The sequence below is a fragment of the Sphaerisporangium melleum genome, assembly GCF_014646695.1.
In the GTDB taxonomy this organism is placed as follows: Bacteria; Actinomycetota; Actinomycetes; order Streptosporangiales; family Streptosporangiaceae; genus Sphaerisporangium; species Sphaerisporangium melleum.
In genome coordinates, this window is record NZ_BMNT01000050.1 from 1 (window position 1) to 55,785 (window position 55,785).

Sequence of the window (55,785 nt, forward strand, 5' to 3'; positions counted from 1 at the left end):
CGCCGAGGTCGAACGCTGGATCGACGACCACCTCCCCGACCTCCGCCGCCGCCTCCAGATCGCCCGGAACACCGCAACCCTCCCCAACTGGTCCCCTGCCGGGGCAGCCGCCCTGGTGCCGTACCAGGAGAAGACGGTGCTGCCGGCCGCGGAGGCGCAGCGCCTGGGCAGGCAACTCGCAGAGCAGTACACAAAGATCGACGGTGGCATTCTCAACCTGGACCGGCAGCAGCAGTACCAGCAGGTTCTCGACACCCTCGCCGAGCACGTGCACGACCCCGCCTACACCGCCGCGTTCTTCACCGCCCTAGGCACGGATGAGGCTCTGCAACTCCCCATCGTGCTGCGCGAGCAACTCGGCCGCCCCGAGGAGGCGACGCTCGCGCCACCGCGCCCCGACGACGAGATCATCCGCACGGTGAGCCAGGCCTTCGCCACCGCCCTGTCGGCCGCAACCCACTCGCCCGGCATGACACAGATCAGCGACGCGCTGCGCCGCCCGGAACTGGGGGCCAGAGAGGCGTTCGGCGGCAGCCTGCTGCTGAGCGCCGGCGCGTTCCCGGCGCAGTGGCTGGCCCAGGTGCTGGCCGCCCGAGGACTGGCAACCCCCCGGACCGTGGAGGCGGGCTATCTCTACGCCCTGGGCAACAACCCCTCCGCCGCCCGCCTGGCCATCAACGCGGCCGTCGGCCACCCCGCCGACCAGGCCAAGCTGAAGAAGTGGCTCACCGAGTTCACCAACCACACCAGCGGCCCCTACGCCACCGACGGCGAAGCCGACGCCTTCGGACGCATGCTCGCCGCCGCCTCCGGCGCCTACGACGAAACAGACGGCAACCACACCAAAGACGCCGCCCACTACGCCTACACCATCATGACCACCATCGACGACCTCAAAATCGGCGATGCCACCCGCGTACACCTCGCAGAGATCGCCGGCTCCTACGCCACAGAGATCACCGAGGGCGCCAATCTCGGCGACGCCAACCAATTGCTCCCCAGCGCTTTCGGCAGCATTAAGTCTCAGCTTCCTGGACTAGCACCCAAATTCCGACTCAGCCCTGAGGACACCTACAAGTTCATCAAAACTTTCACCGACAAGCTCGATCATCAAGCCCCATTTCAGGTGGGGATGGACTTCCTAACCGCCCGGGTGACCCAGAAAGCGGTATCCGAAGTTTCGCAGCGCCAACCAGCTCTTCAACTAGAGGAGACCTTCGCGGCACTCGGCAATGTGCGGGGACTTCAATTAGCAGCCCGCAAGACCTATGCCCGCACCATAGATGACGCAGCAGAAGAGTTCGATAAGGTAAGAAGCTTTGCTATCGGTACCGGAATGGGAGTAGCCGGCCTGGTCCCACCCTTCGAGTCCATACCGGTAACATGGACAGCCCTTAGCACCGCATGGTCGGCCATTGATACGTTCAAGTCGGACGAGGTCAAGGAGATCGAGAAGATCGAAACGACCGAAAAACAAGTGACCCTAGTTCAGCGGCATGCGGTAGCACAGTCTCTCATGGATGCAGGAGTTAGGGCTCAGGTTTCACCACGCGACTACCATGGGGCAGACTCATCGAACGTGGCCCTCGCCGACGAACGCGGCCACTTGCGTCCATTCACCGAGATTCTCAAGTCGGGAAGGAATGGAATCGTAGCCCTTGACGGCTGGTTCATAGACAACGGACTAGGAAGCGAGCACCCCTCATTGGCCAATTCGGCAAAGAAGCTTGCGGATCTGTTCAATGGAGGTAAGACGAGCGCCGAGGCGCAAGCAGAGTACTTCAACTGATCAGGCGGCGCGAAGACACTCCGTCTCACCCGAAATGGAATAGACACCATTTTCGGGAGAATCTATAGTAAGAATAGTTTTACTAGACGCATCAGCAACACGCACCGCTTCAGTCGTTCGAGGCTGCCCTACGATCTTGTAGTGACCTACACGTTCCAAAGCTCCGAGCATCGCAGTCCGGAGAACATATTGACTGCTCCCCTTGGACACATCCATTCCAGTAGCCGAGAATGTTCGTCTCGCTTTCCCATCTCCACACGGCAGGTCTCTGCCACCGGGATCGATTACCCTCACATTTGACGCATCACGTTCTGCAAGCAACTGAAGGACGTGATTTTTTAGAGTTTGCCCAGCTTGGGTGGCTGTGGGCCCGTTGTCAGTCGTGCAGGCGGTGAGCGCAAGAAGCGTGAGGAGGGCGGCGACGGCGAGCTTGCGGCGAGGGTCCGGGTAACGGGATTGCTGCGCCATCTTCGCCTCCACGTCTGGCCGGAACAGGTTGCGCCCCCACATAATCTCAGTGAGTGCCGCTGCGCCACCTAGTATCCACATGATCACGGAGACTTCCATCGCAGAAGCCGTAGGGTGTTGCCCACTGACGACGATTTGAGCCAAGTCCCCCTCCCGGAGAGGGCTAGCCGGAGTGCAGCGCACGTGCAGGGACGGCGAGCGCACATGGAGACGGCTGTGCATCGTGTCCTCGCCGAGGTTGCGGAAGCGCCGCGTGCAACATGCAGCAAGGTGTCCCGCGCAGTGGCCGGCAATCAGCGACTGAGCCGGCGACGGCACCGCCGCTCGCCTGGTTCTCGGCTGGACGCGCCCGTCTCTAGGCTCTGCCGCGTCCCAGATCGGTAAGGGTGGAAGGGTCGGGAGGACGGATGTCGGCCAGGGCTTCACGCCAGTCGGCGGTCGTGGAGCCGAGGTCACCCAGCAACGCGTCGAACTCGTAAGCGCGCACCACGACGCTGGTGATCGGCAGCGTATTCGGATCCCGTAGCGCGAACGTCGCAAGGCGGCAGGCTTCCTCGACTTCACCGGCCTTGGCGAGCGCGGTCGCGTGGGCGAAGCGCACCAGCGCCGGATCGCTGGAGATCGTTGGATCGTAGACAGCGAGCGCCCGAACAGTCGCGCTCGCGGCGCCATCCGCATTGCCCAGATCGGCCCACCCGCGCGCTTCATAGAACGCCTGCCTCTCGGGCTGGAACGAGAGGATTCCCGGTTGGACCATCTCGGATGAGCACCGGTCCAGCGTGTTCCGGCTCCGGTTGATCGCCCGCTCGAATGCGGTGCGATCTCCGAGGGATGCGTGGGCGAGAGCCGCGAAACCCCACATCCAGGCGAGAGCGGGGGTCGCTCCTGTGGCCTGTTCAAGGCGCGGGGTGACGAGGGCCAGCGCGCCTCTGGGCTCACCGGAGTAGATCGGGATCAACGTGGTGCTGGCCAACGCGAGATCAGACAGATACCTGTCGCCCGCCTCGTCAGCGGCCCGGCCGGCCGTTGCGTACCAACGGCGAGCCAGCGGGAAGTGGTAGAGGTTGAAGAGGATCTCTCCAACGACGAGGGAGAGCCGTGCGGCCACTCGTGCCAGGCGTCGTTGCGCTTCGATCGGCTGTCGCCGTCCCAGCAACTCGCGGATGCTGGTGAGGTGCAGCAAGGTCTCGGGCAGCAGGGTGACGGGCATGACCTTCTCGATGCGCTGCCCCAGCCGGTCCGCCTCGGCCTCGAGGAACACGATGCGCTCCTCGCCTGCGGAGGTGGCATCGATGGCCTGTTCGAGCAGGTCGGGGCCGCGCCAGAGGGAGTCGGTGAGGCCGAGGGCCATGGTGGTGGCGCCGAGGTGGAAGACTTCTCGCCGGTTCGTGGCCGCCTCCCGGGGAGTGGAGGGCGTCGGTGCGACGCCGGAGCCGTTACCCCCAGGGTCGTACGGCGCGAGCAGTTCCGCAACGGTGTGCCCGGGGAACATCCGCTCCAGCACCCGGCAGTGATCGGCCTGTGGCTTGGTCTTCAGGTGGCCCTTCATCCACCGGCCGAACGCCTCACGGCTCGGCGACGACCCGATCAACCGCCGGTCGATGCTCCGCGCCACCTTGTCGTACTCCAGGCAGAACGCCCGATGCGTCTCCTGATGACGCTTGGTCAGCAACACCTTCAACAACGTCTGCCGCTGGGGCATGAGAGACACCGCCTCAAGAATCAGGTCTTACACGATGAGTAACTCCTCTGCCACGCTAGGTCATCGGCCGGGCTCTGGTCCGCCGTTCCCGCGAGCTGTGGATATCAGGACACGGAGGTGACGCATAAGGGATGGCGCCGCGCCTCGCCGCGACGCGGTCACGACGCCGTCGCCAAGGAGGCCCGCCTGAGCGGGCACGGGAGAAGCGGTGCTGAACTGGCGGGCACGGGAGAAGCGCGTGGTCCGGCGCTGCCCGCGCTGCGGGGAACAGTGAATCAGTAGCCGCGGTAGCCGGTGCCGTTCTTCGTGCCGACGACACCGGGGACGTTGGAGACCGACCCGTAGCGCTCGATGGCGTACCGCACGCCTGCGATGATGTTGTCCACCGGGTCGTAGATGTCGCGGTGCCCGGGCAGCGACCACCTGTCGAAGGTGGGGTCGATGGTCTGCATCAGGCCCTTGGACGGATGTCCGGCCGCGGCGTTGGAGTCCCAGTTGTTGATCGCGTGCGGGTTCCCACCCGACTCGTGCCGGATGATCAGCCAGATGTCGTTCGGGTTCATCTTCTCCACGGGATAGCCCTGCGCCTTGAGGATCTCGATCGCCTGCTGGATCCAGTCGGCCACCTGGCCCTGCGGCGCGGGGCCGCCGCCCGGAGGCGGCGGGCCGCTCGGCCCGTACCCGCCGAAGCCTCCCCCGCCGTCTCCGCCGGACTGGGCATAGGTGCCGCGGCCGAAGTACCCGTCGTACTCACGCTTGGGCACCGGAACCCATCCGGTGGCGCGGCCGTCGCGGGGGACGAACTCCTGGTCAGCGGCCGGCGGGATGTCGGCGAACGTGGGCGTCGCCTCCTTGAGCCATCGGGCGATGTCGGTGCGCGCGGTGGTCAGCGCGGTCTCGGCGGTGCCGGCGTATCCGCGGGCCAGTGTCGTGTACGCGCCGGCCTGCTGGGAGATGCCGGGCTCCAGGTCCTTCTCCGGGACGCCGTGGTTGCGCCGGCGGTACTCGGCCACCCACGCGAGCAGGTCGTCGCACGCCCCGTGGACGTTGCGCCGCGCCGTCTCCACGGCCTGCGCCGCCGCGTCCAGGCTGTCGGCGCACGAGGCGAGCGCGCCGCTCAACGCGTCGCCGGCCCGCCCGTACCGGCGCATGTACCCGACGAAGGCGTCGGCCGAATCGCCCTTCCACGCGGCGTCCACCCGGGACAGGGCGGTGCCGAGCGCGTTGAGCCGTTCCACGGTGTGGCCGCCGGCCGTGCGCCAGCGGCGGGCGATCTCGCGGATCGCGGCCGGGTCGCCCTGCACCTCGCGGGCCAGCCCGGCCAGTTCCGCACCCCCGGGCAGCGCCGCCACGGCGTCGATGTCGGTCATGCGTCGCCGGGTGGGGAGGGTGGGTGGGAGGTCAGGTGAACCTCCGGAAGGTGATCGGTTCCTTGCCGGCGACGTTCTGGACCCGGACGACCTCTCCGGCGTGCGGGGCGGCGATCATCTTGCCGTCGCCGATGTAGATGCCGCAGTGGTCGGGCGGGTCACCGAAGAACACGATGTCGCCGGGCTGCGGCGGGCCGGAGATCGGTCTGCCGCTGGCCTGGTACCCGGCCGCGGTGTTGTCGCCGATCTTGATACCGGCCTCGTTGAGGGACACGTGGACCAGGCCGCTGCAGTCGAAGGCGTCCGGCCCGTCGGCGCCCCACACGTACGGCCGGCCCAGGTGGCTGCGGGCGGCGGCGACGATGTCGGCGCCGGTGCCGTTCCCGACGACCTCGAACGGGATGGCGCGGCCGGCGGCCCCGCCTCCGGAACCCCCGGAGCCACCGCCACCGGAGCCACCGGACCCGCTGGACCCGTTGGAGGAGCCGTCCGAGGTCCCTGCCAGGGTGGTGGTGCGCTGCTCGTGCGGCGGCGTCGGCCGCCATCCGGTGGCCCGGCCGTCGGTGGGGACGAATGTCTGGCGGTCGGCGGCGGGGATGCTCGCGAAGGTCGGCACCGCCTGCTTCAGGTGCCCGCCGATGGCGGTGCGCGCGGTCGACAGCGCCGATTCGGCCGTCTCGACCTGTTCCCTGGCCCGGTGGACGGCCAGCCCCACCTGCTCGCGGATGCCGGGCGCGAGCTGCTCGTCGGTGGCCTCGGGGTTGCGGCGGCGGTAGTCGGCCACCCAGGTCAGCAGGTCGTCGCACAGCCGGCCGACGTTCGTCCTGGCCGTCCGCACCGCGCCCGCGGCCGTGTCCAGGCTGCCCGTGCAGCCGGTGAGCGCGTCGTGCAACGCCTCGCCTGCGCGGCCGTACCGTCGCATGTAGAGGACGAAGGCGTCGGCGGAGGCGCCCTCCCAGGCGGCGTCCATCCGGGTCAGCGCCCTGCCCAGGGTCTCGAGGTGGCCGGCCGATCCGGTGGCGGCGGCCCGCCAGCGCCGGGCGATCGCCTCCACCGCGCCCGGGTCGCCGTCGGTCCTGCGCAACAGCCCGGCCAGTTCGTCGCCGCCGGGGAGCGCGGCCACCGCGTCGAGGTCGGTCACACCTGCGCCACCTTGGGCAGGCCGCCCTCGGTGCCGTGCTCGGCGTTCCTGACGTTGGTCTCGACGGTGTCCAGGGCGCGCTCGACGCCGTCCAGGCGGGTCTTGACCACGCCCAGCTCCTCGTCCACGTGGCGTTCGACCGAGCCGATCGCGGCGGCCAGCTCGGCCGCGCCCGTGAGGGTGCCGAACAGCGAGGAGGACGCCGCCTGCCTGGCGGGGAAGTCGTCTCCGATCCCCGCGAGCCGCCCTGCCTGCGTGTTGACCGCCACGCGGAGCTTCGCCAGCGCGTCGTAGTTCACATCGAGACTCACCGGGGCCGGCTCCCTCCGCCGTCGGCCAGGACGATCCGCTCGGCTCGGTCCCCGGCGGGCGTCCCACCCGGAACCGCCAACCCGTGATCATATCCAGCACACGCGTACACGAGTGGAGATCTCACTCGAATTCCGCACGAAACCGAACCGATCAGTCCAAGGCTGGACGTACGACGCACCGTCCGGCCCCCTGCCGACCCGCCGAGGACGCCGGACGCTCCCCAGCGGAAGCCGGACCGCTCCCGTATCGAAGCCGGGGCGGCCTCAGGTAGAAGCCGGCGGTGCCACGTGGAAGCCGAGCCGCTCCCTGTGGTGGCCGGACCGGATTCCGGTGGCAGGCTCGATCGTGGCCTCGCGTGCCTCGGGAACGACGGCCACCGCAGCGCCGCCCGACTTCTCCGCCCGCGGCCGCAGTACGGCTCCCGCCGCCGAGCCAGGAGGCAGCGCTCACGCACCGCCGGACGGAGCCTCGCCGCCCGTTCCCGCCGTATTCCGCAGCCCGGCCGTCCGGGGGCCGGGGCCGGGCTCACTTCGAGGGCTGCGGCGGTGACGGCGGGAGGAAGGCGGTCTGGATCAGCCGGGAGCCGGATCTGCGGTCCACGTAGTAGGCCCGGCCCGGCGGCAACGGGTGCGGGCGCACGCCGAACAGCACGCCCTCGTCCCGGTCGCCGGACAGTACAACGGCGGGGCTGGCCATGTCCTTCAGCCGCTGCATGACCGGGTCGAACATCGCGCGCCCGGCGCCGCCCATCGCTCTGGACAGCACCAGGTGCAGGCCGATGTCGCGGGCCTGCGGCAGCAGGTCCAGCAGCGGGGCGAGCGGGTTGGTCCCGGTGGCCACCAGGTCGTAGTCGTCGACCACGAAGTACAGGTCGGCGCCCTGCCACCAGTTGCGGGCGCGGAGCTGGTCGGGGGTGAGGTCGGCCGGCGGGAGCCGCTTGACCAGCGCTTCACGCGCCTCGGCGACCATCTCGGCGGCCGTGGTGCTGGAGGCGGCGTACCCGATGCGGTGCTCGGTGTAGGCGGCGTCCAGCAGCGAGCGGCGGTAGTCGATGACGATGAGCCGCGCCTCGGCGGGGGCGTGCCGGGCGACCACGCCCTCGGCGACCAGCCGCAGCAGGTTGGACTTGCCGCTCTCGGTGTCGCCGAGGACGGTCAGGTGCGGGTCCACGTCGAACTCGGCCATGACCGGCGACAGGGTGGCCTCGTCGATGCCGATGGGGATGCGCCTGCCGGTCTGCTCCACACCGGGCAGCGCGGCCACCGGCAGCATGGACGGCAGCAGCCGCACGCGCGGGGCCGGCTCGGCGTGCCACGCCTCGCGGACGCCGTCCACCAGGGCGCGGACGCCCACCGCGAGGTCGTCGGCCGTGCGTACGCCGTCGATGCGCGGCAGCGCGCCGAGGAAGTGCAGCCCGTCGCGGGTGAGGCCGCGGCCGGGGACGCCCTCCGGCACCGCCATGGCGGTCTTGCGGTTGACCTCTGACTCGTAGGCGTCGCCGAGCTTCAGCTCCAGCCGTGAGCCGAACAGGTCGCGGATGCCGGGCCGGAACTCCGACCACTTGTTGGTGGCGGCGACCACGTGGATGCCGTAGCCGAGGCCGCGGGCGGCCAGGTCGGTGATGGTCGGCTCCAGCGAGTCGAACTCCTGGCGCACGGTGAGCCAGCCGTCGACGACCAGGAACACGTCTCCGAACCGGTTGCCGGTGATCCGCCCCTCGGCGACCTCGCGGCGGTAGGTGGCCATGGAGTCGATGCCGCGCTCGGCGAACTCGCGCTCGCGCTCCTGCAGCAGGACGGTCACCTCGGCGACGGTGCGGCGTACGCGGTCGCCGTCCATGCGGTTGGCGACGCCGCCGACGTGCGGGAGGCCCTCCAGCGAGCCGAGGGTGCCGCCGCCGAAGTCCAGGCAGTAGAACTGCACTTCGCGCGGGGTGTGGGTGAGGGCGAGGCAGGTGATCAGCGCGCGCAGCAGCGTGCTCTTGCCGCTCTGCGGCGACCCCACGACGGCCAGGTGGCCGGCCGCGCCGGACAGGTCGACGGCGAGCGGGTCGCGGCGCTGCTCGAACGGCTTGTCCACGATGCCGAGCACGGCGCGCAGCCTGCCCCGCCCGGCCCATCCTGCGGTGGTCAGGCCGTACTCGGGGGTGATGCTCAGCGGCGGGAGCAGGTGGCTGAGGGTCAGCGGGTCGGCCAGCGGCGGCAGCCAGATGCGGTGCGCGGGCGGGCCGTACCCCTCGAACTGGCGGACCATGATGTCCAGCAGGCTGTCGCGCGCGGCCACGGCGGCCTCCGGCTCGGGCTCCGGTGGCGCCGGGGCGACCGGCGGGGGGACGTAGGCCGGGCCGTACAGGACGACCTGCCGCTGCTCGGCGCCGGCGCGCCGTTCCTGGCGGCTCTCCTCAGTGTGCGGCCCGGACACGTAGGCCGCCTTGAACCTCGTCATGCCGCTGGTGTCGAACTTCAGGTAGCCGTTGCCGGGGGCGGAGGGCAGTTCGTAGGCGTCGGCGACGCCGAGCACGACCCGGCTCTCCATGGCGGAGAACGTGCGCAGGCCGATGCGGTACGACAGGTGGGTGTCCAGGCCGCGCAGGCGGCCCTCCTCCAGCCGCTGCGAGGCGAGCAGCAGGTGGACGCCGAGCGACCGGCCGAGCCGGCCGATCATGACGAACAGGTCGATGAAGTCGGGTTTGGCCGACAACAGCTCGCTGAACTCGTCCAGTACGACGAACAGCGTCGGCAGCGGGCGCAGGTCGGCGCCCTGTTCCCTGGCCCGTTCGTAGTCGCGCAGCGATGCGTAGTTGCCCGCCGCGCGCAGCAACTCCTGGCGGCGCACCATCTCGCCGTGCAGCGCGTCGTACATGCGGTCCACCAGCGGGAGCTCGTCCTCCAGGTTGGTGATGACCGCCGAGACGTGCGGCAGCGACTCCATGCCGAGGAACGTCGCGCCGCCCTTGAAGTCGACCAGGACGAAGTTGAGGATCTCCGAGGAGTGGGTGGTGGCCAGCCCGAGCACCAGGGTGCGCACCAGCTCGCTCTTGCCCGATCCGGTCGCGCCGATGACCAGGCCGTGCGGGCCCATGCCGCCCTGCGCGGACTCCTTGATGTCCAGCTCCACCATGCGCCCGTCGGCGCCGAGCCCGATCGGCACCCGCAGCCGGTTGCGCGCGGCGCGGGGACGCCACAGCGCCGCGATGTCCAGGCGGCGCGGGTCGGCGATGCCGAGCAGGTCAGAGAGGGTCATGTTGGAGGACAGCACGTCCTGGCCCTCGCCGCTCTTGGCGGTGGAGACGCGCAGCGGCGCGAGCTGGCGGGCCAGCCCGTCGGCCTGCAGGAACGACAGCCGGTCGGGGCGGCCGAGCCCGGTGATCACCTCCTTGCCGGCGTGGTCGAGCTGGACGCGGTTGAACCGGTCGGGCAGCACCTCCAGCCGTAGCGTGACGCCTTCCTCGACCAGCGAGGTGGAGCCGCTGAGGTCGATGACGGTGACGCCCTGGATGGCGTCCGCGCCGAGCGGGGAGTCCTGCGGGACGTGCCCGCCGTCCACGATGACCACGTGGTAGGGCAGCGACTCAGGCGAGACGCCCTGCCGGAAGCGGCCGCGGTCCTTCAGCTCGCCGCCGAGCAGCCGGTCGAGGTCCCGCAGGTCGCCGGCCATCAGCCGTACCGGGCCCGCGGCGTCCGACTCCTCCGGGTGCAGGGCGTGCGGCAGCCACTTGACCCACTCCCACTGCGCCATCCACTCCTTGCTCGCGCAGACGGCCACCCGCATGTCGTCCGGGGAGTGGAAGACCACGAGCTGGGCGATCAGCGCCCGCACCAGGTCGCGGACGGTGGCCGGGTCGCCGGCGGGCAGGATGCGGGCGAAGGAGTGCAGGGCCATGGCGATCGGCAGGTCGTCCACGGTGGAGTGCGCACGGATGAAGCGGCGCAGCGCCCCTGCCGACATGGCGTCGAGGTCCTCCACCGGCTTGGCGTCCGGCGGGATGAGCTGGACGGCCAGCCGCTGGGTGCCGGTGCCGACGCGCACGGCCGCGAAGTCGCCGTCGCGGGGCCTGCGCTCCCACAGCCGTGGTCCCATGGCCACCGACCACAGCGAGCCGGGGTCGGGGCCGTTCCAGTCGAGCGCCTCGCGCTGGCGGCGCACGGCCTTGCGGACCTTGGCCCTGGTCTGGGACAGGTAGCGGAAGTAGTCGCGCCGCAGGCCGTTCAGCCGCATCTTGCGCTCGCCGGAGGCCCGGCCGAGCTGGCTCATGCTCATGCCGACCATGGACAGGGCGAACATGCCGCTGGCCACGTACATGATCGGGCTGCCGCCGCCGCCCCCGGTGAACATCAGGGCCATCGCGGCGCCGCCCGCCGCCATCGGCAGGAAGGTGAGGATCTGCATGAAGCCCCCGGACATCGTCTCGGGGATCTCCGGCGGCGACTCCAGCAGGATCTCGCCCCGCGGCGGTGCCGGAGGCGGCCGGCGCTCGGGTCGCCGGATGACGACTATGCCCACGTCGCTCCATGGTCACGAGGTGCATGACGAACCAGCCCACCGTAGCGAACGTGGATCATTCGGGCGCCCCGGAACCACAAAACCTTCGCTATCCACCCGAGATCCCCACAAGGTACTCATCCCTCCCTCGCGTCGCGGACGAGCCCGATACGGTAAGCCTTGTGATCGCAGTGACGCCTCCGCTCCGCCAAGGAAGCGGCTTCCTCATGGAGACGGTGTGACGCTCAACCCCGTGTCCGGCCCGCCGGGCGGGGCGGGAGGCGCCGGAGGCGCGCTGGACGTCATGAACGGCCGGCCCAAGCCCGCGGTCCTGCGTGCCCCGGGGACGGCCGTCGCGATGACCCGGGTCACCATCGTGACCCCGCGCAAGCGCATCGACCTGGCCGTCCCCTCCGACCTGCCCCTCGCGCACGTGCTGCCGGGCGTGCTGGCCGCCGCCGGGGAGGGCGGTGACGAGAGCGTGCTGTCCACCACCGGCTGGGTGCTCCAGCGGGTCGGCGGCCGGGCGCTGCAGCTGGACGCCAGCATGAACGCCCTCGGCGTGCTGGACGGCGAGGTCCTCTACCTGCTCCCCCGCACCTCCGAGCTGCCCGAGGCCGTCTTCGACGACGTGGCCGACACCATCGCCACCGGCATCAAGGAGCGGTCGGGCCGCTGGCAGCCGCGGCACACCCGCGCTACCGGACTCGCCGTCGGCGCGGCGTCCCTGGTCTCCGGCGCCCTCGCGCTCAGCGTCTCCGGGCCGCCCTGGACCATCACGCTGATCCTGGCGGCCACGCTGACCGTCCTGCTCATCGGCGCCGGCGCCGCGCTGTCGCGGGCCCTCGGGGACGCCGGGGCCGGCGCGGTCGCCGGCTACACCGCCCTGCCGTACGCGTTCCTCGCCGGGCTGCTCGCCCCCGCGCGCGACGTCGGCATGCCGCTGTTCGGCGCGCCCAACCTGCTGGCGGCCTTCGCCATGACCGCGCTCGCCGCCACCGTCGCGGGCTGGGCCGTCGCCGAAGGGCTGCCGAACTTCTTCGGGATCATGACGGCCGCGATGGCCGGAGCCGTCGGCGCGGCGATCGTGATGGTCTGGGGCCCGCCCGCGCCGGGCGTGGCCGCACTCGTGGTCGCGGTCGTGCTCGCCTGCACGCCGCTGATCCCCACCCTCTCCTTCCGGCTGGCCCGGCTGCCACTGCCGTCCGCGCCGCGCAACGCCGAGGAACTCCGCGCCGACGACCAGGAGCTGGACGGGCCGGACGTGAAGCGGCGCGCCGTCGAGGCCGAGCGGTTCGCCACCGGCCTGGCCGCGGGCGTCTCCCTGGTGGCGCTGACCGCCGAGCTGATGCTGCTCGGCGGGGGCGGCTGGACGGCGCGGGCCATGCTCGTGGTGCTGGCCCTCGCGCTGCTGCTGCGGGGCCGGGTCTTCCAGGGTGTCGGGCAGCGCGCGTGGCTGTTCGGCGCCGGCGCCGCCGGGCTGATCGTCCTGCTCTTGGCGCTGGGCCTCACCGGTACGCCCGCCGCCCTGCTCACCGTCCCCGGTCTGGTCGTCATCGCGGCCCTCGCCGTGGGCATGGGCATGTTCCTGCCGCAGCGCCGCCCCACCCCGTTCTGGGGCAGGGCCGGGGACGTCGTGGAGTTCGCCCTGATCGTCGCCCTGTTCCCGCTGGCCCTGGGCGTCCTCGACGTCTACACCTGGATCCGCGGCCTCTCCGGCTGACCGCGTGCGTCCGGGCCGTATGCAGCAGCCGGTCCCGCGTGGATGTCAGGGACGGTCGGGGGGCAGGGGGGCGCCCATGGCTTCGGCGACGTCCTTCATCCAGGCCCCGACGTCCGCCGGATCCAGCGAGGGCGGCTCGTCGCCGGTGGCCTCGCGCAGGAGCTCCGCGCTCTTGGCCTGGGCGTCCTGCTGGGCGGCGCGCACCGCTTCGGTGACGGCCGCGGCGATGGCGGCGCTGTCCATCCGCATCGCCCGGGGGTCGATGGCGACCTCCTCGATCATGCCGCCGCCGTCCACCGCCGCGCTGACCAGCCCGCCGGCCGCCTCGCCTTCGCCGCGTACGGCGGCGAGCCCGTCGAACACGCCGGTGAGGCGCCGCACGGCCTGCTCGCTCTCCTGGACGACCCGATCGAGGTCCGCCAGCCGGAAGTCGTCCGGTCGGAACACGTGCACCGCTCCTTCTCCGCTCATGGCACCGGGCACATCAGGGGTGATATGGCTCCGGACGGTCCTTCTTGGGTTCGCGCCACTCGAAGCCCGCCGAGGGCGGCAGCGACGGCGGCTGCCCGGGCCGGGTGGGCGGCGGCTCCTGGAACGAGGGGAGGCCGGTGGTGTCGATCACCGCCTGCCGGAAGTCGATCTTCGCCTCGCCCGTGGGCTCCAGGTTGAACATCTGCGCGAGCCCCTTGCCGGCGAAGTACACCGACATGCCGCCCGCGACCGAGGACACCACCTTGGCCAGCAGGCCCGTCGCCAGCGCGATCGTCCGGGTGGCGAGCGCGCCGAGCGCCTCGAGCCGCGCGTACCCGGCGGGGGCGTACGGGGTGGCGAGCATCGCGGCGGCGATCGGCAGGACCGCGGCCAGCACCGCCGCGACCCGCGCCAGCGAGACCCAGTACGCGCGGTAGGCGTCGCCCAGCTCGTCGACGATGCCGGCGATGTTCTTCACGTACCCGCGCAGGCTCTCCATGGCCTCCTGATAGCGCTCGACGGCGTCGGCGTAGGCGTCGTGGTCCACGGCGATCCAGCCGTCCTTGCCCTTGTCGCCGAGGTTGCGAATGTAGCTCTTGATCGCGGTGTCCAGGCGGGAGTGGATCGACTCCCAGTTGTTGTAGGCGTCCGCCATGCCGGGCACGTTCGCGACGGCGGTGCCCGCGATGGCGCAGCCCAGCAGCAGCGACCGGGACATCAGCGCGGCCTTGCGCAGGTCGTTCAGGACGGCGACCGCGCTGCCGCCCGCGGTGCGCAGGGACGGCGCGTAGGTCACCAGGGGCGCTTGCGTCATGGCGCGCGGTTCCTCTCCGTGGCTCGTGCCGCCCGGTCAGACGTAGACGGCGGTGGAGCGGTCCTCGGCCGTACGCCAGTTGCGCCGCGCCGTTTCGAGCTGGTGGGTCCAGGTCTCCAGCACCGCGATGGCCTCGGTGAGCTTCTCCCGCACGTCGTCCTGGATCTGGGTGTACCGCAGCCCGACGACCACCTCGCCCAGCGCTCCCCACCCCGGGAAGCCCACGTCGGTGCTGTCGATCATGGAACGCCACTCCTTGATCGCCGGGAGGACGTCCTCGTTGATCTCGTGGATGATGCTCCCGATCGCCTCCGAGGTGACGTACCGCTCCTGCGTCATGCCGCCTCCAAGATCCGATGCCGCGAGTGATGTCTATCAGCAATGTGGATCTTTCGACCGGTCCGCCGCATCTGTTCACCAAGTCCTGGAGGAGCGGCAAGATCGGCGACGGCCGGCGTTCACGTGATCGCGGGCGCGGGCGGCGGTTGTAGGGTTCCTGGCGTCGGCAGTGCCGGTACCGGCGACGGAGGATGACGTTAGCGTGACCGACTTCGGCGACTTCGCGGGGCTCGACATCGACGCGCTACTGAACGGCGCGCAGGGGCAGCTCGCCAAGGTGGAGGAGCTCCAGCGCCGCGTGGCCGAGCTGGTCGGGCTGGCCACGGACAAGGACGGCCTGGTGACCGTCGAGTACACCACCGAAGGGCTGCGCGAGCTGGAACTGAACCCCCGCGCCATGCGCCTGCCCTCGGCCGACCTCGCGGCGCTGATCAAGACGGTGATCCACGAGGCCGGGCGCGACCTGGAGCGCCGGACCAACGAGCTCACCGAGGAGATGTTCGGCGCCGAGAACGACCCCCTGAACGTGCTGCGCGACCCCGAGGCCGCGCTCGCGCAGATCAAGCAGGCCGAAGCCGTCTACAACCGCACGTTCGAGGAGGTCATGTCCGACCTCGACGCCATCCGCCGCCGCCTGGAGCCCTGACCGCCGGCCGGCGTCAGGAAGGCGCGAAAGCCGGACGGGGACGCTGAGGAACTCTCCTCCGCAGATGGTCTCCCCACCGGATCCCGGTACCGATGGCAGGCCGGACACGTGCGCGGGCCGGAGGCGGGCGGCGAGCGGGCTGCGGATCAGATGGTCGCGCCAGGGTGGCCGCTGGTCCCCGGATACCCGTTCGTTCCGATCTGCCCGGACGTTCCGCTCTGACCAGTCGTCCCGGTCTGGCCGTACGTTCCATTCTGGCCGGTCGTTCCGGTGGGATCGTTCGTCGCGGGCAGGCCGCTCGCGGGGGAATTGTGCAGGTTGGTCAGCGGCAGGTTCACCTGCTCGGCCGCCTTGCCCTGCCCGGTCATCGCGGCGATCTGGCTCTCCAGCTCGCCCTGCTTACCCTGCACGGCGGTGTACGCCAGGGTCGCCGCGCCCGCGGCGAGACCGAACTTCGTGACGATGGCGCGGATCGACATCTGGGTGCCGGTCGCGGTCGCCTCCGCCACGCCCTGCGCCGCGAGATTCGCGCCCGGAATGCCCTTGGCGATGGTCGCCGAGATCGCCAGGCCGATGAGCACCGTCCCGGCGAGCGCGGAGGTCACGCCGCCGAGGTAGGAGAGCTTGCCGAGGTTCTCCATGATGGCGGCCGCGTCCAGGTGCACGGCTCCGCCCTCGTTGAGGTTCCTGAGCACGGTGCGCGATGCCCCGTCCAGCGCCGTCCGGTCCTCGGCGGTCCAGTCCTCCTCGGGGGCGCCGTCGACCTGCTTCTTGAGGTCGGCGGCGATCTGCTCGATGCCCCCGGCGATCTCGCGCCACTTCTCACCCGCGCCGGCCAGGCTGCTCGGCTTGGAGGCCACGCTCGTGATGGCCGCGGCGATCAGCAGCGCCCGGGCCGGGTTCACGACGGCGTAGGCGGTCGCCCCGGCGACCCCGAAGACGTACCCGTACTCCCAGCCCTCGTAGCTCATCGTCCCGTCCTCTTCTTCAGCGCCTCGGCCTTCGCGGCCATCTCCTCCTCCTCGGACTTCCACAGCCGGGCGGACAGGTACAGGTCGTCCCGCCAGGTCTCCATCTGCCTGCGCACCGCCTCGATGTAGCCGGCCGAGGCCGCCGCCATCTCACCGTGCTTGCCGGAGATGCCCAGGCCGACGACCCCGCAGTCGAGGGCACCGATGTGGTTGTTCTCGGGCTGCTTGCGCACCGACTCCGCCTTGGCTCCCGCGCCGTTGTAGATCCTCGTGCCGAGGTCGTGCACGGCCTGGTGCCGCACCTTGCGGGTCGTCCCCGGGTTCGCGGGGCCGGCGCCGTACCCGCCGGGATACGGAGATGTGCCCGCACCGCTGCCGGTGCCCGGGACGCCGGAGAAGCCGGATCCGCCGCCGGGCAGGCCGGGAAACCCGGACGAGCCGGAACCTGGCAGGTCGGGGAACGCGGGAGAGCCCGCGCCGTTCGATCCCGCGCCTCCTGCGCCGGAGCCGCTCGGGCCGGGTACCCCGGGAAGGTTCGGGTCGGACACCACCGGGTCCGGCACCACCGGGTCACCCGGCACGGTGCTCACCGGGTCCACCGGCACGTAGGGTCCCGAGCCGTTCGGATCACCAGGCACGTACGGGCCGGAGCCGTTGGGATCACCAGGCACGTACGGACCGGAGCCGTTGGGGTCACCAGGCACGAAGGGGCCGGAGACGTTCGGATCACCGGTGTTCACCGGGTCGCCCACCGGGTCCACCGGCACGTAGGGTCCCGAGCCGTTCGGGTCGCCGGGCTGGATGACGACCGGGTCGGTGGTCGGCCCCGGATCGCCCGGCACCGAGGTGACGGGGTCGAACGGCCCTGCCCCCACCGGGCCGGGCGCGACGGGATCGGCCGGGTCCGCGGGCCCGGAGACCTGCGGGCCGATGACGTACGGGCCGCCGAGCGGATCGCCGCTCACGGGAGCGCCGCCCACCGGCGCGCCCAGCACGTCGAGCGGGTGCGGGCCGGTCAGCACGACCGAGGGATCCGCACTCGACGGGTCGCCGGGCGAGAAGGCATGCCCTCCGCCCGGATCGCCCTGATCGCCCGGCGAGAACGCGTGCCCCCCGCCCCCTGGCACGAACGAGTGCCCCGGATCGCCCGGCGAGAAAGGATGCCCCGGATCGCCGGCGGCCGGAGGGCCCGCACTGATCGGGTCGCCGGACTGCTGCGCCGGTCCGCCGGTGGACACGGCGTACGGCCCTCCGGCGACCGAGCCGGCCGCCCCCGCGCTCTCCGGAGCCGGGCCCCCTGAGGCCGGACCTCCGGACGCCGGGCCGCTCGCGTTCAGCAGGGCGTCGAATCCACGGAGCTCGCTCACCTTACGTCCCCCCGTCTCGGGCCGCAGGAATGGTGATCGCCTGTGCGACGGCAGACTAGCCCAGCGCTCGCCCGGCCGTACAGAAACCGGTCAAGTCTCCCCTTACGCCCGCAACCCGCCCCCAAGGGCCCGAGCAGCGCCGAAAATGGAGGCGCGATGGCGCTTCTATGCTGTCCGCGACGATCCGCCAGGCAAGGCTTGAGGTGGCATGCAGACCCGTCGTGATCTCTACCAGGCGCACCGCCTGATGATGCAGCGCCTGGGCATGGCCCTGCTGCAGGGAGAGCCGGACGTCCCGGAGTCGCCCATGCGCAGGCACAACGTCGCCATGTTCTGCGGGGTGCTGGTGGCGATCCTCGTCGCCGCGTGCTTCGGCATCTACGGCCTGCTCCGTCCGGGCGGCGCGACGGCGCTGACCGAGCCCGGCACGCTGATCGTCGAGGAGGAGACCGGCGCGACGTTCGTCTACAGCCGGCAGGAGGCGCGGCTCATCCCGGTGGCCAACTACACCTCCGCGCGCCTGCTGCTGGACACTCCCGCGGTGACGGTCCGCACCGTGTCCTCCGCGTCGCTGGCGGGCTTCTCCCGCGGCACGCTGGTCGGCATCCCGGGTGCGCCCGAGTCGCTGCCGGCGCCGGAGAAGCTGGTGCGCGGCCCGTGGTCGGCGTGCGTGGCCGAGACGACGGACCCGAGCGGGGCGCGCAAGCCGTACGTCTCGCTGGTGGGCGGCATGGACGTCGGAGGGCGGCCGTTCGGCGCCGAGGCGATGCTCGCCGACGACGGGCAGCAGTCGTGGGTCATCCTGGCCGACCGCCGCATGCGGGTCTCCGACGCGGGGGCGCGGGCACTGTCGCCGACGCCGCCACGCCAGATCCCGGCGACCTGGCTGAACGCGCTGCCCATCGGCCCTGATTTCCGCGGCCCGCGCATCCCGGGCCTCGGGACGCGGCTGCGCGGCCCGGACGGGCGCGCCTCGGCGGCCGGCCGGGTGTACACCGTGCCGGCCATGGCCGGGAGTGAAGTGCGCTGGTACGTCCTGCTACGCGACGGGCTCGCGGTGATCTCCCAGACCCAGGCCACGCTGCTGCTGGAGGACCCGGCGAGCAAGGCCGCCTACGGGCGCCACCCGGTGCGGCCGATCGAGGTCGACGCGGCCAGGGCCAACGCGTTCCCGCAGTCCAGGAGCTCGCTCGCCGTACCCGGCCTGCCGGCGACGATGCCCAAGATCTCCTCCCCGGATCCGGCGACGCCGCTGTGCACCGTCTACTCCGACACCGCCAAGGGCTCGACCAGGGCGCGGCTGACGATCGGCGGACGCATGCGCCTGCCGGTGCCGCCGAACGCCGGCGCCGACCAGGAGCACTTCGACCAGGTGCTGCTGCCGCCGGGCGGCGCCGTGCTCGCCGGCCTGCTGCCGGGCGAGGGGCAGCTCGGCGCGGTGCAGAACTTCGCGCTGGTCACCGACCAGGGGCGCAAGTTCCCGCTGTCCTCCGGCGATCTGCTGCCCAAGCTCGGGTACGACCCGGCCGAGGTGGCGCCGCTGCCCGCGGGCATCTGGCACCTGGTCGCGGACGGTCCCACGCTGGACCCGGCCGCCGCGCTGACACCGGTGCCCATTACGCAGCCGGAGACCCTGAAACCCTGAAGTCAGCCGTCACCCGTGTTACGAAAAAACGTTACTGACTCGAAATGTGACGCAAGACCATGATGTGGTGATTGCTCCTAGTGTGTGCAGTGATCAGCATCGCGGGGGCACACGATGCTTACGGCAGTGTGGGCCATCACGCGTGTCACGGCCAGGCCACACTCTTTGGAGGTACCCGTGAGCCAGGAGCAGACGTCCGCCCAGCTTCCCCAGATCGTCGAATCCGCCAAGAAGACCGAAGCGGCTCACACGCTGATCGGCAGCATCCACACCCAGCTCCACGGTCACGTCGCCGAGCTGCGCGCGGGGTGGGGCGGTCAGTCCGGCATGGCCTTCGAGGCCGTCTACAACGAGTGGAGCCGGGAGCTGAGCAACGTGCTGGGCGAGCTCCAGGGCCTCGCGCAGAAGCTCCACCAGGTCGAGGCGCGCTACCGCAACACCGAGGCCGACCAGGAGGCCGTGGTCAAGCGCGTCGGCGGCGGCCTGCTCACCGGCAACATCAACGCCTGACCCGGCCCGGAGGAACGGAGATCATCATGGCCGCCAACAACGACATCGACCGTACTCTGGTCAACTTCGGGTCCATGACCACGGGCGCCCAGGACTTCGCCCGGCAGTGGCAGGCGATGGAGGGCACCCTCCAGGAGCTCGAGCGCAACCTCGACCGCCTGCTCGGCGAGTGGGAGGGCGACGCGCGCACCGCGTACTGGACCGCCCGCGCCAAGTGGGACGCCTCCTCGGGCCGCATGGCCGCCCTGCTGCAGCAGCTCGGCGCCGTCATCGAGCTGGGCCACGAGAACTTCAAGCTCACCGAGCGGGCCAACGTCTCGATGTTCGACGGCCACTGAGGCCGCCGCCGGACCAGACCGTCTCCTGCCGCTCCACGCGGCTGCCCACATCTGCGAGGACGACGATGAGTGGCGAGAACGAAGGGCGGCTCCTGAAGCTGTCCCACCAGGAGGTCGAGCAGATCGCGAAGGCCCTGCAGACGCACGCCGACGCGATGGGACAGAACGGCCGGACCGGCGCCGACGGCAAGCAGTCCGGCTCGCTGTACTCCTTCCAGTACAACGCCCAGCTCACGCCGGACGAGCTGGGCAAGTGGCCCGCGGCCCAGACCTTCGCGCAGACGGTGGGCACGATGGGCGCCGGCACCGGCGTCAACTCGCTGCAGGAGCTGTACGCGAGCTACATCCAGCAGTACAACGCCCTGATCGCCGTCATCCGGGCGGGGCGCATCAACATCGCCACGGCGGAGGACGCCAGCAGCGTCCCCAAGCCGCCGGGCGCCGTCTGAGAGAGGCGGCAGGGAGCTTTCGTGGCCATCGACTACAGGAACATCCGGGGATCCCGGCCGGAGACCGGCGTCCAGGACGGCGACGTCGGCAGCGTCCGGAACCTGCTCAACGCCACCAATCCCGGCGCGGTGCACGGCGCGGGCGCCGTCCACCTCACCGTGGCCGAGACGATCGCGAGCAGCGTCGAAGCGCTGCACAAGCAGCTCGCCGGCATCGAGGACAAGTGGGAGGGCGACTCCGGGGCCGAGTTCAAGAAGGCCGTGGAGAAGCTCAAGGCGACCGGCGGCGAGCTTTCGGCCAAGATGCAGATCATGGGCGGCAAGCTGCAGACCTACAGCGAACGGCTGACCTGGTACCGCGAGAACGCCATCGAGGACAGCTGGATGGGGTCGTGGGAGAACGGCATCGACATCGTCCCCGGCGACTGGGGTGAGGATGACCCGAACTCCAACTCGTCGTACTTCACCGACTCGCGCAACAGCCGCGCCCGCCACCACCTGGAGAACCTCAACAAGGAGATCGCCGGCCTGTACGACGAGATCCCCGCGCGCATCGAGTACGACCTGCCGCAGATGAGCCCGGTCGCGGCGCCGGGGATGCCGAAGGTGCCGGACGACTTCACGATGCCCGGCTCGGACGGAGGCGGGTACGGCGGCGGGGGGCCGTACGGCTCGGGGAGGTTCGGCGGGCCGGGCTTCAGCAGGCTCGCCACGGGCGACCCCGACCTCGGCTCCGGGACCGGCGACGGCACGACCCTGCCCGGGGTGACCGGCCCCGGCGCGGGCACCGGCGGCCCCGGGGGGACGGGCCCGGGAACGGGCACCGGTCCGGGGAACGGCACCGGGACGGGCCCCGGCGGCACCGTACCGCCCCCAGGCACCGGCACCGGTAATGGCACTGGCACCGGACTCAACCCGAACGATCCCAGGACAACCGATCTGGCCGGGTTCGACCCGAAGACGGGATTGAACAACCCGGCGCTGAACGTCCCGAACCCGAACCCGACCGGCCTGCCGACGCCCACGACGAGCCTGGGCAACCCGAACGGGGTGGGCACGGTCCCGATCGGGACGGGCGTCGGCGCACCGGGCGGCACCGGCACGGGCCTGGGCACGTCCTACGGCGCCGGCTCGCTGCTGGGCGGCCCGAACGGCCAGAACCTCACCAGGGGCATCGGCGCGAACGCCGCCGGGATGGGCGGCATGCCGTTCATGCCGATGAGCGGCGCGGGCGGCGGAGAGAACCAGGAGCGCGAGCGCAGCACCTGGCTCACCGGCGACGAGGACGACTGGGGCACCGACCGGCAGGTCGCTCCCGGCATCATCTGCTGACCCGGCCCTCGCCGCCGGCCCGCACGACGCACGAAAGGCCGTCCACCGAGCTTCGGTGGACGGCCTGCTCGCTTTCGTGGACAGCCCTTCGGGAACCCTGCAAGCCGCTCACCAGGAAGGCGTGGTCATACGTGCCCGGATCGATGTCCGCGTTCGAGCCGTACCGACCACTTCGTCATGCGGTACGGCTCTCGCTTCGCGTCAGTCGGTGCCGGACTCCAGCGCGGCGTGGTCGAGCAGCGCGTCGTCGCCGTCGACCTCGCCGCGGGAGGCGATCGCCTCGGCCCCGCCCTCGGGCATGGCGCCGATCAGCCTGCTCGCGGCGGCCTGCGCGGCGCCGATCATCGGGTGCCCGCTGCCGACCATGCCGAGCCGCGCGTACTGCTCGAGCTTGGCGCGCGAGTCGGCGATGTCCAGGTTGCGCATGGTGAGCTGGCCGATGCGGTCGACCGGCCCGAAGGCCGAGTCCTCGGTGCGCTCCATGGAGAGCTTGTCGGGGTGGTAGCTGAACGCCGGGCCGGAGGTGTCCAGGATGGAGTAGTCCTCGCCGCGGCGCAGCCGCAGGGTCACCTCACCGGTGACGGCCATCCCGACCCAGCGCTGCAGCGACTCGCGCAGCATCAGCGCCTGCGGGTCCAGCCAGCGGCCCTCGTACAGCAGCCTGCCCAGCCGGCGGCCCTCGATGTGGTAGCTGGCGAGGGTGTCCTCGTTGTGGATCGCGTTGACCAGCCGCTCGTACGCCGCGTGCAGCAACGCCAGGCCCGGCGCCTCGTAGATACCCCGGCTCTTCGCCTCGATCACGCGGTTCTCGATCTGGTCGGACATGCCCAGGCCATGCCGGCCGCCGATGGCGTTGGCCTCCAGCACCAGGTCGACGGCGGAGGCGAACTCCTTGCCGTTGATGGTGACCGGCCGGCCCTGCTCGAACCCGATGGTGACGTCCTCGGGGGCGATCTCGACGGCCGGGTCCCAGAAGCGCACACCCATGATGGGCTCGACGATCTCGATGCCCGTGTCGAGGTGCTCCAGCGACTTGGCCTCGTGCGTCGCGCCCAGGATGTTGGCGTCGGTGGAGTAGGCCTTCTCGGTGCTGTCGCGGTAGGGCAGGTCGTGGGCGAGCAGCCACTCGGACATCTCACGCCGGCCGCCGAGCTCGTGGACGAAGTCGGCGTCCAGCCACGGCTTGTAGATGCGCAGCGAGGGGTTGGCGAGCAGGCCGTACCGGTAGAACCGCTCGATGTCGTTGCCCTTGAAGGTGGAGCCGTCCCCCCAGATCTGCACGTCGTCCTCGAGCATCGCGCGCACCAGCAGAGTGCCGGTGACGGCCCGCCCGAGCGGGGTGGTGTTGAAGTACGCGCGCCCGCCGGACCGGATGTGGAACGCCCCGCAGGACAGGGCCGCGAGCCCCTCCTCGACCAGGGCCGCGCGGCAGTCGACGAGCCGGGCGAGCTCCGCGCCGTACGCCAGGGCACGCCCTGGCACCGAGCCGATGTCGGGCTCGTCGTACTGCCCGATGTCAGCGGTGTAGGTGCACGGCACTGCACCCTTCTCGCGCATCCACGCGACCGCTACCGAAGTGTCGAGACCGCCGGAGAAAGCGATGCCGACACGTTCACCGACTGGAAGAGAGGTGAGCACCTTGGACACGAGTAGAAGTATATACACACCGATGCATGACCATGCAAAGCATTCGCGAGATCACCCAGCAGGTCTGCTGAGACGGGGCGCCATACGGCCGAGGTCGGGCCCGGCCGCCGAGGGACGCCGGGAAGAGCCGGAACTTCGCGAAGCCGCGTCGATCAGCTCACAGAGCGCCGCGCGGTTGCGCTCCCGCCAACCCCGGTGCACCGGTACGAGCCTCCGCGGCCACGTCGGGAACGGCAAGGCACAGGTGGGGAAGGGTGGACGTCCGCGGCTCAGCCGGCCTTCCGGGACACTGGGGGGGTGTGCCGGCGGGCCGGGTCGGTGAGGGCGTGAAACGCCTGAAAGGGTGCCCCCGCCCGCCCAGCGAGGGCGGGGGCACCCTTTCAGGCGGTGCCGTGCCCCGGCCGGTCACCCGGCCAGGGCCGCCACGCGTCCCCCCGGCTCTACCGGTGTCCCGCGAACCCCTCCCCGGTCCACCGGCCCTCCCCTTACCGGCGCCCCGAGCCGTTGAGCGCCTGGCAGCAAACTTCCACATTCCACTTGCAACTCACTTAAAGCCCACTTGACGAAAAGGGTCGCCACCCCCACGACCTGCACGATCACCGACTGGATGAATCCGTTGATCGGGCGGGGGACGTGCGCCGCCCTGGCGGAGAGCCCGACGAGGCCGCGAGAGCACAGAGGAACGAAGGCCGGGATGCCGGTGATCCCGGCCATGACGACGGCACGCCCAGCGCCCGCCACGCCTCGGGCGAGGGATCAGGGCCCGCGGTGCCCGGCGACGCGAGCGGCCGGGCTAGGACTCGTGGTGCTCGGCGGAGGCCGGGACGGGGAGGTCCTGGACGGGAACGCTCTTGCGCACGACGACCGTGCTGATGCGGTTGCGGCGCCCGGCCGTGCTCTCGGCGGTCAGGCTCAGCCCGTCCACCGTGGCGGACGAACCCGCGATCGGCACCCGGCCGAGAGCGTGCGCCAGCAGCCCGCCGACGGTGTCGACGTCGTCGACCTCCAGCTCGGTGTCGAACAGCTCGGCCAGCTCGTCCACCGACAGCCGCGCCGTCACCCGGGCCGCGCCGTCCTCCAGCCACTCGACGCGCGGCGCCTCCTGGTCGTACTCGTCGGTGATCTCCCCGACGATCTCCTCCAGCACGTCCTCGATGGTGACCAGGCCCGCCGTGCCGCCGTACTCATCGATCACGATGGCCAGGTGGATCTGACGCGCCTGCATCTCGCGCATCAGCTCGTCGATCGGCTTGCTCTCGGGCACGTACGTCGCCGGCCGCATCAGCGAGCCGACCTTCTCCTGCTCGGCGGTGTCCCCCGCCGCCTCGTGCAGCCGGCGCACGATGTCCTTCAGGTAGGCGATGCCGACGACGTCGTCCTCGTTCTCGCCGACCACCGGGATGCGGGAGAAGCCGCTGCGCAGCGCGAGCGACAGCGCCTGACCCACGGTCTTGCCGCGCTCGATGAACACCATGTCGGTGCGCGGCACCATCACCTCGCGCACCAGGGTGTCACCGAGCTCGAACACCGAGTGGATCATCTGCCGCTCGTCGGGCTCGATCACCCGGCGCTCCTCGGCCAGGTCGACCAGATCGCGCAGCTCGGCCTCGGAGGTGAACGGCCCGTCGCGGAACCCCTTGCCGGGGGTGAGCGCGTTGCCGAGCAGGATGAGCAGCTTGGGCAGCGGGCCGAAGATGCGGGTCAGCCCGTAGACGACCGGTGCGCTCGCCAGCGCGATCGGCTCGGCGTGCTGCCGGCCGAGGGTGCGCGGCGAGACGCCGACGATGACGTAGCTGATCAGGATCATCACGCCGGCCGCCACGGCGTACGCCTGGCCCTTGTCGCCGAGCCAGTCGATGAACAACAGCGTCGCGATCACCGTGGCGATCAGCTCGCAGCTCAGCCGCAGGAGCAGCAGCAGGTTGAGGTAGCGCGGCGGGTCGGCCACGATGGCCTGCAGGCGCTGCGCGCCCCGCCGCCCCTTGCGCACGAACTCCTCGGCGCGCACCCGGGAGATGCGCGCCAGGGCCGTCTCCGCACTGGCCAGCAGGCCACCGGTGAAGATCAGAAGGATGGCCGACACCAGCCACCCACTGGGGAAACTCACGGCTTTCGCCGCACCTCCCGCCACGCGTCCAGCAACTCACCCTGCAGGCCGAACATCTCGGCGTGCTCCTCCGGCTCGGCGTGGTCGTACCCGAGGAGGTGCAGGATGCCGTGCGTGCACAGCAGCTCGAGCTCCTCGCGGGTGCTGTGACCGGCGTCGGCGGCCTGCTTGGCCGCGACCTGCGGGCACAGCACCACGTCGCCGAGCAGCGCCGGGTCGAGCGGGACGTCGGTGTCCTGCCGCGATCCCCCGGCGCCGGGCCGGAGCTCGTCCATCGGGAAGGCCAGCACGTCCGTCGGGCCGGGCTCGCCCATCCACTGCTCGTGAAGCTGCGCCATCGCCGCCTCGTCCACGATCAGGATGGACAGCTCGGCCAGCGGATGGACGCCCATGCGGCCGAGCACATGACCGGCCAGCTCGACCAGCGCGGACTCGTCGACCTCGACGCCCGACTCGTTGGCCACCTCAACGCTCATGGTGTTTCTTATCTCCCCCGCGGGCCCTTGCCGCCCTTGATGGCCTGCGGCTGGTCGGCGGTCGCGAGGTCGTAGCGGCTGTAGGCGTCGATGATGTCGCTCACCAGCTTGTGCCGCACGACGTCCGCGCTCGTCAGCCTGCAGAAATGGATGTCCGGAATCCCGTCAAGGATATCCTGGACGACCTTCAGGCCGCTCTGCTGGCCACCGGGGAGGTCGATCTGCGTGACGTCACCGGTCACGACGATCTTCGCGCCGAAGCCCAGACGGGTGAGGAACATCTTCATCTGCTCGGGCGAGGTGTTCTGCGCCTCGTCCAGGATGATGAAGGCGTCGTTGAGCGTACGACCGCGCATGTAGGCCAGCGGGGCCACCTCGATCGTGCCCGCCGCCATCAGCCGCGGGATCGAGTCGGGGTCGAGCATGTCGTGCAGCGCGTCGTACAGCGGGCGCAGATAGGGGTCGATCTTCTCGTAGAGGGTGCCCGGCAGGAAGCCCAGCCGCTCCCCCGCCTCGACCGCGGGCCGGGTGAGGATGATGCGGTTGACCTCCTTGTTCTGCAGGGCCTTCACGGCCTTGGCCATGGCCAGGTAGGTCTTGCCGGTGCCCGCGGGACCGATGCCGAAGACGACGGTGTGCTTGTCGATGGCGTCGACGTAGCGCTTCTGGTTGACGGTCTTCGGGCGGATCGTGCGCCCGCGCGAGGACAGGATGTCCAGCGACAGGACGTCAGCGGGCCGGCCCGAGCTCATGCGCAGCATGGCGACGCTGCGCTCCACGGCGTCGGTGGTGAGCTGGGCGCCGGAGCGGGCCAGCTCGACCATCTCCTCGAAGAGCCGCACGACCAGGCCGCTCTCTTCGGGGCTTCCGCTGACGGTGATCTCGTTGCCCCGCACGTGGATGTCCGCCCGGAAGGCGTTCTCGATCACCTTGAGCAGCTCGTCACGCGACCCGAGGATGGTCACCATCGGGTACTCGTCGGGGATGACCACCTTGGCCTGAGTGCGGGAGGGACCCTTGGTGCGAGGCGGTTCACTGGTGCGCGCGCCGTTCGGCGCGCTGCGGGTTTCAGATGACTCGGACATGGGCGGCCTTTACGGCCTGCTCGCCTCCCGGTCTCATGCGTGTGTCCGGCGTGTTCGTGTGGCGGTTGGCCCTGTGGTTCCGTCCCGACCGCGCCGCTTGTTCAGACCTATGGTATCCGGGCGGGGCTCAGCCCGGCGGCCACTGAAGACCCCGGCCGCCCAGCACGTGCCCGTGGACGTGGAACACCGTCTGACCGGCGCCTTCCCCGGTGTTGAAGACCAGGCGGTAGCCACTGTCGGCCACTCCTTCCTGGACCGCCACTTCGTGCGCGGCGCGCAGCACCTCGTCGGCCAGGCCGTCGTCGGCCGCGGCCAGGGCGGCGGCGTTCTCATGATGCTCCTTGGGGATCACCAGGACGTGCGTGGGCGCCTGCGGATTGACGTCCCGGAAGGCCAGCGTGCGCTCGGTCTCGTGGACGATCGTGGCGGGGATCTCCTTCGCCACGATCTTGCAGAACAGGCAGTCTGTCACGCACGCATCGTAATCACCTCTGTTGCCAATCGGTAATCCCGAGGAGGTCCCACGGGAAGATCCTCCCGGCTAGGGTTGGGGGGCGGCACTTCAGCTTCGGACAGCGGACGGTGCCGGACAGGTCACCGGCGAGGACACAACTGGGTCATGCCCCCTAAAGAATCGCCAGAGCGTAAACCCTCTGGAAAGGCCGTGCGTCCAACAGATGTGACCACCGAGACCCTCGTGGCCGACAGGTCGCTGGGGGCGGTGCCCGTCGGATGGGACGCCGACATGGCCGTGACGGCGCTTTACAGCGCCCATTATCGGTCGCTTGTGCGTCTCGCCATGCTGTTGGTCCGGGATACCGCGACCGCGGAGGAAGTCGTGCAAGACGCGTTCGTCGCCCTTCACGGGGCATGGCGGCGCCTGCGCGACACCGACAAGGCACTCGCCTATCTGCGCCAGTCGGTCGTCAACCGATCGCGCTCAGTGCTCCGCCATCGAGCCGTCGTGGAGAAGTACGCCCCGAAGGGGCTCCCCGACGCGCCGAGCGCCGAGAACGGAGCCATAGGCATGCTCGAGCGGACCGCCGTGATCGAGGCCCTGCGCGGGCTGCCCACCAGGCAGCGCGAGGCGCTGGTCCTGCGGTACTACGGCGACCTGTCCGAGGCCGAGATCGCGCACGCCATGGGCATCAGCAAGGGTGCGGTGAAGAGCCACACAGCCCGCGGCATGGCCGCACTACGCACGGTACTGGAGCAATTGTCATGACCGACTCCCCCGACGAGTACGGCGAGGTCCTCCGCCGTGTCTTGCGCGCGGAGGCGGATTCTGTCGTTCCCTCCGCAGAAGGTCTGCAGATCATCCGGACGCGCATCGAGCAGCGCGCCGAGCGCGGCATCCGGGGCATTTTTTGGTGGCGAGCCGCCGCGTCCGCCTTCGGGGCCGTCCTGGTGGCCGCCACGGTCGTGATGGTGGTGCCCGGCCTGCGCGAGCAGTTCGACCCCGGCCGGGAGCAGCAGGTCATCCCCGTCCAGTACGACACCGATCCACCGGACGAGTCCAGCACCCGCCGGCCGCCGGCCACCGGCCCATCGGCGCCGGCCGTCGTCTCCCGCAAGCCGCACGCCTCGCCATCGCCGAGCACCACGCTCTCGATGCTCCCCACGCCTTCGGTCAGCGCGTCACCGGGCAACGACTGCGCCACCACCGTGCCGACCGCGGTGGAGCCCGAGCCGGGGTCCACGCCGCAGCCCTGCGCCGAGCCCACGGGCGAGGAGTCGCAGCCGGACCAGACGACCGAGCCGGGGCCGCGGCCGACCCACCAGAGCGGCACGCCCACCCCGACGGCCACCGCTCAGCCGAGCGCTTCCCCCCGGCCGACGGCACAGCCGAGCGCGCCCGAGACCCCGCAGCCTCCGGCCTCGACGCCACCCGCGGCTCCCTCGGCCACCCCGCAGATGACCACCGAGGGCGACTCTGCCGCAGTCCCCACCGCTTCGCAGCAGTAGGCGACCCGTCTCCCGTTCTCAGCCGCCCCCGCGGGGGCGGCTGAGAACGCGCATCCCGCCACCTACTGGCGCTACGGCTACCAGCGGCCGGTGCGGGTGAGCAGGACGGCGGCGGCGGCCACGCCCGCGGTGGAGGTACGCAAGATGGTCGGGCCGAGCAGGGCGGGCACGGCACCGGCCTCCTGGAAGCGCTTGATCTCATCGTCGGCGATGCCGCCCTCGGGGCCGACGACCAGCACGATGTCACCGCCGACCGGCAGCGGGAGGCGCGACAACGGCTCGGCGGCCTCCTCGTGCAGCACCGCCGCGGCGGCCGCGACGCGCAGCAGCGCGGCCACCTGCGCCGTGGTCGCCTGCTCGGTGACCTCGGGCAGGTGGAAACGCCTGGCCTGCTTGCCGGCCTCACGCGCCGTGGCCCGCCATCGGGCCAGCGACTTGGCCGCCCGATCGCCCTTCCACTGGGTGACGCACCGGGACGCGGCCCAGGGAACGATCACGTCCACGCCCGCCTCGGTCATCATCTCGACCGCCAGCTCAGCCCGGTCTCCCTTGGGCAGGCCCTGCACGACGACCAGGCGCGGCTCGGGAGCCGGCACCGTACGGCGGCCGAGCACCTCCAGCCGCAGATGATCCTTGCCGGCGTCGAGCACCACGCACTCGGCCACCTCGCCGGCGCCGTCGGTCAGGTCGACGCGCTCGCCCGCGCGCAGCCGGCGCACGGTGGCGGCGTGCCGCCCCTCGGCGCCGCCGAGGGTGATCTGCTCACCGGACAGGTCACCGGCGAGGAACACCGGCACGCTCACCGCACGCCACCGCTCATCGGCCGTTGAAGGCGTCCCTGAGACGCGAGAAGAAACCCTGCTGGCCGGGAGCGAACTTGCCCGGCGGGCGCTCCTCCCCGCGCAGCTTGGCCAGCTCGCGCAGCAGCTCCTCCTGGGCGGGGTCGAGCTTGCTGGGCGTCTCGACGTTCACGTGGATCAGCAGGTCACCGCGGCCGTTCTCGTTCAGCCGCTGGACGCCCCGCCCGTAGAGCGGGATGACCTGCCCCGACTGGGTGCCCGGACGCACGTCGAGCTCTTCGGCTCCATCGAGCGTCTGCACGGTCAGGATCGTGCCGAGCGCCGCCGCGGTCATCGGGATCTGCACCGTGCAGTGCAAATCGTCGCCGCGTCGTTCGAAGATCTCGTGCGGGCGCTCGACGATCTCCAGGAACAGGTCGCCGGGCGGACCGCCTCCAGGACCCACCTCGCCCTCGCCGGCGAGCTGGATGTGCGTACCCTCCTCGACGCCCGCCGGGATGCGGACCTTGATCGTCCGCCGGGTGCGGACCCGGCCGTCACCGGAGCACTCCTGGCAGGGGTGGTGGATGACCGAGCCGAACCCGCCGCACTGGGGGCAGGGCCGGGCGGTCATCACCTGGCCGAGGAAGGAACGGGTGACCTGGGAGATCTCTCCGCGTCCGTGGCACATGTCGCAGGTGTCGGGGTGGGTGCCCGGCGCCGCGCCCGACCCCTGGCACACCCCGCACAGCACTGCGGTGTCCACCGCCAGCTCGCGGGTGGTGCCGAACGCCGTCTCGGCGAGGTCGAGCTCGACCCGGATCGTCGCGTTGCGCCCGCGCCTGGCCCGCGAACGGGGCCCGCGCGCCGCGCCCGCGCCGCCGAAGAAGGCGTCCATGATGTCGCTGAACGGGAACCCCGCGCCGAAGCCGGCCGCCCCGGGACCCGCCGAGGCAGCACCGCCGAACGGGTCGGCGCCGAGATCGAACATCTGGCGCTTGTTCGGGTCGGACAGGACCTCGTACGCCTGGTTGATCTCCTTGAAGCGCTCCTGCGTCTCCGGATCGGGGTTGACGTCAGGGTGCAGCTCACGGGCGAGGCGGCGATACGCCTTCTTGATCTCGTCCTGGCCGGCGTCGCGGCGGACGCCGAGGATTCCGTAGTAGTCGCGGGCCACCTATGACCCCGCCAGGATCTGGCCGACATAGCGTGCCACTGCGCGCACCGCTCCCATCGTCACCGGGTAGTCCATTCGCGTCGGGCCCAGCACTCCGAGCCGAGCCAGTTCATTGTCGCCCGAACCGTACCCGGCGGCGACGATCGAGGTGCCACGGAGCCCGGAGTAGGGGTTCTCCGAGCCGATGCGCACGGTAAGGGCGGAGGGGTCGTTCGCCTCGCCGAGCAGCCGCATGAGCACGACCTGCTCCTCCAGCGCCTCGAGCACCTCTCGCAGGCCGACGCTGAAGTCGCCGGCGAGGTTCGCCGCGCCGGCGAAAACGATCTTTTCTTCGTGCCGGTCGACCAGGGTCTCCAGCAGGACCGACAGCACGGCGGTGGCCATCGGACGGTCGGGCTCGGGCAGCCGCTCGGGCAGCTCGGCCACCTGCTCGGCCACCCGGCCGAGCCGGCACCCGTCGAGCGAGGCGTTGAGCACGGCCCGAAGGTGGGCCACCTGACCGTCGTCCACCACGTCGGGGAGGTCCACCACCCGCTGCTCCACCCGCCCCGTGTTGGTGATCATCACCAGCATGATGCGGCGCTCGGCAAGGGGCACCAGCTCGACGTGCCGGACGGTCGAGCGGACCAGCGAGGGGTACTGCACGACGGCGACCTGCCGGGTGAGCTGCGCCAGCAGACGCACCGTGCGGGTCACGACGTCGTCGAGATCGACGGCACCCGCCAGGAACGTCTCGATGGCCCGGCGCTCGGCCGCCGAGAGCGGCTTGATCTGGGACAGCCGGTCGACGAACAGGCGGTACCCCTTGTCGGTGGGGACCCGCCCTGCGCTGGTGTGGGGTTGTGTGATGTAGCCCTGCTCCTCGAGCACGGCCATGTCGTTGCGCACGGTGGCGGGAGAGACTCCCAGATTGTGCCGCTCCGCCAACGCCTTCGACCCGACCGGCTCGTTGGTGGACACGTAGTCTTCGACAACGGCGCGCAGAACGGCCAGCTTCCGCTCATCGAGCAACGTGCTCACCTCCCTGCCTCGCGTGGGTGCCTGCCTCAACGTCTGGTCTGGCACTCAGTGTTCCCGAGTGCCAAGTGTACGGCGGAAGGCCACGGGGTGCGATAACTCGCGATACCCCGCCCCTTCACTCACCCTGGAACCGCCGAAGGGGGACGGCGTGCACGCGACCTTCCCGCCCACCGGCAGGCCCGCCCCCGGTGGCCGTCGCAAGTGAGTTGCTATCAGGCGGCAAGCGGAGCGGGCCAGACTCCCGTTCCATGAGCGAGAACGACCTCCGCCCGTCCCACCCGTCCGGGCGGGACCCGCGTCCGGGCTTCTCCGGCGCGCCGGCCCCCTCCGCCCTGCCGGGCCACGCGCCCGCTCCTTTCCCGGGCGGCCCGTATGACGGCGGTCCCGGCTCCGCGTACGGCCGCCGCGGCGCCGCGTACGGGGACCGATCAGGCGATCCGTACGGCGGCCAGGCAGGCGGCCCCTACAGCGGCCAGGCAGGCAATCCGTACGGCGGCCAGGGAGGCGGCCCGTACGGTAGCCAGGGAGGCGGCCCGTACGGCGGCCAGACGGCGCACCCCCTGTACGCCTCGGCGGTCCCGGCCGCGCCGGGGCCGGTGCGGCCGCGGCTCCTGTGGATCATTCTCGCCTGGATGGTCGCGCTGATCTGCGGCGTCATCGGCGTCGTGCTGTTCGCCGGCGGCCTGGTCGGCTCGATCGGCGACGCCGCCCCGGCGCGCACCTTCGAGAGCGGCGGCAGCCTGTCGGTCGTGATCGACCCCGCCGACGAGCCGGTCCTGTACGCCTCGGCGTCCGGGCCGACCGACGTCAACTGTTTCGCCGTCGACGCCTCGGGGGGAAAGGCCGGCCTGACTCCGCCGAAGACGAGCCAGAAGCTGACCGTCGGCGGCCGGGTCTGGGAGGCCGTCTTCGACATCGTCGTACCCGCGAAGGGCACCTACACGGTGAGCTGCCGGGCCGAGGAGGGCAAGCAGGCGGTGTTCGGCGTCGGCAGGTCCGTGCTCGCCGATCCCGGAGCACTCGCCGGCGGCGTCGCGTCCCTCGTCCTCATCCCGCTCGCCGGGTTCCTGTTCGCGGTCACGGTCACGGTCATCGTGCTGATCCGGCGCCGTAGCGCCCGCCGGCTGCGCGCCGCGGCGTCGGCCCCCGCCTACGGCGGCGCGTGGCCCCCGGGCCCGGCGCCGCAGGCGTGATCTTTGCTAGCGTGCCCGAATATGCGGGACTACGGACGGGACGTGCTGGCCGGAGACTGGCGCAGGCCGCTGCGCGGCAAGATCCCCACGGTGCCGGCCGAGCCGGACCTGGTGGTGGAGGACGCCGAGGGGGGCTTCTGCGGGGCCGTGGTGGCCTGTGACAAGGAGGCCGTCACACTGGAGGACCGCTTCGGGCGGCGGCGGGTGTTCCCGCTCGGGCCCGCCGCGTTCCTGCTCGAGGGCAAGCCGGTGACGCTGGTCCGCCCGGCCGGGGAGCCGGCCGCCGGGAAGCCCGCGCGCAGCGCGTCCGGGTCGATCGCCGTGGCGGGCCTGCGGGCGCGCGTCGCCCGCGAGAGCCGCATCTACGTCGAGGGCGTCCACGACGCCGCGCTGGTGGAGAAGATCTGGGGCCACGACCTGCGCGTCGAGGGGGTCGTCGTGGAGTACCTCGAAGGTGTCGACGACCTGCCGGCGGTCGTGGCCGAGTTCGAGCCCGGCCCCGGGCGGCGGCTCGGTGTGCTGGTGGACCACCTCGTCCCCGGTTCCAAGGAGAGCCGTATCGCGGCCCAGGTGTCCTCTCCGAACGTGCTCATCGTCGGCCACCCGTTCGTGGACGTGTGGGCCGCGGTGAAACCCTCGGTGCTCGGCATCCCCGCCTGGCCCGACGTGCCGCGCGGGATCCCCTGGAAGGAGGGGGTGATCGAGGCGCTCGGCTGGCGGACCGACCCGGCCGGCGCCTGGCGCCGCATCCTCGGCGCCGTCCGGACCTACACCGACCTCGAACCCGAGCTTCTGGGCCGGGTGGAGGAACTCATCGACTTCGTGTCCGCCGAGGAGGACCCGTGACCTCCCCGGCCACCGGCATTCGTGCCCGCCGAGAGGGATCAGAGAGCCTCCCGGCCACCGACGACAGGAGGCTGCACCCGTGAGCGAGCCACCGTACGACCGTCCCACCGGCCCCGGCCACACCCCCGAGGACGCCGGCTCCCACGGCGGCGGCCAGGGACACCCGCCCTTCGACCGCCCGCCTCCGCCGCCGGGCCCGTCGTCCGGTTACCCGCCACCGCCGCCCTCGTACGAGGCGCCCGGTGACGCGGGGCACTCCTCCCCTTCCTACCCGTCGTCCGGCCCGCTGCCGCCGCCCTACCCGCCCTACGGCCCGGGGCAGCAGTACGGACCGGGGCATCGCGGGCCGCGGCCGGGGTCCGACGACACGACGATGGCGATGCTGGCGCACCTGCTCGGCCTGCTCACCTCGTTCGTCGGCCCTCTGGTGCTGTACCTGGTCAAGAAGGACGAGTCGCCGTACGTCCGTGACCAGGCGGCCGAGGCGCTGAACTTCCAGATCACCCTGTTCATCGCCTTCGCCGTCTCGGCCGTGCTGACGCTGGTGATCATCGGCGTCCTGCTGATGCTGATCGTGTGGGCCGGCTCGCTGATCCTGATGATCATGGCAGCGGTCGCGGCGAACCGCGGCGAGAACTACCGCTACCCGCTCAACATCCGCTTCGTGAGCTGATCGCCCACCCCGGCCCGCGTCCCGCCGCGGGAAGCACCGTCCCGCGGCGCGAACCATCGGGTGCACGCCGAGGCACCGGGCCCTGCCGGCCGGTCAGGTCAGGTCGCGGACCAGGGCGTCGGCGAGCAGGCGGCCCTTCAGCGTGAGCACGGCCCGGCCGTGCTTGAAGGGCTCGGGCTCCAGCAGGCCGCCGGCCAGGGCGCGGGCGACGGCCGGGCGGGCGGGGGACGCGATCTCGGCGAGCGGGAACCCCGCGTCGAGGCGGAGCTCGAGCATCAGCCGCTCGACCCGCCGGTCGTCCGCCGAGAGCACCTCGCGGGCGTGCCCGGGAGAGGCGTCCGCGGCGAGGCGCGCGGCGTAGGCGGCCGGATGCTTGACGTTCCACCATCGGGTGCCGCCCACGTGTCCGTGCGCCCCGGGGCCGACGCCCCACCAGTCGCCGCCGGTCCAGTAGAGCAGGTTGTGCCGGCACCGCGCCTCGGGCGTGGCGGCCCAGTTGGACACCTCGTACCAGGAGAAACCGGCCTGCGAGAGCATCTCGTCGGCGATGACGTAACGGTCGGCGGCCACGTCGTCGTCGGGCATGGGCAGCTCACCCCGGCGGATGCGGGCGGCCAGCCGCGTGCCGTCCTCCACGATCAGGGAGTACGCCGAGATGTGGTCGGGACCCGCCTCGACCGCGGCGGCCAGCGAGGCGCGCCAGTCATCGTCGGTCTCGCCCGGAGTGCCGTAGATGAGGTCGAGGTTGACGTGCGTGAACCCGGCGGCGCGGGCCTCGGTGACGGCCGCCGCCGGCCGGCCGGGGGTGTGCCGCCGGTCGAGCACGGCGAGCACGTGCCCGGCGGCGCTCTGCATGCCGAAGCTGACCCGGGTGAAGCCGCCCTCGCGCAGCCGGGCGAGGGAAGCGGGGTCGACGGACTCGGGGTTGGCCTCGGTGGTCACCTCGGCGCCGGGGGCGAGCCCGAACTCGCCGTCGATGGCCCGCAGGATCTCGGCCAGATCGCCGGGGGGCAGCAGCGTCGGGGTGCCGCCGCCGAAGAACACCGTCTCCACCGGCAGCTCGGCGGCGCCGAGGACACGGCGGGCCAGCCGGATCTCGGCCACGGCGGTGGCGGCGTAGTCGGCGCGGGAGGCGCCGGGGCCGAGTTCCGCGGCGGTGTAGGTGTTGAAGTCGCAGTAGCCGCAGCGGGTGACGCAGAACGGCACATGGACATAGAAGCCGAACGGGCGGGAGCCGAGGCCCTGAAGGGCGCTCTCGGGCAGCTCACCCGAGGCGGGCACGGCATCGCCGTCGAGGAGAACGGAAGGCACGCGTCCAGTCTGCCGCCCGCGCCCGGGTGCCCCGCACGTTCGTACGCCGCCTGTGGACGAATCCGAGCCTTCCGGCGCCACCTGTGGATGACCGCGCCCCGGCGTCACCAGTGCCCCCGGCTCCGCATGGACCGAGCTGCACGCCTCGGCGCCTTTGGTCGACGACCGGCCCGCCGTAGGCGCCGCCGGCGCTACCGCTTGGCCTTGTCGGCGGCGCCCGAGCCGGTGTCGGTGGCCAGCGCGGCGACGAAGGCCTCCTGCGGGACCTCGACGCGGCCGACCATCTTCATCCGCTTCTTGCCTTCCTTCTGCTTCTCCAGCAGCTTGCGCTTACGGCTGATGTCACCGCCGTAGCACTTGGCCAGCACGTCCTTGCGGATGGCGCGGATGTTCTCGCGGGCGATCACCCGGGCGCCGATGGCGGCCTGGATGGGCACCTCGAACTGCTGCCGCGGGATGAGGTCCTTGAGCTTCTTGGCCATCTCGACGCCGTAGGCGTAGGCCTTCTCGCGGTGCACGATGGCGCTGAAGGCGTCGACCGTCTCGCCCTGCAGCAGGATGTCCACCTTCACCAGGTCGGACTCCTGCTCACCTGAGGGCTCGTAGTCCAGGGAGGCGTACCCGCGGGTGCGGGACTTGAGCTGGTCGAAGAAGTCGAAGATGATCTCGCCGAGCGGCAGGGTGTAGCGGATCTCGACGCGGTCCTCCGAGAGGTAGTCCATGCCGAGGAGCGAGCCGCGGCGGCTCTGGCAGAGCTCCATGATCGCGCCGATGTGCTCGGCGGGAGACAGCACCGTGGCCTTCACCACCGGCTCGAAGATCGAGGCGATCTTGCCAGGCGGGAACTCGGAGGGGTTGGTGACGACGAGCTCCTTGGCGTCCTCCATGACCACGCGGTAGATGACGTTCGGCGCGGTGGAGATCAGCGAGAGGTTGAACTCGCGCTCCAGCCGCTCGCGGACGATCTCCATGTGCAGCAGGCCGAGGAAGCCGCAGCGGAAGCCGAAGCCGAGCGCGGCGGAGGTCTCGGGCTCGTAGACCAGCGCGGCGTCGTTCAGCCGCAGCTTGTCCAGTGCCTCGCGCAGCTCGGAGTAGTCGTCGCCGTCGATCGGGTAGAGCCCGGAGTACACCATCGGCCTGGGGTGCTCGTACCCGCCGAGGGCCTCCACGGCGGGTCGCGCGGTCGAGGTCACGGTGTCGCCGACCCGCGCCTGGCGGACGTCCTTGACCCCGGTGATCAGGTAGCCGACCTCGCCCACGCCGAGGGCCGCGGAGGGCACCGGCTCGGGCGAGATGACGCCGATCTCCAGCGTCTCGTGCGTGGCGCCGGTGGACATCATGATCGTGCGCTCGCGCTTGGAGAGCTGGCCGTCGACCACCCGGACGTAGGTCACCACGCCGCGGTAGGTGTCGTACACCGAGTCGAAGATCAGCGCGCGGGCCGGGGCGGCGGCGTCGCCCACCGGGGCGGGGACGTTCGCGACGACGTGGTCGAGCAGCTCGCGCACGCCCACGCCGGTCTTGCCCGACACCCGCAGCACGTCGGAGGGCTCGCAGCCGATCAGCCCGGCGAGCTCCTCGGCGTACTTGTCGGGCTGCGCGGCCGGCAGGTCGATCTTGTTGAGCACGGGGATGATGTGCAGGTCGGCGTTCATCGCCAGGTAGAGGTTGGCCAGCGTCTGCGCCTCGATGCCCTGGGCGGCGTCGACCAGCAGGACGGCGCCCTCGCACGCCTCGAGCGAGCGGGAGACCTCGTAGGTGAAGTCGACGTGCCCCGGCGTGTCGATCATGTTGAGCACGTGTCCGTCCCAGGGGAGCCGGACGGCCTGCGACTTGATGGTGATGCCGCGCTCGCGCTCGATGTCCATGCGGTCGAGGTACTGCGCTCGCATCTGCCGGTCGTCGACCACACCGGTCAACTGCAGCATCCGGTCGGCAAGCGTCGACTTGCCGTGGTCGATGTGCGCGATGATGCAGAAGTTTCGGATCAGCGCGGGGTCGGTCTGGCCAGGCTGGATGCGCACCGGGGTCCGTTTCAGCAGGATTGACGAGGATCGGGAGGCTGGCAGGCCAGCCGCCACCCATGGTGGCACGGCCCGGGCGGTCGCCCAGGCACTGTCACCCGGACAGCAGATCGGCGCGGCCTGTGAGCACCCCCCGGCTCGCCGGCCGGTGTGGCCGGCCGTCTCGCGGGGGTGTCGGTGCCGCGCTTCGCCTTCAGTTTACCGGGCACCAAGACCGCCGAGCTCGTCGCTGCGCTAAGATGCCGGTTGTCAGGTGTGCCGTGACCTGTAGACGGTCCGTCGATTTGAGGGCCGGCCCGGCATGTTGGTATCCTGTTCAACTGCGTGTGGCGCGCCCTCTCTGCCCGCGCGCCCCATCCAATCGACTTTCACCGAGGCTTCTTCGTGGCGAACATCAAGTCCCAGATCAAGCGCAACCGGCAGAACGAGAAGGCCCGGCTGCGCAACAAGGCCGTCAAGTCGTCCCTGAAGACGGCGGTCCGCAAGTTCCGCGAGGCCGCCGACGGGGGCAACGCGGAGGAGGCCGCCCTTCTCATGCGCGCCGCCTCCCGCCAGCTCGACAAGGCCGTCAGCAAGGGCGTCATCCACAAGAACCAGGCGGCCAACCGCAAGTCGGCCATCGCCAAGCGCGCCGCCGCTCTGCAGCCGGCCGAGTGACCCCGCTCGGGCCCCGCGCCCGAGCGATCCCGGCCGCCCGTCCAGCACGGGCATTCCAACAACGCCGTGTCCCCTGCGAGGGCGCGGCGTTTTGGCATGCCCGCAGACGGGTGGCGATATCCGATATCCGGCCGATGACCCAGAGTAATGTCATGATTTCGTTATCACGTGCCAGTGTCCTGGCGATATCGGGTCCGTCACCTTCCCCTCCGGCCTCTTTCCTTCGCCTGCCAACCCGCCCATAAGGTGCAGGAAAACTCGAACTGCACATCGGAGGGACGGGGTTCATGCGGGGGCGGACACCTTTGGTGCTGCGGCGTGCCTTCAGCGAGCCGCTCCTGTTGCTGGCCGCCTTCGGATCCATCCTGCTGGCCACCACCACGCTGGTCGCGCTCACCTTGTACGCCTCCTCGATCGCCCAGGTCGGGGTCCGCCGGGCGATGGAAACGGCCTCCGCGAGCATCACGGCGATCAAGGTAACCGCACCGGTGCAGAGCTCGACCTTCGCGGGCATCGAGCGGACGGTACGCGGCCGGATCGCCAAACGGGTGCGCGACGGCGGCACCGCCCTGCCGCAGCAGGTCACGCTCAGCGCCCGCTCCGACTCCTACGCCATGCCCGGCCAGGAGCGCCGCAAGCAGCCCGACCTGCTGCGCTTCGGCGTCTACGACGGCCTGGACCGGGCCGCGCGGCTCGTACGCGGCACCTGGCCGCGCCCGGCCGCCACCGGCACCGTCGAGGTCGCGGTCTCCCAGTCGGCCGCCGACGCCATGAACCTCTCCGTCGGCAGCGCATTCACCGTCGTCGGCCGGCTGGACGGCGAACGGGTGCACGGCGAGGTGACCGGGGTGTTCCAGCTCCACGACCCCTACTCCGAGCGCTGGGACGGCGAGGACCTGCTGCGCAAGGGCGTCGACCGCGGCAACTACACGACCTACGGCCCGCTGATGGTGCCGCGGGACACCTTCCTGGCCAGGTTCACCGGCACCAGTGTCGCGGCCACCTGGACCACCCTGCCCGATCTTCGTGACCTGCCACCCGACCGCCTGCGGCCGTTCGCCGCCTCGGTGGCCGCGCTGAGCGACGACCTGAAGCGGGACTGCGCGTCCTGTACGACCTTCACCCGGCTGCCGGACATGCTCACCCAGCTCGACCAGGCCGCGCTGGTCGCCCGCTCGACCATGCTCGTCCCGGTGCTGCAACTCCTGCTGCTGGCCGCCTACTCGCTGGTGCTGACGGCGCGGCTGCTGGCCGACCACCGGCGGATGGAGGTGGCGCTGCTGCGCTCGCGCGGCGCCGGAAGCCTGCGACTCGCCGTCCTCACCGGCACCGAGGCACTGCTCGTCGCCCTGCCCTGCGCGATCGTCGCGCCGTTCCTCGCGCCCCCGCTGCTGCGCCTGATCAACGCGATCCCGTGGATCCAGGCGGCCGGTGTCCAGATCGCCCCGCAGCCGGGAGTCGCCACCTTCGCCGTCTCGGCCGGCGTCGCCCTGGCCTGCGCCGTCCTGCTGGCGCTGCCCGCCCTGCGCGGCGCCCGGCGCACCTACGTCGAGGAGCAGGCGGTGCGCGGCCGGGGCGAGCGCCAGGGCCTGATGGAACGGGCGGGCGGCGACATCGCGCTGCTCGCGGTGGCCGCGCTGGCGATCTGGCAGCTCCAGCACTACGGCGCGCCGGTGACCGAGACCGCTCAGGGCGACCTCGGCATCGACCCGCTGATCATCACCGGCCCCGCCCTGGCGCTGCTGTGCGGCGGCATGCTCGGGCTGCGGCTGGTGCCCCGGGTCTCCCGCGTCGCCGAACGGCTGACCGCGCGGCGCCCCGGCCTCGCCCCGGCCCTCGGCGCCTGGCAGGTCAGCCGCCGCCCGGCGCGCTACTCCGGCCCGGCGCTGCTGCTCACCATGGCCGTGGCGATCGGCGTGGTCTCCATGGCCACCGCCGCCACCTGGCGCGCCTCCCAGCAGGACCAGGCCCGCCACCAGGCGGCGGCCGACCTGCGGGTGTCCGGCCCGCAGGAGGCGCCCGAGCTCGGACCGCTCGGCCGCGGCGCCGTGTACGCGCGGCTCGACGGAGTGACCGCCATCAGCCCGGTCTACCGGGGCGTCACCTCCTTCTCGGGGGCCACCCCGACGCTTCTGGCGGCCGACGCGACCAAGCTCGAGCGCCTGCTCATGCTGCGCCCCGACCTGTCGCCCGACTCGTTGCGGGCGATGGCCGGCCGGCTGGCCGCGGGACGGCCCGACGCCCCCGGTCTCCCGCTGCCGGCCACACCCAAGACGCTCACCCTGAGCGTGCGGCTGGACATCGCCGAGCCGGCGCGACGGGCCGAGTACGAAGGGCTGCGGCCCCGGCTGCTGCTGTCCGACGCGCTCGGCGCCCACCGCGACGTCCAGCTCGGGCCGCTCCCCGCCGACGGGCGGCCGCACACCGTCACCGTCGATCTGGCGGCGCTGGCCGGACGGTCCGGCGCGCTCAGCTACCCGCTGAGCCTGCGCGGACTCCTGCTGGACGTGCCGGTGCCCGCCGCGGGCAGCCCGTTCACCCTGACGGTGCGGAACGCGCGGACCGACACCGGCGCGACGCTCGCCCTGCCCGGCACCCTGCGGTGGGGCCGGCTCATGCGCGGCGAGGGCCACATCGAGACGCAGCAGGTCACCATCGCCGGGCAGGCGTCGTCCGGGCAGGCGCTGCTGTCGGTCACCGTGCCCGCGCCCAAGGCGCAGCGACGGCCCGCCGCCGCCGACCCCGAGCGGCTGGCCGTCACCCCCGTTCCCGCCGGGCTGTCCGACGACGACCTGCTCCCCCACCCCGACGGCTCGGCCGGCGGGATCTTCCGGCCGGTCCCGGTGGTGCTCACCGCCGACCTCGCGGCGCGCGAGGAGCTCGTCGAGGGCGAGACGGCCACGGTCGACATGGAAGGCGAACAGGTGCCGGTGCAGGTGGCGGGCATCGTCGCCTCGATGCCCGGCACCCCGGCAGGGACGCCCGCCGTCCTCGCCGACCTGCCCACCCTGATGACCAGGGACGTCTTCGGCGCGCACGTGCCAAGGGCGGCCGGCGAATGGTGGATGGCCACCCGGGACGGCGACGGCGCCGCGGCGGCGGCCGAGCTGAGCCGCCATCCGGAGTGGGACCAGACCGTGGTGGACGTCGGATCGCTGACCAAGCGCTACCGGGACGACCCGCTGGCCAGCGGCCTGCAGGGAGCGCTGATCCTCGGATTCGCCGCCGCGCTGGTGTTCGCGCTCCTGGGGTTCCTGGTCAACGCCGCCGTCGCGGCCCGGGAACGTACCGCCGAGTTCGCCATCCTGCGCGCCCTGGGGATGAGCTTCCGGCAGATCTTCGGGCTGCTCGCCGTCGAGCAGGCGTTCCTGATCGGGCTGTCGCTGGCCGGCGGCACCCTGCTCGCCGTCGTGGTCGCGAGCCTGGTCGTCCCGCACATCGTGCTGACCGGGCAGGCCGTCGCGGTGACCCCGTCGGTGCTCCTCGACATTCCCTGGCCGGCCACCCTCGCGCTGCTGGCCGTGGTCGCCGCGCTGCTGTTCACGATCGTGGCCGGCCTTGCCCGCTCGCTGCGCCGGCAAGGGCTCGGCCGGGCCCTGCGGATCGGAGAGGACCGATGAACCCGCTGCTTCTCCTGAAGGTCCACCGGGGCGCGGCGGCCGTCCTGGCGGTGCTGGCGCTGAGTGCGACGCTGCTGGTGGGCGCGCTGCCCCGGACCTTCGAGCGTTCCTACGACGAGGCGCTGCACGGCGTCCTCACCGGCACCGCCGCCACGCTGAAGGACCTCACGATCACGGCACCGGCCGGCTTCGTCGGGCAGCTCAGCACCGAGCAGGAGTTCGCCGCGGGCGACCGGCACTTCCGCGAGGTCCTGCCGCCCGCGCTGGCGGCGGTACTCGACCGCGGGCCCGGCTCGCACGACCACTACGGGGCCAAGACCACCGGCACCCCGGTGGCGGGCCGCCTCGGCCCCGGCCAGCGTCCCTACCAGTACGTCGACCTGGCCTGGCTGTCCGGCATGGACCGGCGCATCCGGTACGTGGCCGGCTCGCCTCCCGGCCCGCCCCGCAGCACCTCCGCCCGCCTCCCCGGCAGCCCGGACGTCCAGGACCTCACGCTGTTCGAAGTGGCCCTGCCGGAGCAGGCGTCGAAGATGATGGGCATCCCCATCGGCACCACGCTCGTCCTCGGCAACAGCAGCCCGTCGCTGGCCAAGGTCACCGGACTGTACGCGCCGCTGGACCGGCGCGACCCGTACTGGGACCACAACCACGACACGATCGTGGTCACCGCCCGGCGGGTGCCCGGCTCCGATGCCGAGGAGCACCACATCACCGCGTTCACCAGCCGCGAGTCGCTGACCGCGCTCAACGAGGCGCGCAGCCTGGACTACCGATGGGTCCTCGGCGTCGACGGCGCGGCGGTGACCGCCCGCAACGCCCCCGACGTGATCCAGGGTCTCACCGACTACCTGCGCGCCCTCGTCACCGACACCGACGGCCCCGTACGGTACAACGCCCAGGTCGGCGTCGCCCCCTATCGGCTGAACACCGCCCTGTCCGACGTCCTGAAGGGCTTCCTGGACCGGCTGACCACCGCCCAGACGCTGCTGATCCTCATCCTCGGCGGCCTGATCACCGTGGCCGTCGGCGTCCTCGCCCTCGCCGTGCAGTTGCTCGCCGAGCGCATGCGCGCCGCGCTGGCACTGGCCCGGGCCCGCGGTGCGTCCCTCGGCCGGATCGTCCTGGCCGGCACCGGCGTCGTCGCCATCGCACTGGTGCCCGCCGTGCTGGCCGGCTATGGCCTGGCCTTCCTGGTGCCCGGGCCGGTCACGCCGATCGTGCACATCGGGCCGCTGCTGATCACGCTGGTCGCCCTTGCGTTCGCCGCCGCCCGCCTGGCCACCAGCCATCGCAAACCCCTGCACGACCGGCGCGACGACGTGGTGGCCCGCCGCCCCTCCCCGCGCCGCGTCGCCCTGGAGGCGCTGGTCGTGGTGCTCGCCCTCGCCGGCGCGTACCTACTGCGCACCCGAGGCCTGACCACGCAGACGCTGCGGCAGGGCGCCGACCCGTTCCTCATGTTCGTGCCGGCCGCGCTCACCTTGGCCGCCGCTCTGATCACGCTGCGCTGCTACCCCTACCCGTTGCGGCTGGTCGTGTGGGCGGCGGCCCGCGCCCGCGCCGCCGTGCCGTTCGTCGGCCTGACCCTCGCGGCCCGGGCCCAGGCGGTCACCGCGCTGCCCGTGCTCATCCTGCTGCCCGCGCTCACCGTCTCGGTGTACGGGGCAACCGTCAGCGGTGCGCTCGACTCCACCCAGCGGGTCGCCGCCTGGCAGGCCACCGGGGCCGCCGCCCGGGTGGAGTCGGCGGCCGAACTCCCCGCGGACCTCGTCGAGCGGGTGCGCGCCGTGCCGGGCGTCCGCACCCTCGTGCCCGCGGACAAGGGCAACGCGCAGATCGGGCTGGGCGGCAAGACCGCGACCGTCATCGCCATGGACCTCGACGCCTACCGCCGCATCCTGTCCGGCACGCCGCTGAGCGCGCCGCCGCCGCCCGCGGGCCCGTCCGCTCCGGCCATCCCCGCCCTGGTGTCGCCCGATCTCAGCACCCTGACCACCTTCGAACTGGGATGGCACGTCCGGATGAAGGTCACCAAGGCGGGGATCATCCGCGGCGGGCTCCCGGGAGTGAGCTTCGCGACGAGCAACCTCATCGTCGTGCCCTACGACGCCTCCAAGCGGGCCGGCTTCCGCACGTACGCCAACATGCTGCTCATCGACGGCGACGGCATCGACGGCGCCAAGCTCAGGGCGGCCGTCGGCGACCGGCCGGACGTGCTGGTGTGGACCTTCGACGAGTCGCTGCGCAAGGTCACCGGCACCCCGCTCACCGGCACGATCATGACCGGCTTCCGCGTCGTGACCATGGCTCTTGCGGGATACGCGCTGCTCACCGTGATCATCGCTTTGATCATCGGCGCCGCGGACCGGGCCCGCGCCCTGTCCTACCTGCGCACACTCGGCCTGTCCGAACGGCAGGCCGCGTCCCTGACCGTCCTGGAGATCTCCCCGCTGATCCTGCTCACCGCGGTGGCCGGACTGCTGCTCGGCCTCGCGCTGCCCTCGGCGCTCGGCTCGGCCATCGACCTGCGCGCCTACGCGGGCGACCTCGCCGTCAGCGACACCGGGTTCGGTCTCACCGCGCCCATCCTGCTCGCCGCCGGGCTGGCCGCCGTGTCCGTACTGGGCGCGTTCCTGCACGCCGGGTTCGGCGCCCGCCGCTCCCTCGGCTCCGTCCTTCGGGTGGGCGAATGACCGCCCGCCGACACCGCCCACGTGGGGAGGCACGATGAACACATCTGGCGCAGTGAACGCGCCCCGGCCACTCGACGGGGCCGGCGACGCGCCGACGCTGTCGGAGCTGGAGGCGCAGGCCGGCCGGGCCCAGCCCGCCTTCGGCGAGCACGCGCACATCCTCTGCGACAACCTGGTGCGCATCTACAAGACCGAAGGCGTCGAGGTCGTCGCCCTGCAGGGGCTCGACCTGCTCATCGAGAAGGGCGAGCTGATCGCCATCGTGGGTGCGTCCGGCTCCGGCAAGTCGACGCTGCTCAACGTCCTGTCCGGCCTGGACGTGCCCACCGCGGGCATCGCGCGGGTCGCCGGCACCGACCTGCTCGCCATGACCGCCAAGGACCGCCTGCGCTACCGGCGGGAGGTCGTCGGCTTCATCTGGCAGCAGACCGCCCGCAACCTGCTGCCCTACCTCACCGCGCGGGAGAACGTCCGGCTGCCCATGCGCCTGGCCGGCAACAAGGCCCGCGTCGCGCACGCCGACGAACTGCTCGACCTGCTCGGCGTGGCCTACTGCGCCGACCGCAGGCCGTCGGAGATGTCCGGCGGCGAGCAGCAGCGCGTCGCCATCGCCGTCGCCCTGGCCAACTCGCCCCAGGTCATCCTGGCCGACGAACCGACCGGCGAGCTGGACAGCGACAACTCCGAGCAGGTGTTCGCGGCGCTGCGCCGCGCCAACCGCGAGCTCGGCGTCACGGCCGTGATCGTCACCCACGACGCGCTGGTCTCGGAGCAGGTCGATCGCACGGTCGGCATCCGCGACGGGCGCACCAGCAGCGAGACGCTGCGCCGCGCCTCCTCCGACGGCGAGATCATCGCCGAGGAGTACGCCGTCCTGGACCGGGTGGGGCGCCTGCAGTTGCCCAGGGACTTCACCAGCGCGCTCGACATGGAGCGCCGCGTGCGCCTGGAACTCGAACGCGACCACATCGGAGTATGGCCCGACCGGCCGAAGACGGGAGAGGACGAATGACCGCCCAGCCAGCAGACGGGGAAGCCCCGGTGACCGCCCGGCCGGCCGGAGACGAGCAGGGCCGCCCCACCGCCGGGACCACCGCGCCGCTGGTCACCGTCGAGGGGGTGCGCAAGGTCTACAAGAGCGGCCCCAAGGAGGTCGTGGCCCTGCGCGACGTCTCCTTCGAGGCCTACCCCGGCGAGCTGATCGCGATCAGGGGCCGGTCCGGCTCGGGGAAGACCACGTTGCTCAACCAGATCGGCGGCCTCGACCGCCCGGACGCCGGACGGGTCGTCGTCGCCGGGCACGTGGTCACCGAGCTGCCCGAGACCGGGCTGCTGGAGCTGCGCCGCGACGTGATCGGGTTCGTCTTCCAGTCGTTCGGCCTCATCCCGGTGCTGTCGGCGGCGGAGAACGTCGGCGTGCCCATGCGCCTGTCGCGCACCCCGGCGGCCGAGCGCGACGAACGGGTGCGCATGCTGCTCTCGCTGGTCGGGCTGGACAAGCACGTCAACCAGCGGCCGTACGAACTGTCCGGCGGCCAGCAGCAGCGGGTGGCGATCGCCAGGGCGCTGGCCAACCGGCCCAAGCTGCTGATCGCCGACGAGCCGACCGGGCAGCTCGACTCGCAGACCGGCCGGCAGATCATGCAACTCCTGCGCGCCCTGGTGCGCAGCGAGGGCGTGACCGCCCTGGTGGCCACGCACGACCCGGCGCTGATGACCCTGGCCGACCGCGTCCTCCAGCTCCACGACGGCACCCTCGCCACCGCCGACCCCCTCCCCGCCCCCGCCTGACCCTCCACCTCCGCCCGGCCCGGGCTCCTAGCAGCCCGTGGGCCCCGGGGGCCTGGCGGCGCTGCCGGTTCCGGGGTCCGGCGCCCTCGCGGTCCTACGCCAAGGCTCCCGGGGCCCGCACCGGCCTCGGCGTCACCGCGGCCGGTGTGGGCACCCTGATCGCGCCGCCCTCAGGTCATGATCAGGCCGAAGCAGGACCTTCGCGGCGCGGTGCAGGCGAGGTCGAACGGGGCAGGGTGGCCGACCTGAGGGATCAGGTTGGGAACCGGCGGGAGTGGTCGACTTCGGGAACTATGGGACCGCCGGGCTGTCCGGTCGGCCGGGAACGTCCATTGGCCGGCACTGGGGGTGAGGTGGGAGCGCCGGGCGACATCCCGTGGCCGGCTCTTCCCGGTCCCACCATGGGTCCCTGCTTGATCCAAAACGGAACCCGGCAATCGGTCCCACGGCCCTGCCTTGCGACGGCGTCGTGCGGCTACGGGCGCGCGGGGCGGGCCGCTTTCCGGATCAGGTCAGCGGCCGGTACGGCTGGCGACGATCGTCTGGACGGTGCGTTCGAGCGCGTACGCGGGGTCGGTGCCGCCGCCCTTCACCTGCTCGTCGGCCTCGGCGACGGCCTGCATGGCCCGCGCGATGCCCTCCTGGCCCCATCCGTTGAGCTGGCGCTTCACCCGGTCGATCTTCCACGGGGGCATGCCGAGGTGGCTGGCGAGCTGACCGCCGCGCAGGTTGCGGGGAGCGCCGCCCACCTTGGCGAGCGACCGCACTCCCCCGGCCAGCGCGCTGACGATCAGCACGGGCGCGACGCCGGTCGCGAGCGCCCAGCGCAACTGCTCGAGTGCCTCTCCGAGCCTGCCCTCCACCGCCTTGTCGGCCACGGTGAAGCCGCTGACCTCGGCCCTGCCCCGGTGGTACCGCGCGACGGCCGCCTCGTCGACCGCCTTGCCCGGCGTGTCGAACGCGAGCTGTCCGCACGCGGCCGCCAGCTCACGCAGATCACTGCCCACCGCGTCGAGCAGCGCCTGGGCGGCGTCAGCGGTGATCGAACGGCCTGCCTGCCGCATCTCGTTCTTGATGAAGTCGAGCCGTTCGCCCGCCTTGGTCAGCTTGGTGACCGTGACGACGGCCGCTCCGGCCTTCTTGACCCCGTCGACCAGAGCCTTGCCCTTGACCCCGCCCGGGTGGAGGAGGACGACCACGGCGTCCTCTGAGGGGTTCTTGGTGTACGCGACGACCTCGGCGATGACGTCCTTGCCGAGATCCTGCGCCGAGCGGAACACGATGATCGACCGATCGCCGAACAGGGACGGCGCCGTGAGACGGCCCAGCTCCCCCGGCTCGACCTTGCCACCGAACAGATCGTGCACCTTGACCTCGGGATCGGCCACCCGGGCGGCCGCGACGACCGACGCCACCGCCCGGTCGGCGAGCAGTTCCTCGTCGCCGACCACGAGCGTCACGGGTGCTGGTTGCGTCGCCATGCGAGCAGCATGCCACGTCCGGTCACCCCGGCGGCAACCCACCCGCCAACCGCCACCGGACCCCCGCCGAGCACCGCCCCGGCCTTGGGAGCACCACCGCGACGTTCGCGCCGCGCTCGCCCCGTCACAGCCAGGGTCCGCCATTCGGGATGAACAGCCCTCCTTCCTAAAGAACCGGCAAAGGATCAGGGGCGGGTGTGACTCGTGCGACTTGGTGAGGCTTCCGGGTCAGGCTTGGTAACAATGCAAGCAATCGGCAATCCAGCTGCAGGTATCGTCGGGCAATGTAGGGGCAACGAGAAGTCGACGAGGAGGTGAACACACTCATGAACAAGCGCAATCACAGCTGCCCGCGCTGTGGGTCGATGCTCGACGAGGGGCCGATCCTGTACCGGTGCGCCGAGTGCCACCGTTCGGTGTACGCCGCCGACCTCGACACCGAGTTCCACACCGAGACCGCCGTCCCCGTCGGCTGACACTCCGCCAAGGTCGCGGTGTGCGCGCCCGACCGGCCCCAGGCGCTCGCCCGCGCCGCCCGGGCGCTGGAGGAGATGGTCCCGGCAGCGACGCGACGAGGCCCGGCCTCCACCGTCAGCCCCTTCGCCCGACGGCGGACGCAGTCCGGAACGAAAGCCGCCGGTCGATGGCGCGACTCCGAAGCGCGGCCTGGTTCAGCGGCCGCGGGGGACGATGGCGAGGCGGCCGTGGTCGGTGATGACCGCGACATCGCCATCGCGGTCGGTACGGTACACGCGCATCCCCAGGTCGTGCAGACGACGGGTGGTGAGCGAGGCCGGATGACCGTAGTCGTTGTCCGCCCCCACGCTGATCAACGCCGCTCGGGCGCCGGTCGCCGCGAGGAACTCCGGGTCCTGGCGAGCCGACCCGTGGTGTGCGACCTTGAGAAGGTCGGCCCGGGGAACGCCGTACCGGACCAGCTCTGCCTGTGCCTCGGTCTCCACGTCACCGGAGAGCAGGGCCGAGCCCGCCGCCCACCGGGCGTGCACCACGACGCTGGCGTTGTTGGCCATCGAGCCCTCTCCTGGACCGGCTCTGATCGTCTCACTCACCGGCCCGATGACCCGCAGCTCGACCGGCCCCAGGCGCCAGGTCAGGCCAGGGGACGCCACCCAGGCGGGAACGTGCCGCCGGGCGAGCTCGGCCGAGACTCGGGCGCTCTCCTGGCGTGGCTCCTGCCCAGGGCTGACCACCACCGCGCCGACCGTCCTGCCCCGGAAGACGCCGTCGAGCCCGCCCACGTGGTCCAGGTGCGGATGGGTCAGGATCAGCAACGGCACCCGCTCGACGCCGAGTGCGCGCAGACAGCGGTCGACCGGCATGGGGTCGGGGCCGGTGTCGATCACCACCGCACGCGCCTCTCCCGCTGACAGGACCAGAGCGTCCCCCTGCCCGACGTCGCAGCCGACCAGCAGCCAGCCTCGCGGCGGCCACGGGGCGACGACCGGGCGCACCAGGCAGGCGGCGGCGAGCAGGCCGGCCGCGACGACGCACACCACGAGGCGCCCGGCCGTCCGGCGCAGCACCACCCAGGCGAGAACGGCGACGGCGACGAGCGCCACCAGGCCGATCGCCCCGCCAGGCCACGGGAGTGTCGCCAGGGGCACCGCCGCCGCACGGCGGGCGACCATGATGATCCATCCGACGGCGTATCCGGCCGGGCGGACGATCCATCGCGCCGCCTCGGCGCTGACCGGCGCCACGAGGCAGGCGGCGAAGCCCAAGAGAGTGGCGGGAGCCACGGCCGGCCCGGCCAGGAGATTGGCGGGAACGGCGACCGGTTCCAGCTCTCCGGCCATGAGCACGAGCAGCGGCGTCACCGCGACCTGGGCGGCGCAGGGCACCGCCACCGCCTCGGCCGCCCAGCGCGGCATCCGGCGCGAAAGGCGCGCTCGCCACCGGGGAGCGAGCACGAGGATGCCCCCGGTGGCGAACACCGACAGCGCGAAGCCGTACTCTCCCGCCAGAGCCGGGTCGAGGAGCACCAGCCCCAGCACGGCGGCCGACAGGGCGGTGATCCCGTCTCTGGCGCGCCCCGTACCCAGCGCGACGGCCGCCACCGACCCCATCACCAATGCCCGGAGCACGCTCGGCGAGGGACGGGCCAGCACGGCGAAACCCACCATCGCCACGATCGTGAGAGCCGCGCGGACCGCCTGCGGCAGCCCGGCGAACCGCGCGAGCGCGAGGACCATGCCCGCCACGATGGCCAGATTGGCCCCGGACACCGCGGTCAGGTGACTCAGGCCGGCGGTTCTCAGATCGAACCTGACCTGCTCGTCAAGGCGAGACACGTCACCGACCACGAGCCCCGGCAGCAGGCCGCGCTCGGCCGCCGGCAGCACGTCGCACGCCCGTCTCAGCCCTTCTCGGAGCGCCGCTGCGACCCGCTGCGGCGGGGAGGGGCCGCTCACGACCACCGGCGGCCCGGTCGCGAGCAGCACCGCCGCGGTCAGCTCACCCGGCTCGGCAGGCCCCAGCCGGCCGGTGACCCGCACCCGCTGGCTGGGAAGCAGAGAGGCCCACGCGGCCGCACCACGCGCGAACACCACCACCGGCACCGCCGTGGAGATCTGCACCGGCTGCACCACACGGGCTTCGACCCGCTCCGCCGTCGCCTCCACGACGACGCGTTCGCGGCGGACCGGCCCACGGTCGCCGGGCAGGACGCGTGGGTCGCCGGTCAGCGACATCTCGACCGTGACCAGCGCTCGTCGCTCGGCCAGCTCGGCGACCGGCCCCGATCTGACGGTATGAACGCGGAACGCCACCGTCCCCGCCACTGCCGCGACGCACCCGAGCACCGCCGCCACGGTGTTCCACCAGCCAGACTTACCTCCCCGCCGGGCATCGCAGCGTGGTGCGTCTCGATGCCGGGCCACCTGCTGCCGGTCTTCTCGATGCCGGTCTTCTCGATGCCACCGGCGGAAACCGGATGGTCGATCAGCCTGGATGCCGGGCTCCAGGCCGTTCGGTGAGCTCATCCGGGAGAGGAGCCATGCCGGTCGCCCTCGACGTGTCACCGCACGGTGGACGAACACGACCGCCAGGCCCGTCGAAGCGACGGCGGCCGTGACCACACTCGTGGTGACCGAGCCGCTCATCAGCACGAGCGCGGTGCACCATGCGGCGCCCGCGGGCAGCACCAGCCGCAGCGACCCGCGCTCGGCACCCGGCGCGGCGAAAGAGCCCAGGAGGCGCGAAGAGCCCGAGAAGCCAGAAGGGCCGGACGACCTCCCCGTCCCGCTTCCCGCCCCGTCGTCCAGCGTGCCGCCTTCCGCGCCACTTTCCTGCGATCTGGGGGCGAGCTTGCGCCACCGGACGGCCCACCGCACGCTCCCCACCGGCAGCGACGTCGACTCCCCCTCCGGCGAATGCCCGGTCACGCTGGACCTCGACTTGTCGTTCACCACGCCTCGCCCTCCACGTCCGAACTCCACGCCCCGCCTCGGCCGCCACAAGGCCACCCGCCCTGGATGCCGGGTGACCAGCGCGCTCTCGGCCTCCAGGTCGTGCCACCGAGAGCCGGATGTCCGGGCGTCATACGTGGACCTTGTCGCGGAGGTCGGCGAACTTGCGGTCGCCGATGCCGGTGACCTGACGGAGCTCGTCGATGCTCCGGAAGCCGGCATGGCTCTGGCGGAACTCCACGATGCGGCCCGCCAGGACCTCGCCCACTCCGGGCAGGGTCTCCAACTGGGCCGGGGTCGCGGTGTTCAGGTCGAGCGGCGCGTCGGCCGACGCCGGGGAGCCAGCGGCCTGGGGCGCGACCATCCCCTGGCCGACGGGCGGGCCGACCACGATCTGCTCGCCGTCGACGAGTTTTCGGGCGAGATTGAGCGCACCGGTCTTCGCGCCGGACCGGACGCCACCGGCGGCCGTGAGCGCGTCGGCCACCCGCGAACCGGAGGAGAGCGTGACCAGCCCGGGCTTACGCACCTTCCCGGTGACGTGCACGACCACCTCACCGGCGCGGGTGGGGTCCGGCGCGGGCGTGGGCCGGGCCACGGGGAAGGCCTGGATGCCGGCCACGGGGGTCGGCGGAGCGAGGGGCTGCACCTCGGGCCGGGCACGCCACGCGAGAACACCCCCCACGATGGCGGCGAGGAGAGCGAGCACCAGGAGCACACGGACACCCGGCCGGCCGGGATCTAACCCGGGCGCGTACTCGGCCAGCAGTCGGCGCAGCCGAGAGCGGGCCGACCAACCGGGCGACGGCGCCGATCGCACGCGGCCGGCCGGCGCCAAGCCGCCGTGGACGTCATCGTCCACGAAGACGAGCCGATCTCCTTGGTCAGACCACGGCTCTTGCGTGGTCGTGCCGCTGCCGGACGAGAACGGCTTTTCGCCTGCGAGAGAGCCGCCGACTGCACCCGACGAGGGGATCGCTTGCCTGAGCCGATCGCTTCCGAAGGGCCGGCCCTCTTGAGCAGCGGACAGAGCGGGTCGCGACGGCCGGTCCCCATCGTGCGGCCGGATGGCTCGCCCTGGGCTCCGCTCATCAGTGGACTGAACGTCCTGGACGGGCTGGGCGTGCTGGGCTTGCTGAATGCGGGCAGGGGCGGGCGACGGCCGCCGCCCGCCGGGACGCGGACGACTCACCGGCCGGGCCGGTGGGCGATCGGCCGAGGCTCTGGAAGTGGCGGAGGCGGAGGGAGTCATGCGGACGGCAGGGCCATCGGCAGGTGTCCGGCCGGTGGAACCGCCGGCGGATGAATCGGGTGTGCCGTCAAGACCGTGTGCTTCATCTGTGGCACCCGTGTGGGACGCGTGGGCCGCCGGATCGCCCTCGTGTGACGGGCCGTCCTGGCTCCCGGAGGGATGGGCGACGGCGGGATGCCATCGGCCCAGAGGGCTCAGGGCGTGCAGCCGGGAAGCGCCGACGTCGCTGCGCAGAGACCTGTCCGCTGTTCTCACCCGGGGGACGTTATGCGGCGCGCAACGCCGTCCCCCTGGCCGAACACAGTTCTGTGGATAACCGCCGCCGAGATGGCCTGGCTTGTGGATATGCGCGCGGACGGAAAACCGGGGGCATTCGCAGAACTCGTCGGAGCCCAGGAAGCCCGGACGGGAAACCAGGGACAGCCGAAGAACTCGTCGTGGTCCAGGAAGCGGAGAGACGGCAGGAGGGCGGGCACCGCCCCCGAGGGGGTGTACGAGCCGACCGGAGGCAGATGGCGGAAGGGCGGAGACGGGAGAGCGTCAGAGGTGGGAGGCGTCAGAGGTGGGAGGCGTCGAGACGAGGACATCAGGAGGAAGGGGCGTCGAGATGGGGACGCCGGGAGGAGGGGCGTCGAGGTGGGAGAGGTCAGGTGGGGAGGGCGGGGGTGATGGTTATGCCGAGCATCCCCGGGCCCACGTGGACGCCGACGACCGCGCCGACCTCGACGATGCGCAGATCGCCGAGCGCCGGAATGCGCTTGGCCAGGTGGTCGGCCACGACCAGTGCGCGCTCGCGGGCCACCAGGTGCTGCACGGCCACGTCGACCGGCTCCGCACCGGCGGCCCGCACCGCGAGGTCCTCCAGCCTGGCGATGGCGCGACCGGAGGTGCGCACCTTCTCCAGCGGCGCGATGGCGCCCTGCGTGATGTGCAGCAACGGCTTGATGGACAGTGCGGAGCCGAGGAGGCTCGCCGCCGCGCCGATGCGTCCTCCCCTGCGCAGATGCTCCAGGGTGTCGACGTAGAAGTAGCTCCTGGTCGCCTCGGCGCAGGCCCGGGCGGCCGCCGCCACCTCGGCACGGCCCGCGCCCGCGCGGGCGGCACGCGCCGCCGCGAGGACCGGAAAGCCCAGCCCCATGGCGAGCGACCCGCTGTCCACCACATCGACGGGGATCATGGCCTCGGCTGCGGCGATCCGCGCCGACGCTACGGTCCCGGACATCGCGCCCGACAGGTGGATGGACACCACCCCGGCCGCGCCCTGTGCCGCCGCGGACTCGTAGGCGTCGGCGAAGCGCTGCGGGGCCGGGCGCGAGGTGGAGACCGGCGACCACTGGCGCAGGGCGGTGGCCACGCCGTCCGCGTCGATCTCGGCCACGTCGTCGAGTGCCCGCCCACCCACGACCACTTGGAGAGGGATCACGATGACGCCGAGCCGCCGGATCTCGTCCGGGCCGAGGTAGGCGGTGGAATCGGTGACCACCGTGACCGCTTGGGGCATGACCGAAGGCTACCCGCCCGCCCTACGCCGATCTCCCGCCGTGACCGCTCTGTACCGGAGGGAAGCGGACATCACCCGGCACTGCGGGTCACTGAACGGGGGTGCCGCCGCGCCAGACGCGTCGGGGCTTGAGGCCGAAGCCCCAGGCGAACGCGCCCTCGTGGTCGGCGTCCCACTGGACGATGTCGGCCAGCCGGCCAGGGGTGAGCACACCGCGGTCGGGAACGCCGAGAACGGTGGCGCCGCCGAGCGTGGCCGCGCGGAGCGCGTCGCCCACACTGATGCCGAACGCCGCCACGGCGAGGCTGATCACCAGGGACATCGAGGTGATGCCGCAGTGGCCGGGGTTGTGGTCGCTGCCGAGGGCCACGGTGACACCCTGCGCGAGCATTCGCCGGACGGGCGGCAGGTTGCCCTGCTGGAGTGCCGTGCTCGGGCAGACCACGGCGGGCACGCCGTAGCGCGCGAGCATGGCGATGTCCTCGTCGGTGCTGCTGTGCAGCAGGTCGGCCGACGCGCAGCCGAGCTCGGCCGCGAGCTGGACGGCGCCACGCCGCTTGTGGGCGCCGGCGTGGATGCGCGGCAGCAGGCCGACGTTGCGGCCGGAGGCGAGCACCCAGCGGGCCTCGTCGGTGGTGAAGTGGCCGTCGTCGCAGTAGACGTCGACGCTGTCGGCGCCCGCCGCGGCGGCATCGGCGCACCAGGAGCCGACCGCCTCGACGTAGTCGCGCTGGCGCCCGAAGAACTCGGGCGGCACCACGTGGGCCGCGAGGAAGGTGACGTGCAACCGCGGCATCATCGGCTCTTTCTCGAGCTCGCGCAGCAGCCGCACGTCGGCCAGCTCACCGTCGCGGGTGAGGTGGTAGCCGGTCTTGGCCTCGACGGTCGTGGTGCCGTTGAGGATCCAGTCGCGCAGACGCTCGCGCACGCCGTTGCACAGCGTCCACGGGTCGGTGCCGCGGGTCACGGTCACGGTGGAGCCGATGCCGCCGCCCGCGGCCGTGATCGCGCTCGGCGAGGAGCCGCCCGAGCGCATGGCCAGCTCGGCATAGCGGTTGCCCGCGTAGACCGGGTGGGTGTGCGCGTCGATGAGGCCCGGCGTCACCAGGGAGCCGCCGAGGTTCTCGACGTGGTCGACGTCCGTGATGTCGTCCACGACACCGGGGACGCTCTGCGGCAGGTCGGCC

General features: G+C 71.9%; 45 protein-coding genes. 19 read left to right on the forward strand and 26 right to left on the reverse strand.

The genetic code is table 11. The annotated features are described in order from the left end of the window. A partial coding sequence (locus tag IEY93_RS32550; RefSeq protein ID WP_189167008.1) for a DUF6571 family protein occupies positions 1-1,789 on the forward strand: 1,789 nt, incomplete at its 5' end. On the opposite strand, the gene IEY93_RS32555 is transcribed toward IEY93_RS32550, so the two are convergent. The 6 genes from IEY93_RS32555 to eccCa form a co-directional block, all read right to left on the reverse strand. Further along, on the reverse strand, positions 1,790-2,401 hold the full coding sequence (locus IEY93_RS32555; protein ID WP_189167009.1) for a hypothetical protein: 612 nt from the start codon (positions 2,399-2,401) through the stop codon (positions 1,790-1,792). Positions 2,402-2,612: 211 nt separating this feature from the next. Then, complete coding sequence (locus tag IEY93_RS32560) at positions 2,613-3,959, reverse strand: NsdA family TPR-like regulatory protein (protein WP_229691665.1); 1,347 nt, start codon at positions 3,957-3,959, stop codon at positions 2,613-2,615. A 275-nt stretch (positions 3,960-4,234) separates the two neighbouring features. Continuing rightward, on the reverse strand, positions 4,235-5,329 hold the full coding sequence (locus IEY93_RS32565) for a transglycosylase SLT domain-containing protein (RefSeq protein ID WP_203968023.1): 1,095 nt from the start codon (positions 5,327-5,329) through the stop codon (positions 4,235-4,237). 31 nt (positions 5,330-5,360) lie between these two features. Continuing rightward, positions 5,361-6,470, reverse strand: a complete 1,110-nt coding sequence (locus IEY93_RS32570) for a bifunctional WXG100 family type VII secretion target/C40 family peptidase (protein ID WP_189167011.1) — start codon at positions 6,468-6,470, stop codon at positions 5,361-5,363. Further along, positions 6,467-6,781 carry a hypothetical protein gene (locus IEY93_RS32575; RefSeq protein ID WP_189167012.1) on the reverse strand — a complete coding sequence of 105 codons (315 nt, stop codon included), beginning with the start codon at positions 6,779-6,781 and terminating at the stop codon, positions 6,467-6,469. The genes IEY93_RS32570 and IEY93_RS32575 overlap by 4 nt, the downstream gene beginning before the upstream one ends. Positions 6,782-7,307: 526 nt before the next feature. Continuing rightward, complete coding sequence (gene eccCa / locus IEY93_RS32580; protein WP_189167013.1) at positions 7,308-11,285, reverse strand: type VII secretion protein EccCa; 3,978 nt, start codon at positions 11,283-11,285, stop codon at positions 7,308-7,310. 217 nt (positions 11,286-11,502) lie between these two features. Between eccCa and eccD the strand changes: the two genes are divergently transcribed. Beyond that, complete coding sequence (gene eccD / locus IEY93_RS32585; RefSeq protein WP_229691666.1) at positions 11,503-12,987, forward strand: type VII secretion integral membrane protein EccD; 1,485 nt, start codon at positions 11,503-11,505, stop codon at positions 12,985-12,987. 45 nt (positions 12,988-13,032) lie between these two features. Here the strand turns inward: eccD and IEY93_RS32590 are convergent, their stop codons facing one another. Genes IEY93_RS32590 through IEY93_RS32600 form a run of 3 tightly spaced genes read right to left on the reverse strand, consistent with a single transcriptional unit; the run spans position 13,033 to position 14,611 of the window. Continuing rightward, complete coding sequence (locus tag IEY93_RS32590; RefSeq protein ID WP_189167014.1) at positions 13,033-13,434, reverse strand: YbaB/EbfC family nucleoid-associated protein; 402 nt, start codon at positions 13,432-13,434, stop codon at positions 13,033-13,035. Positions 13,435-13,471: 37 nt separating this feature from the next. Then, positions 13,472-14,272: a hypothetical protein gene (locus IEY93_RS32595; RefSeq protein WP_189167015.1), complete on the reverse strand. Its 801-nt coding sequence runs from the start codon at positions 14,270-14,272 to the stop codon at positions 13,472-13,474. A 36-nt stretch (positions 14,273-14,308) separates the two neighbouring features. Continuing rightward, a complete protein-coding gene (locus IEY93_RS32600) occupies positions 14,309-14,611 on the reverse strand; it encodes a hypothetical protein (RefSeq protein WP_189167016.1) in 303 nt (100 codons plus the stop codon). Positions 14,612-14,813: 202 nt separating this feature from the next. Here IEY93_RS32600 and IEY93_RS32605 point away from each other — a divergent pair, with 202 nt between their 5' ends. Further along, positions 14,814-15,257, forward strand: coding sequence for a YbaB/EbfC family nucleoid-associated protein (locus IEY93_RS32605; RefSeq protein ID WP_189167017.1), 444 nt, complete (start codon positions 14,814-14,816; stop codon positions 15,255-15,257). Between the two features lie 146 nt (positions 15,258-15,403). Here the strand turns inward: IEY93_RS32605 and IEY93_RS32610 are convergent, their stop codons facing one another. Both IEY93_RS32610 and IEY93_RS32615 read right to left on the reverse strand, forming a co-directional pair. Continuing rightward, complete coding sequence (locus tag IEY93_RS32610; protein WP_189167018.1) at positions 15,404-16,228, reverse strand: hypothetical protein; 825 nt, start codon at positions 16,226-16,228, stop codon at positions 15,404-15,406. Next, positions 16,225-17,595, reverse strand: coding sequence for a hypothetical protein (locus IEY93_RS32615; protein ID WP_189167019.1), 1,371 nt, complete (start codon positions 17,593-17,595; stop codon positions 16,225-16,227). The genes IEY93_RS32610 and IEY93_RS32615 overlap by 4 nt, the downstream gene beginning before the upstream one ends. Before the next feature lie 208 nt (positions 17,596-17,803). Between IEY93_RS32615 and eccB the strand changes: the two genes are divergently transcribed. The 5 genes from eccB to IEY93_RS32640 all read left to right on the forward strand — a co-directional run bounded on the left by eccB (position 17,804) and on the right by IEY93_RS32640 (position 21,869). Next, entirely contained in the window at positions 17,804-19,240 is a 1,437-nt protein-coding gene (gene eccB / locus IEY93_RS32620; protein ID WP_189167020.1) for a type VII secretion protein EccB, read from the forward strand. A gap of 177 nt (positions 19,241-19,417) precedes the next feature. Beyond that, the gene (locus IEY93_RS32625; protein WP_189167021.1) at positions 19,418-19,750 is read left to right on the forward strand and encodes a WXG100 family type VII secretion target; all 333 of its coding nucleotides are present in this window, start codon (positions 19,418-19,420) and stop codon (positions 19,748-19,750) included. Between the two features lie 26 nt (positions 19,751-19,776). Continuing rightward, positions 19,777-20,088 (forward strand): WXG100 family type VII secretion target, encoded by a 312-nt coding sequence (locus tag IEY93_RS32630; protein WP_189167022.1) that lies wholly within the window; start codon positions 19,777-19,779, stop codon positions 20,086-20,088. Positions 20,089-20,153: 65 nt separating this feature from the next. Next, positions 20,154-20,537: a hypothetical protein gene (locus IEY93_RS32635; RefSeq protein ID WP_189167023.1), complete on the forward strand. Its 384-nt coding sequence runs from the start codon at positions 20,154-20,156 to the stop codon at positions 20,535-20,537. A 21-nt stretch (positions 20,538-20,558) separates the two neighbouring features. After that, positions 20,559-21,869: a WXG100 family type VII secretion target gene (locus tag IEY93_RS32640; RefSeq protein ID WP_189167024.1), complete on the forward strand. Its 1,311-nt coding sequence runs from the start codon at positions 20,559-20,561 to the stop codon at positions 21,867-21,869. A gap of 201 nt (positions 21,870-22,070) precedes the next feature. Here IEY93_RS32640 and argG read toward each other — a convergent pair whose 3' ends face one another. The 5 genes from argG to IEY93_RS32665 form a co-directional block, all read right to left on the reverse strand. Next, complete coding sequence (gene argG, locus IEY93_RS32645; protein WP_189167025.1) at positions 22,071-23,516, reverse strand: argininosuccinate synthase; 1,446 nt, start codon at positions 23,514-23,516, stop codon at positions 22,071-22,073. Between the two features lie 793 nt (positions 23,517-24,309). Further along, a complete protein-coding gene (locus IEY93_RS32650; RefSeq protein WP_189167026.1) occupies positions 24,310-25,623 on the reverse strand; it encodes a hemolysin family protein in 1,314 nt (437 codons plus the stop codon). Then, positions 25,620-26,099, reverse strand: coding sequence for an rRNA maturation RNase YbeY (gene ybeY / locus IEY93_RS32655; protein ID WP_189167027.1), 480 nt, complete (start codon positions 26,097-26,099; stop codon positions 25,620-25,622). The genes IEY93_RS32650 and ybeY overlap by 4 nt, the downstream gene beginning before the upstream one ends. Positions 26,100-26,107: 8 nt before the next feature. Further along, the gene (locus tag IEY93_RS32660; protein ID WP_189167028.1) at positions 26,108-27,184 is read right to left on the reverse strand and encodes a PhoH family protein; all 1,077 of its coding nucleotides are present in this window, start codon (positions 27,182-27,184) and stop codon (positions 26,108-26,110) included. 127 nt (positions 27,185-27,311) lie between these two features. Beyond that, positions 27,312-27,656, reverse strand: a complete 345-nt coding sequence (locus IEY93_RS32665) for a histidine triad nucleotide-binding protein (RefSeq protein WP_189167029.1) — start codon at positions 27,654-27,656, stop codon at positions 27,312-27,314. Positions 27,657-27,929: 273 nt separating this feature from the next. Between IEY93_RS32665 and IEY93_RS32670 the strand changes: the two genes are divergently transcribed. Then, positions 27,930-28,409 (forward strand): SigE family RNA polymerase sigma factor, encoded by a 480-nt coding sequence (locus IEY93_RS32670; RefSeq protein WP_189167051.1) that lies wholly within the window; start codon positions 27,930-27,932, stop codon positions 28,407-28,409. Beyond that, entirely contained in the window at positions 28,406-29,149 is a 744-nt protein-coding gene (locus IEY93_RS32675; protein WP_189167030.1) for a hypothetical protein, read from the forward strand. Before IEY93_RS32670 ends, IEY93_RS32675 begins: the two co-directional genes overlap by 4 nt. Before the next feature lie 77 nt (positions 29,150-29,226). Here IEY93_RS32675 and IEY93_RS32680 read toward each other — a convergent pair whose 3' ends face one another. The 3 genes from IEY93_RS32680 to hrcA are packed head-to-tail and all read right to left on the reverse strand — an operon-like array spanning position 29,227 to position 32,116. Beyond that, on the reverse strand, positions 29,227-29,952 hold the full coding sequence (locus IEY93_RS32680; RefSeq protein WP_189167031.1) for a 16S rRNA (uracil(1498)-N(3))-methyltransferase: 726 nt from the start codon (positions 29,950-29,952) through the stop codon (positions 29,227-29,229). Positions 29,953-29,965: 13 nt separating this feature from the next. After that, positions 29,966-31,105: a molecular chaperone DnaJ gene (gene dnaJ / locus IEY93_RS32685; protein ID WP_189167032.1), complete on the reverse strand. Its 1,140-nt coding sequence runs from the start codon at positions 31,103-31,105 to the stop codon at positions 29,966-29,968. Further along, positions 31,106-32,116, reverse strand: a complete 1,011-nt coding sequence (gene hrcA / locus IEY93_RS32690) for a heat-inducible transcriptional repressor HrcA (protein ID WP_189167033.1) — start codon at positions 32,114-32,116, stop codon at positions 31,106-31,108. Between the two features lie 257 nt (positions 32,117-32,373). Here hrcA and IEY93_RS32695 point away from each other — a divergent pair, with 257 nt between their 5' ends. From IEY93_RS32695 to IEY93_RS32705, 3 genes are all read left to right on the forward strand, one after another. Continuing rightward, positions 32,374-33,318 (forward strand): hypothetical protein, encoded by a 945-nt coding sequence (locus IEY93_RS32695; RefSeq protein ID WP_189167034.1) that lies wholly within the window; start codon positions 32,374-32,376, stop codon positions 33,316-33,318. A 21-nt stretch (positions 33,319-33,339) separates the two neighbouring features. After that, positions 33,340-34,164: a DUF3097 domain-containing protein gene (locus IEY93_RS32700; protein WP_189167035.1), complete on the forward strand. Its 825-nt coding sequence runs from the start codon at positions 33,340-33,342 to the stop codon at positions 34,162-34,164. A 79-nt stretch (positions 34,165-34,243) separates the two neighbouring features. Further along, complete coding sequence (locus tag IEY93_RS32705; protein ID WP_189167036.1) at positions 34,244-34,837, forward strand: DUF4870 domain-containing protein; 594 nt, start codon at positions 34,244-34,246, stop codon at positions 34,835-34,837. 93 nt (positions 34,838-34,930) lie between these two features. On the opposite strand, the gene hemW is transcribed toward IEY93_RS32705, so the two are convergent. Both hemW and lepA read right to left on the reverse strand, forming a co-directional pair. Then, positions 34,931-36,148, reverse strand: coding sequence for a radical SAM family heme chaperone HemW (gene hemW / locus IEY93_RS32710; protein ID WP_189167037.1), 1,218 nt, complete (start codon positions 36,146-36,148; stop codon positions 34,931-34,933). A gap of 191 nt (positions 36,149-36,339) precedes the next feature. Then, entirely contained in the window at positions 36,340-38,172 is a 1,833-nt protein-coding gene (gene lepA / locus IEY93_RS32715) for a translation elongation factor 4 (protein WP_189167038.1), read from the reverse strand. Positions 38,173-38,556: 384 nt separating this feature from the next. On the opposite strand from lepA, the gene rpsT reads away from it, so the two are divergent. The 5 genes from rpsT to IEY93_RS32740 all read left to right on the forward strand — a co-directional run bounded on the left by rpsT (position 38,557) and on the right by IEY93_RS32740 (position 46,936). Next, the gene (gene rpsT, locus IEY93_RS32720) at positions 38,557-38,829 is read left to right on the forward strand and encodes a 30S ribosomal protein S20 (RefSeq protein WP_189167039.1); all 273 of its coding nucleotides are present in this window, start codon (positions 38,557-38,559) and stop codon (positions 38,827-38,829) included. A 287-nt stretch (positions 38,830-39,116) separates the two neighbouring features. Continuing rightward, positions 39,117-42,449, forward strand: coding sequence for an FtsX-like permease family protein (locus tag IEY93_RS32725; RefSeq protein WP_189167040.1), 3,333 nt, complete (start codon positions 39,117-39,119; stop codon positions 42,447-42,449). Further along, positions 42,446-45,145, forward strand: coding sequence for an FtsX-like permease family protein (locus tag IEY93_RS32730; RefSeq protein ID WP_189167041.1), 2,700 nt, complete (start codon positions 42,446-42,448; stop codon positions 45,143-45,145). The genes IEY93_RS32725 and IEY93_RS32730 overlap by 4 nt, the downstream gene beginning before the upstream one ends. A gap of 34 nt (positions 45,146-45,179) precedes the next feature. Beyond that, positions 45,180-46,157 carry an ABC transporter ATP-binding protein gene (locus IEY93_RS32735; RefSeq protein ID WP_189167042.1) on the forward strand — a complete coding sequence of 326 codons (978 nt, stop codon included), beginning with the start codon at positions 45,180-45,182 and terminating at the stop codon, positions 46,155-46,157. Further along, on the forward strand, positions 46,154-46,936 hold the full coding sequence (locus IEY93_RS32740; RefSeq protein ID WP_189167043.1) for an ABC transporter ATP-binding protein: 783 nt from the start codon (positions 46,154-46,156) through the stop codon (positions 46,934-46,936). The genes IEY93_RS32735 and IEY93_RS32740 overlap by 4 nt, the downstream gene beginning before the upstream one ends. A gap of 512 nt (positions 46,937-47,448) precedes the next feature. On the opposite strand, the gene holA is transcribed toward IEY93_RS32740, so the two are convergent. Next, a complete protein-coding gene (holA, locus tag IEY93_RS32745) occupies positions 47,449-48,417 on the reverse strand; it encodes a DNA polymerase III subunit delta (protein ID WP_189167044.1) in 969 nt (322 codons plus the stop codon). Between the two features lie 326 nt (positions 48,418-48,743). Here holA and IEY93_RS32750 point away from each other — a divergent pair, with 326 nt between their 5' ends. After that, the gene (locus IEY93_RS32750) at positions 48,744-48,893 is read left to right on the forward strand and encodes a hypothetical protein (RefSeq protein WP_189167045.1); all 150 of its coding nucleotides are present in this window, start codon (positions 48,744-48,746) and stop codon (positions 48,891-48,893) included. Positions 48,894-49,088: 195 nt separating this feature from the next. On the opposite strand, the gene IEY93_RS32755 is transcribed toward IEY93_RS32750, so the two are convergent. The 4 genes from IEY93_RS32755 to IEY93_RS32770 all read right to left on the reverse strand — a co-directional run. Further along, positions 49,089-51,239: a ComEC/Rec2 family competence protein gene (locus IEY93_RS32755; RefSeq protein WP_229691667.1), complete on the reverse strand. Its 2,151-nt coding sequence runs from the start codon at positions 51,237-51,239 to the stop codon at positions 49,089-49,091. A 736-nt stretch (positions 51,240-51,975) separates the two neighbouring features. Then, positions 51,976-52,563, reverse strand: coding sequence for a ComEA family DNA-binding protein (locus tag IEY93_RS38835; RefSeq protein WP_229691668.1), 588 nt, complete (start codon positions 52,561-52,563; stop codon positions 51,976-51,978). Between the two features lie 1,180 nt (positions 52,564-53,743). Next, positions 53,744-54,598, reverse strand: coding sequence for a DegV family protein (locus tag IEY93_RS32765; protein WP_189167047.1), 855 nt, complete (start codon positions 54,596-54,598; stop codon positions 53,744-53,746). Between the two features lie 88 nt (positions 54,599-54,686). Then, on the reverse strand, positions 54,687-55,785 hold a 1,099-nt coding region (locus tag IEY93_RS32770; protein WP_189167048.1), incomplete at its 5' end, for an amidohydrolase family protein.

Excerpts from the sequence above, each read along its gene's own strand:
- IEY93_RS32560 (WP_229691665.1), bottom strand. The coding sequence starts at position 3,959 with ATGCCCCAGCGGCAGACGTTGTTGAAGGTGTTGCTGACCAAGCGTCAT.
- IEY93_RS32565 (WP_203968023.1), bottom strand. The coding sequence starts at position 5,329 with ATGACCGACATCGACGCCGTGGCGGCGCTGCCCGGGGGTGCGGAACTG.
- IEY93_RS32595 (WP_189167015.1), bottom strand. The coding sequence starts at position 14,272 with ATGACGCAAGCGCCCCTGGTGACCTACGCGCCGTCCCTGCGCACCGCG.
- IEY93_RS32600 (WP_189167016.1), bottom strand. The coding sequence starts at position 14,611 with ATGACGCAGGAGCGGTACGTCACCTCGGAGGCGATCGGGAGCATCATC.
- IEY93_RS32610 (WP_189167018.1), bottom strand. The coding sequence starts at position 16,228 with ATGAGCTACGAGGGCTGGGAGTACGGGTACGTCTTCGGGGTCGCCGGG.
- eccB (WP_189167020.1), top strand. The coding sequence starts at position 17,804 with ATGCAGACCCGTCGTGATCTCTACCAGGCGCACCGCCTGATGATGCAG.
- IEY93_RS32630 (WP_189167022.1), top strand. The coding sequence starts at position 19,777 with ATGGCCGCCAACAACGACATCGACCGTACTCTGGTCAACTTCGGGTCC.
- IEY93_RS32635 (WP_189167023.1), top strand. The coding sequence starts at position 20,154 with ATGAGTGGCGAGAACGAAGGGCGGCTCCTGAAGCTGTCCCACCAGGAG.
- ybeY (WP_189167027.1), bottom strand. The coding sequence starts at position 26,099 with ATGAGCGTTGAGGTGGCCAACGAGTCGGGCGTCGAGGTCGACGAGTCC.
- IEY93_RS32660 (WP_189167028.1), bottom strand. The coding sequence starts at position 27,184 with ATGTCCGAGTCATCTGAAACCCGCAGCGCGCCGAACGGCGCGCGCACC.
- IEY93_RS32670 (WP_189167051.1), top strand. The coding sequence starts at position 27,930 with ATGGCCGTGACGGCGCTTTACAGCGCCCATTATCGGTCGCTTGTGCGT.
- IEY93_RS32675 (WP_189167030.1), top strand. The coding sequence starts at position 28,406 with ATGACCGACTCCCCCGACGAGTACGGCGAGGTCCTCCGCCGTGTCTTG.
- IEY93_RS32695 (WP_189167034.1), top strand. The coding sequence starts at position 32,374 with ATGAGCGAGAACGACCTCCGCCCGTCCCACCCGTCCGGGCGGGACCCG.
- IEY93_RS32700 (WP_189167035.1), top strand. The coding sequence starts at position 33,340 with ATGCGGGACTACGGACGGGACGTGCTGGCCGGAGACTGGCGCAGGCCG.
- IEY93_RS32725 (WP_189167040.1), top strand. The coding sequence starts at position 39,117 with ATGCGGGGGCGGACACCTTTGGTGCTGCGGCGTGCCTTCAGCGAGCCG.
- IEY93_RS32730 (WP_189167041.1), top strand. The coding sequence starts at position 42,446 with ATGAACCCGCTGCTTCTCCTGAAGGTCCACCGGGGCGCGGCGGCCGTC.
- IEY93_RS32735 (WP_189167042.1), top strand. The coding sequence starts at position 45,180 with ATGAACACATCTGGCGCAGTGAACGCGCCCCGGCCACTCGACGGGGCC.
- IEY93_RS32740 (WP_189167043.1), top strand. The coding sequence starts at position 46,154 with ATGACCGCCCAGCCAGCAGACGGGGAAGCCCCGGTGACCGCCCGGCCG.
- holA (WP_189167044.1), bottom strand. The coding sequence starts at position 48,417 with ATGGCGACGCAACCAGCACCCGTGACGCTCGTGGTCGGCGACGAGGAA.
- IEY93_RS32750 (WP_189167045.1), top strand. The coding sequence starts at position 48,744 with ATGAACAAGCGCAATCACAGCTGCCCGCGCTGTGGGTCGATGCTCGAC.
- IEY93_RS32765 (WP_189167047.1), bottom strand. The coding sequence starts at position 54,598 with ATGCCCCAAGCGGTCACGGTGGTCACCGATTCCACCGCCTACCTCGGC.